The following is a 57,671-nucleotide window of genomic DNA, read 5'->3' on the forward strand; positions in this document are numbered from 1 at the left end:
ATAGACAGCAATTTGCTTCTGTTGCAGTTCCGTCAGCGGAAACAGGGGCATTGGGGCTCGCGCCTCGCGCAGGGATTCGATAACAGCATTATAGCCCAAGCGTTCATTCAGACCCTTCAGCGATACGGTGGTGCCTATCGATTCGTGGCAGCTTGCACAGTTGTAGTGTTGATAAAGCTGTGCGCCTTCAGTCGCCATTGCAGTCAGGTTTGACGTTGCGAGCCAGGGAGGTGCCTGCTCATCTAACTTGTTAACGGAGCGACCTGCGATATTGCCCTGCAGCCCCGAGACCTCCTGGCTTATGCGGTAGACTGCGCCTGCATAGTCATCAGAGACATACACTGCAGCATCCGGACCCTGCAGCACATCGACGGGGCGGCCCAGGATGTCGCCATCCTGGTTGAAGCCCGACAGAAAATCCCGTTCCTCAATGCCCGAGTTTGTGAAATGCAGTGATACGACCTTATAGCCATCGGGCGAGCTCCGGTTCCATGAGCCATGCAGCGCAACCAGAGCGACGCGTTCGAAGTCGCCTTTCCAGGTACTGGTTTCTACGAACGTCATGCCCAGCGGCGCATTGTGGGCTTTGAAGCCATGTGCGGGGGACGTGGGTGTACGATTAGCTGCCTGTGGGTCTGGGCCCATATCAGGATCTGGAACATTGTTGTCGTTGAAGTAGGGCCAGCCGTAGAAATTACCTTCCTCCACCAGGTTTAACTCGCAGACAGGGAAATCGTCTCCGAGAAGGTCTCGGCCATTATCAGTGGCGTATAAACCATTGTCCCAGGGAGACCAATCGAAGCCCACGCTATTGCGCAGACCGGTAGCAAATATTTCGCCGCCACTGCCATCGGGATTGAAGCGCATCATGGTGGCACGACGCTCGTCCTCTTCCACGCAAACGTTACAGGTCGAACCTTGAGCAAGGTAGAGCTTGCCATCGGGGCCAAACCGCAATGTCTTGCTCCAGTGATTGCCATCGCCAGTCAGGCCGGTGATGATACTTTCGTAGTCACCGATTGCCCGTCCTTTGTCAAAGCGGACACGACCGACCTGCTCTCGTTCGGCAATATAAAGCCAGCCCTGGTGAAAATCGATGCCCTGTGGCCTGTTGAGTCCATCCACGACTGTTTCCAGCCCATCGTGGCGGCCGTCACCATTTTTATCTTCGCGCAGGAGTATCACGTCTCCTTTATGTGGGCGGCTAACCAGAAGGTCTCCCAGGGGCGTGAATCGCAAGAAGCGAGCTTTAGGGACGTCGTCGGCATAGACCTGTAGAGTGAAACCAGGCGGCAGCTGGTAAATACCGTTATTGCCGGATTCGTCAATCGATGGGCTTTCGACCCCGATGCCAAACTGTGTATTGGCAATCATTTTCAGGCTGGAGGCGCTAATCACGCCACTATTGACTAATAGCGCCAGAGGAGCGCCCAGCAATAAAATAAGTACTAGTAATGCGTATGCCAGTTTCTTCATATCAGTCGTTTTCTCAGTAGTTTGTTCACTTCAATAGCCATTAAGCTGGGTAAAAGGCAAACCAGGATTAAGAGCCACCATTGAGCCGGGAAAGGCGCTGTGTAAAACAGGGCCTCCGCTTCCAGGGTCACAGTATGAATAAAGCGTGTAGCGGTGGAGAGAATGATAACCCCAATTAGCCAAGGATTGGAGAGGGGGGTTATTGGCGAGTCTGGCTCAAATTACGTTTGACTTCCTGCAGATGGTCAGCGAACGCTTCACCTTGCTCCAGCGCCAGGCAGGTGGCAAGTATGTCGACAATAACCAATTGGGCGATGCGCGAAGTCATCGGTGTATATCGGTCTGTGTCCTCGCCACTCTCGACACCCAGTACCAGTGGGCAAGTATTGGCAAGGGGAGAGTGGGGGCTGGTGATGCCAGCAACCTGGCAGCCTCTGCTGACCGCCAGCTCTGCCAGTTCGATCATGGCAGTAGTGCGACCGGTATAGGAAATGCAAATGAGTAAATCATCTGCGCCCAGCCCTGCTGCAACGACTCGCTGATTAATGATGTCGGTATGGGCCATTATCGGTATCGGGAAGCGCAGTAATTTGTGCTGTGCATCCAGCGCTACTGACGCTGAAGCGCCGAGCCCGCAAAGGGCGATGGAACGAGCATTGCTCATGGCAGTTACCACGTCCTGCAGAGCAGCTAGATCGAGGTGGTCCTGAGTATTACTGAGACTTGCCTGCGTGCTCTCGAAAATCTTTGCAGCGACTTTTGCAGCAGAATCATCGGGGTCAATGTCCCTGGTCATGCGGGGTTGCTTGCGCGCCAATTCTGCGGCCAGAGATAATTTGAAGTCCGGAAAACCTTTGTAGCCAAGGCCGGTACAGAAGCGATTAACAGTAGGTTCGCTGACTCCCGCCTGAGCAGCCAGCGAGGCGGTAGTGGAGGCCAGTATGGTTTCTGGATTGGCAACTACGCACGCGGCTATTTTGTGGGCCGATTTACTGCGCTTGCTGAGAGGGTCGGCAAGGTCGGTTAACAAGGTCATTGCCTTTTCACTCCGCTGGCTGGATAAATATGTAATAAAAGTACTATAAGGTGTCTGTTTATATTATGCATCAATAAGTCAAGAAAGATGAATTTTTGAGGAAAAATAGTGCTAATTATTCGTTTTTATCTGCAGTTTTGAGGTATTTAGGTAATTACTTGCAGGATTCTTTGTAAAGGGCTAAAGTTCTTTTATGTAATAAAATTTCATAAGGTGATGCGTGTACGAGCATAATTTAAATGAATTTCGGGTTTTGCCAGTGGTAACGGCCCGCGATGTAGAGTCCACCGTGGCCTTGTCCAGGGCTTTGATGGCGGGCGGAATGCAGGCCATTGAAATTACTTTGCGAACTCCCGCAGCACTGGATGCCATTGCTGCGGTGAAAGAAGCGCTGCCAAAAATGCTGGTGGCGGCGGGCACCGTGACTACCATTGGCGAACTGGAGCAGGTTGTTGCCGCCGGGGTGCCTCTGGCCCTGAGCCCGGGAGGGACGGACGAACTGCTGGCGGCAGCGGCGCAGGCGCCTCTGCAATTTATCCCGGGGGTTGCCAGTGCCTCTGACGTAATGCGCGCAATGGATTATGGCGTCAAGGTATGCAAGTTATTCCCGGCGACTGTGTTAGGGGGACAGTCTATGCTGAAAGCACTGGCAGGGCCGTTTCCCGATATGCGCTTTTGTCCCACCGGAGGATTGAACCCAGATAACTTTCGCAACTTTCTTGCCCTACCAAATGTTGTTTGTTGCGGTGGATCATGGATGGTATCTGCCGAGTTGGTAGACAATCAACGTTGGACTGATATTGAACACCTGGCTCGTGAGGCTATGAGCTAACACTAGTGGAATTCAGGAGAGTAAGGATGACAAAGCAAGGCCCCATCAAGGTGGGTATTATGGGTTTCGGCCAGACCGGCAGGCAGTTGTTTGAACTGGCTTCGCGCAGCAATGACGTAGAAGTGGTCGCTATTGCTGATATAGGTAAGCCTGACATTCTTCACTACCTGTTGAGTTCAGAAGTAGAAGACCCCGGGCGACACAAGCTTGAAGGCAATTTCTTAACCAATGATCGCTGCCGCGCTCGCCTCATGGAAATAGACAGGCCCGCAGAAATGCCCTGGGACATATTCGGTGTCGATATCGTTATCGACTCTACCGGTAAGTATCGCGACCAGGCGAGCATGGAGGATCACCTGTCCAACGGTGCACCTCGAATCTTGTTGCGCACTTTACCGACGGATCATATTGATCGCATTGTTATTCCAGGTTTGAACGAGTCCAGTGCCTGCGCCTCAGATCGGATGATTTCAGCGGGGTCTGCCACCACCAGCGCACTGGCGCTGCTATTACACAGCCTGGCGGAAAGTTTTGGTATCGAATGCGGAAGTATGACGACTGTTCACGCATTCACGTCTGATCAGGCCTTACAGGATTATGCGGGTTCGGATTTTCGTCGCAGTCGCTCTGCAGCGAAAAACATCATTCCCAACAGTCACGAGGCGGGGCTTTGGTTAGGGCAGATCCTGCCTGCCTTTGACGGCAAGATTCTTACCTCTGCGCTCAACGTGCCGGTTCAGGAGGGCTGTTTGCTTGACGTTAATCTGGTAATGACTGATAGCAATGTTGATGCTGAGGCAGTCAACGATGTAATGCGCGCGGCGGCTGCAAAGCACCCCGGCATCATTGGCGCAGTTGAAGATCCGATAGTGTCGTCCGATGTCATCGGTAATCCGCTATCTCTGTTGTTTGATACCAAAGGCACAATTAAGGCGGGGAGCAGCATCATCAAGACTCTCAGCTGGTATGAAAATCTTGGTCATGCTGCGCGTTTGCTGGATGTAATCAGGCTTTACAACACACTGGATCAGCAGCGGGAGGCGGCGTAATGAAAGTTGGTATTAACGGGTTTGGTCGCATTGGGCGCTCTGTGTTCCGCATTCTGGAAAACGTGGAAGGCGTTGACGTAGTCGCTATCAATGATCTTTGCGATAACGATGCGCTGCGCTATTTGTTAAGCTACGACACCGTGATGGGTCCGTTTGGCAAGAACCTCAGATTGGAAAATGACCACTTCATTACCGACAAGGGCGCAGTCAAGCTTCTAAATGAGAGCAACCCTGCGGATATTCCCTGGGGAGAGCTGGGCGTTGATGTTGTCGTAGAAGCGACCGGCGTATTCCGTGCCCGTGCGCAGTTGGAACAGCACCTTGCAGCCGGGGCATCACGGGTCATACTGACTGTGCCCGCTAAAGATCCGATCGACTATACTGTGGTACTTGGAGTGAATGATGATGGCCTCAATCCGGAGCATCGAATAATTTCCAATGCCAGCTGCACCACTAACTGCCTGGCGCCTATGGCGCGCGTGCTCAACGATGAATTCGGTATCGAGGAAGGGGTAATTAATACAGTTCACGCTTATACCAACGACCAGCGCCTGGCCGATGTGCCTCATTCTGATTGGCGCCGCAGCCGAGCCGCTGCGGAAAATATTATTCCCACCTCCACCGGAGCTGCCAAAGCGGTAGGCGAAGTTTTGCCCGACCTGAAAGGCAAGCTGCATGGTATCGCTGCGCGAGTGCCTGTGCCCGACGGCTCGGTTGTTGACCTCTTCGTCAAGCTTGGCAAGTCGGTGACAACTGATGATGTCAATGCGGTGGTGCGTGCAGCGTCAGAGTCGGACAGGCTCGCGGGAATATTGCAGTACAGCGATGTGCCGATAGTCTCGACAGATATCATTGGTAACTCCCACTCCTCTATTTACGATGCGGGCTTTAGTGGAGTGACAGCTAATCGCTATTTACGTGTTCTTAACTGGTACGACAACGAATGGGGTTATTCTTCGCGAGTCTGTGACCTGATAGCCAGGATAGATAGCTGGTGAGTGAGTCGCTTCCACAGCCTGATTACACTGGCTTACGTAGCAACGTCAGCGATCTCGGACGGATTCTCGGAGATACCGTTGCAGCTGCCGAGGGCGATGAGTTTCTGGCTCTGATCGAGCGTGTTCGCGGGCTGTCCAAAGGTGCCCGAGAGGGCTCAGCCGAGGACCGGGCTGAATTGCTTGACCAACTGCGGGTATTGGATAACGATCAACTGGTGCCGGTTGCGCGGGCTTTTGCCCAATTTCTCAATCTGGCCAATATCGCTGATCAACATCACCTGGTTTCCCGGGCGATGGACCCTCTGTTGTCGGCATCACGCAATCTCAATAATAGTCTGGGGGAGTTGCGAGAAGAGGGGGCCAGTGTTGCTGAAATAGAGCAGGCGATTGCTGAGCTCAAAATTGAACTCGTGCTCACCGCACACCCGACAGAAATCACACGCCGCACACTCATTCACAAACATAGCGAAATCGGTGCCTGTCTGGGTAAGCTCGAATTGGGAGGCCTTACGTCGCGCGAGGAATCACAGCTGCAGTCTCGGCTGCGCGAAGTTGTGGCGCAAATCTGGTATGGAGATGACTTTCGTCGGGAGCGACCCACCCCGGTCGATGAAGCCAAGTGGGGCTTTGCCGTCGTTGAAGAATCCCTGTGGCGGGCAGTGCCTGAATTTTTGCGGCGATTAGACGATGCACTAGCGCAACACTGTAATAGTCACCTGCCTCTAGAAGCGGCCCCCGTCAATTTTGTTTCCTGGATGGGAGGGGACCGCGATGGTAACCCCAATGTGACGGCCGAAGTAACCCGGGAGGTTATGCTGCTGTCGCGTTGGCAGGCCGCTGATCTGTATTTGGGTGATATCAATCAACTTCTTGAAGAGCTTTCGATGACGCGTTGCAATGCGGCATTGCGCAGTCTGGCGGGCGATGCTCATGAACCATACCGTGCGATTTTGCGTGAAATACGTAAGTTGTTGCGCAATACAATTGCCAGTATAGAACAGCAGCTGGTGGGTGAGCCCGCCGGTGAGGCAGAGGTTCTGCAAAGCGAGCAGCAATTATGGCAGCCGCTGTTGGCGTGCCATCAGTCATTGACCGAATGTGGCATGGAAATCATCGCAGGCGGCAGGCTGCTGGATGTTTTGCGCAGAATACGCTGTTTTGGCGTCCACCTGGTTCGTCATGACATTCGCCAGGATAGCGCGCGTCATACAGAGGCGATGTCGGAGATTACCCGATGCCTGGGTCTGGGTGACTACGCTGATTGGGACGAAGAGACTCGTCGCGCTTTTCTATTGCGAGAGCTGGGAAACCGTCGACCCCTGATACCTCGACATTGGCAACCCTCGGCAGAGGTTCAGGAGGTTCTTGATACCTGTGCTGTGGCAGCGGAACAACCCCGAGGGGCGCTGGGTGCTTATGTTATTTCCATGGCTCGCCAGGCCTCTGATGTACTGGCAGTGCATCTGTTGCTGCAAGAAGCCGGGGTGAGTGACACTGTGCCAGTGGCTCCGCTTTTTGAAACGCTGGACGACCTATCGCGGGCAAAAGATGTAGTCTCCGATTTACTGCAAAATCACTGGTATCGCGGTCAGATTGCCGGGCAACTGATGGTGATGATTGGTTACTCTGACTCCGCCAAGGATGCTGGAGTACTGGCAGCTTCCTGGGCGCAGTATCGAGCCCAGGAGCAGTTACTGGAGGTGTGCTCTGGTCATAATGTTGAGCTGACGTTGTTTCATGGTCGTGGCGGTACCATTGGTCGAGGCGGAGCACCCGCTCGTGAGGCACTGCTGTCTCAGCCACCGGGGTCTCTGAAGAACGGCTTGCGGGTGACAGAGCAGGGCGAGATGATCCGCACCAAGCTGGGATGGACTTCTCTGGCGGTAAAAACGTTGGCTCTTTATACAGTGGCTATTTGTCGCGCAAACCTGCGCACTCCGCCAGCGCCCAAAGACAGCTGGCGAGAGGTGATGGATGAGTTGGCCGAAAACTCTTGTCGGGCTTACCGTGAAATCGTTCGCGAAGAGCCCGAGTTTGTTCCTTACTTTCGTCACGCTACTCCTGAGCAGGAATTGGCAAAGTTGCCGCTGGGCTCGAGGCCTGCTCGGCGCAAGGGTGGTGGAGGTATTGAGAGCCTTAGAGCCATTCCCTGGATTTTCGCGTGGTCACAAAACCGCCTGATGTTGCCCGCCTGGCTGGGAGCCGGTGCCGCACTGGCACTGGCTCAGGATAATGGCAGAGAGCAACTAATGACTGAAATGGCGGAAAAATGGCCATTCTTTGCCACCCGAATGTCCATGCTGGAAATGGTCTACGCAAAGGCAGATTTGGGGCTTTCTGCCTACTACGATGAAACCCTGGTGCCAGCCCAGCTGCGGTTTATCGGTGAGCAATTACGCGCCCAGTTAACAGCCGACATTGCTACGGTGTTAGGTATTAATGGTCACCGTGAGTTGTTGTCGGATCAGCCCTGGACGGCGGAGTCGATTCGACTACGAAATATTTATACCGACCCACTGAACTTTTTGCAGGCGGAACTGCTTAAACGCAACAGGGAGATGGAAGAACCCGATGCGGAGCGCGCCATTATGGTCACGATAGCGGGAATAGCCGCCGGTATGCGCAATACTGGTTGAATCTCTTGACCCCGCGCAACGGGATGCTGACAATAGCGCCGCGGCTCGTTTCTGGCGAACCCCTCATTTGGAGTCACCCCTATGCATCAATTTCTCAAAATCAGTCTTTTCCTGTCCGTACTGAGCCTGATCGGGCAAAGCGCCTGGGCTGAGGACAGCTATGACAAGGCAATCGGTGCTTTCAAAGGCGCAGGCGACAGTGCGCAATTTTTCGACAGCGCGTATGGTTACGCGGTGTTCCCAACGATCGGTAAGGGTGGTATTGGCATTGGTGGAGCGCATGGCAAGGGTGAGGTCTATGTTGGCGGGCGTCATGTTGGTAATACCACAATGACTCAAATTACGGTGGGCTTTCAACTGGGTGGGCAGGCTTTTAGCCAGATTGTTTTTTTTGAGGACCAGCGCTCGTTCCGGGAATTCAGTAACGGTAACTTTGAATTTAGTGCCCAGGCGACAGCGGTTGCGATAACTGCCGGCGTGTCAGCGGAGGCCAATACAGGTGGCGGTATGACAGCGGGTGCCAGCGGCGGCCAGAATAATGCGGCAACCACGCACGGTGGCTATCGCAAAGGCATGGCGATTTTTACCATCGCCAAGGGTGGTTTGATGTACGAGGCAGCGATAGGCGGCCAGAAGTTCGATTACACGTCTCTTTAAGATAGATTGCAGAAAAGCCTCGGCGCAGACCTAACTGCCGCCGGGTGTGTTATCACATGCAACAATGGCCTGAGCGGTTTGAAGCTGCTCGTGAGTGGCGCCGCCGGTGAGAATAATATGCCAGCCTCTGGGCCCGTGTGCGCCATGCACCAACTGGGCTTCAATGTCCGCTGTGCTTGATGGCCCGGCAATACACTGAATGCCCCGGGGTCTGGAGCCGGCCTCTATATTGGGTTCAATTTGACGCCAAAGCGACTCAAGGTCAGGCAAAAGATTGTTCACATCCAGCAAAACCAGGTGCCGCTCGGGAAGCAGGTTATTGCGGCTGGGGTTGGATTTTCCCGTAAGAAATACCGTCGCACCTGTTTCAGCAACACCCCATTGTGCATAACTCAGGGCGACTGGTTCCCCCGGCTCTACTTCGCCAAACCGCGGGAGAACACCGCCGTCACGCCAGGGCATGGCTGCTAGGTGTGGGTCGTTGCCCGCTACCAGGCGGTGACTGCGAAAATGTTGATAGATGTATTGGCCAATCAACTTCACTGCCTCACTGCGATTGCCAGCAATATCCAGGGTGCCGTGATTGCGCAGCACGTTTGCCATAAAGGCGATGCAGGTATCTTCGTGGGGTAGCGGCGCCGTTGGTGCAACGCCCATTCCGGCCAGTTCGCTCTCGATGGCGGCTGCCCCCTGGCCGCGACTGGCTCCGCGAACTTTAGCCATGATTCTGGACCGACTTTCGCTACTCATCCGCCTTGGTCCTCGCTTTATACTGTTGCATAAAGGTGCCTGACTGCGGCGCTGGAAAGTCTCGTACACTAGTCCAGCCAGCAGCGAATGGCAGCTGACTGAAGCTGCCCTTTTTGCGGCCCAGTCGATGTAATACTGTTGTTAACATAGCGGTCAGGAACTGATAAAGGCTGGGTCGCACTGCCAGCCAGGCATGTAACTTCAAACCGACTCTCCAGCGGGGCGCAGTCATTTTTTGTTGATACTGCTCGTGTCGCAAATCCCTCAGCAGGTCTGGTAGTGGGATATCGGCAGGGCAAACTTCCCCACAGCGTCCGCAGCTAGTGCAGGCATTAGGCAAGGCCTCGCTGGTTTCCAGAGAGGTGAGAAGCGGGGTGAGAATCGAGCCCATTGGGCCTGAGTATACCCAGCCGTAACTGTGTCCCCCGGTCGCGGCAAATACAGGACAGTGATTGAGGCAGGTGCCGCACCGAATGCATTGCAGCATTTCCTTGTAATCGCTGGCGAGAATGTCCGTGCGCTGATTGTCCAGCAGTACAATATGGGTTTCCAGGGGGCCGTCCAATTCACCCTCTCGACGCGGCCCGGAGTAAAAGCTGGTATAGCTGGTTTGCGCTTGACCGGTGGTCGAACGCGCCAGCAATCGCTGCAGCGCGGTGGCATCCTCGCCGCGTGGCAAAATCCGGTCCAGTGTCGTACAAATAATTAATACGTTCGGCAGGTTGGCACACAGGTCACCGTTGCCCTCATTGGTTACCAGCATGGAATAGCCATTTTCCGCAATCAGGGCATTTGAGCCGATGATGCCAACATCTGCCGTCAGGAACGTTTCCCTGAGCACTGATCTTGCTTCGTCTACCAGGTCTTCTGTGGTCTCCAGTGCGCGTTCGCCCAGAGCGTGTTTTTCCAAGAACAGCTCGCGAATTTCTTGTTTCGACTTATGCAATGCAGGAGCGACAATGTGACTCGGAGTCTCACCCGCCTGCTGAATGATGTATTCACCAAGATCAGTTTCAACGACCTCGAGGCCGCCGCGTTGCAGATAGTCGTTGAGGGCAGTTTCTTCAGTGACCATTGACTTGCCCTTGGCGACCCGGTGAGCACCATGCTGCTGGCAAATATCCAGCACAATTGAATTCATCTCATCGGGCGTATCGGCGTAATGGACCTGGTTGCCATTGTTGGTGGCCTCCAGCTCGAAGCGGGCGAGGTAATAGTCCAGATTATCCAGGCTGTGTTGCCTGATTCGTTTGATATGTTTGCGCAGCGCTTCGAATGAGCCAAACTCCTGCATGGCCGCATCCCTGATGATGGGTGTGAACTGCGCTATTTTGTCTCGCTGGGCAACGGCAGCAGAGTCTGCCAGGGCATCGGCAGCTTTTTCTCTAAAATGCTGGCTCTGTAATTCCACTGGATTTACTCTCCTTCACCGATGGCAGGAGAGTAGAGGTCGCCGCTTAGTAGCTCTGCCACATGCCGGACTTCGATGTCGATACCTTCCCTACGAGCCCGCCCCGCGATGTTCAGCAGGCAGCCGAGGTCGCCGCCAGTGATCATGCCAGCGCCAGTTGCGACGGCATCGCGTAGCTTGTCGTCTACCATCTTGCCAGAGATGTCAGGCATCTTGGCGCAAAATGTACCGCCAAAACCACAGCACACATCGGCTTGCTGCATCTCTTTGATATCCACCTCGCATAATTCGCGAAGTAGCTTGCGGGGTTGCTCCTTGATTCCCAATTCGCGCAGTCCGGCGCAACTGTCGTGGTAGGTGACTGTCGGCATTTGAGTCAGAATAGCGGGTGCTTTATCGAGTTTCACTACATCCGCAAGGAAACTGGTGAGTTCGTAGGTTTTTTCGGCCAGGGCGATGGCTCGCTCTTGCCATTCCCCTTCAAGAAGTTTCGGATAGTGCTCAGTCAGCATTCCTGCACATGAGCCTGAGGGAGCAACCACAAACTGCGCATGTTCAAAAAGAGCGATGGTTTTTTTGGCTATGGGAACGGTGGACTCGTAGTCGCCGCTATTGTAGCCCGGCTGTCCACAGCAGGTCTGTTGGACAGGGACATCGACAATGCATCCGGCCTGTTCCAGTAGTCGAATGCTGGCAAATGCGACAGAGGGGCGTATCAGGTCAGCAAGACAAGTGACAAAAAGGGATACGCTGGGAGGGCTGGGGTCGCTCATGCTGGCAAAAGTCCGATCTTTTATAGGTTCAGTATATCTGATTCCGGCCGGGTCTCTAGTCCCTCACCACGGTAGTTGTTCCAGCACCACCAGCATCATTCCCGCCAGTAGCGATAAAGCGGCGACCTGGGTTGCCCGCGCAACGGGGTGATGACTCTCGATCAGCTTGATCAATACAGTCTTGCGGTCTACCCGAATGCCCGCCCGGATCAAGGGCCTTGCCAGGCTATCAAGCTGACTGCGATCCAGCGTCGGAAGTAGCACTGTTCCGGTAAAGATTACCACATCATCAATGATCACAAAGGGCCCCCGGTAGTGAATACGGGGGCCGCTGGCGAGGTGATATAACTGTCGATGGTCGACCAGGACCAGTTGTTCATTGCTTAGCCCCAGGTGCTCCGGTTCGCTGCGTAATATCAACTGCAAGCCGGCAAATGGGCCAATCAGAGCGATCATCGCAGCCAATAGCTGCACTGCTGACACTCCCAGTCCCATTAGCGTGACAAGGACTGCCAGGGCCAGAATGACGCAGGCGATGCTGGCATGCCGTAGTTGCCCCGAACGGGTCGATGCGGCCTGTACCCAATGTATTTGGTCAGCAATATCGTCCAAAGGGTCGGCTCCGCGAGCGGGCCTGCTTTTATACACCAGCGCGCGGACAGAATAAAAGTAGGCATAAGCGAATCCGCCGATGGCTATCGTCAGTAAAAGTACAATGAACGAATACCAAGCCAGTGCTGTGAGCTGTCTTTTGCTGGCTCGCTCATTAATTATGTCCTCTAACAGCGGCGAGTGAAATATTGCTTCCTCTGCTCCCGCTTCTCCGTATCGCAGCACCCCAGATTGCTGTTGACTGAATAGTAGTATTTTACGTCCCCAGTTCACCAGTTGGCCTGCGAGGTTCATTTCATCGCGGGAAAGCTGCCGCACATAACTCCAGTCGCGATCAAACAGGTATAGAGCACTGTCACCATTATCCGGGTTGAATAACGTAACCCACCAGTGATTGCCGTTGCTGGCAAAGTCCCATACGCGGGTGTGCTCTCGCTCTAATGCAGGCGGCGGTAACAGGAGGATTTCATCCAACTGCTGGCCAAAAGCCGTGTCTTCGTAGCGTAATACGCTAATCGCCGGTCCTTGCTTGCTGTTAATAAACAGCAATCCGGAGTCCAATCTTAGTGCGGGTTTATCGGGCAGGGGGCGGTCGACAGCGCTTTTCAAGGCGCCGTTCGCAGAGAGTTTAAGGAGTTTGCCCGCAGATCCATCGGCAATGAAAAAATCGCCGTTCAGGTCGTGCACTCGCAGGCTGTTGAGAGTGGTTGCCGGGTTCTCTGTTCCTAGTGAGGCACAGCTTTCCTGTGTGAGGTCACATAGCCAGAGAATGACGTTATTGTCGGTTTCATTTTTTGAGCTGGCCTGCAGTAACACCTTTCCTGAAGGAGTGTAGCTTACTGGGGCGGACAGGTTTTTTAAGCCCAGTTTTTTGGCTGCAATTGATTTGCTGGCCACGCCAGCCCGGTCATGTATCAGCAGGTAATCACCCGCGATAATCAGCAGTTCTCCCTGCTTGCTGGCTGCGACGCCCGCCGGCCCTGATACGATCGTTTGCGCTGTGAGACTGGCGAAGCGCCCCAATAATAAAAGCAGGATGGCGAGCGCAGCGGCGCCCACAAACAGCCCTTTACGGGTTTTTTCCCGGGCAATGGCGGGTCTTCCTCTCACTTGAGCGCGATTGCGAAAGGCTTTTAGTTGATAAAGGTTAGGTTCACCGGCCTGATGTTTGTCGGTGCCCGAATGATAGGCGGTGCTTTTACGGGGCAGCTCGAGTTTTGATTTGACCTTCGCCTGTGTTGTCTTGAGATTAGCCGCTCCAGACAGGGCCTTAGCGCCGCGCTCTATCGCTTTTTCTTCAAGCTCTCTTTCACGTTCCTCAACTTCTTTTTGATCCCGAAGGCGTTGCTGTTGCTGCTGGGTTCGAGCTTTTTCTTCTGCTTCGCTGGCCTTGCGCTTTGCCTGTTCCAGATGTTCGCGCTCTAGAGCATCCTGCGCAGCTTTTTCCTCCCGTTCAATGTCCCGACGGCGTCTCTCCTTTGCAACTTTTTCTGTTTTTTGCCGGGCGAACTCTTCGGCTTTTTGTTTATCGAGTTTTGCTTTTTCGGCTGCTAGTCGAGCAGTCTCAGCTTGCTGCTGTTTGCGCTCGATTTCCTTGGCTGCTTTGGTTAATGCCTGCTCTTCGGCCAGCCGTCGTTTCTCTTCTGCCTCCTCGGTTTTTCTGCGGGCTATCGCCTCTGCTTTTTCACGTTTAACTTTTTCTGCAGCGGCCTTTTTTGTCGCGGTTTCCTCGGCCTTGCGTTGTTTTTCTTTCGCTGCTTTCGCTTTGCGCAGGGCAGCCTCTTCTTCGCGTTTGCGCTCGTCTTCCTCGGCTTTACGTTGCTTTACCTTCTCAGCCTGGGCTTTACGCTGGACTGCTTCCTCTTTGCGCAGGCGTTTGGTTTCTGCGGCAGCTACTCGTTTGCGCTCGGTCTCCTCGGCTTTACGTTGCTTTTCTTTCTCATCCTGGGCTTTACGCTGAACTGCTTCCTCTTCGCGCAGGCGTTTGGCTTCAGCGGCGGCGATGCGTTTGCGCTCGTCTTCCTCGGCTTTACTTTGCTTTGCCTTCTCAGCCTGGGCTTTACGCTGGACTGCTTCCTCTTTGCGCAGGCGTTTGGCTTCAGCGGCAGCGATGCGTTTGCGCTCGGCCTCCTCAGTTTTACGTTCAGATTTTTCAGCTTGCTGTTTTTTCAGCAGGGCTTCTTTGGCTGCGCGGCGGGCTTTCTCGCTTTCTTCTTCGGCGGCCCTCTGGCGAGCTTGTTCATCTGCTTTCTTTTTTTGCTCTTGGGTGCGACGGTTGAGGCTGTCAAGCTCTGCCTGACGACGCGCAGTTTCCCACTGCGATTCGTCGTCATCGATTTTATGAGCAATAGCGGGCGTTGGCGGTGTTTCAGGGGTGGGCTCTGCCTTGACCAGCTCGGCCGTGACACCCAGTTTGTGAAGTTTGTGAAAATACTCGCCGGCGACCTTTCGGTCGAGGTTGCGCCTCAGGGTGATAGTCTCGCCAGAAAAGAAGTGATCCACGCGCTCGGGGTCGTCAATGCCAAATAATTTGGCAAAACGCAGTTTGACCTGCTGTGGGTCCTTCCCCGGCAGGATTTCGCCCCAAAACGTGAGGTTAAACTTGTTCACCCCCGCGCTGTTGTCCCCATGGTTGTTAATGATTTATGGGTTCAATGTACGGCGATTGAGCCTTGTTTGCCAAGCGGGATCTGTAGATTAGTGCACTCCGTGCATCATCTTCTTCAATAGCGGGGAGAGCAATAGCAAAAGAGCAGCCGCTCCAAGCCCGATATAGAGAAGATCAACGAACAGGCTGGTATAGCTTTGCAGTGCCGCAGCTAAATCTGTTGCAGAACCGTCAAGGGGCTCAATTGCAGCCAGTTTTGATAGCTGTGCGGCGACGAATTCGGAATAAGCCGTCGCTAGAAACCAGGCACCCATCATGACTCCAACGACGCTGGGCACGGCGAGCCGGGTAACAGCCGACAACCCCACTGGGGATATGCACAACTCACCGGTGGTGTGCAGCATGTAAGCCAGTACCATCCAGTAGCCCGCCACCAAACCCGCATTATCAGGGTTGGCGGCGCCCCAAACCAGCGCGCCGAAACCAAGCCCTGCCTGCGCAATACCTAGAGCAAATTTGACGGGAGTGCTGGGTTCAAGCCCGCGGCGGCCCAAACTGGTCCACAACCATGCGAAGAGGGGAGCAAACACAAAAATGAAGAAAGCATTGAGTGAACCGTATTGGGCGGCGGTGAGATTCATGCCGAATATTGTTCTGTCCATGACTCTGTCGGCGAACAGCGTCATGGAACCGGCGCCTTGTTCAAACAAGGCCCAAAAAACCACCGTCGACATAGTAAGTACCAATAGGGCAATCATGCGTTGGCGTTCTATGGAGTCACAGCGGGTAGTGATAAACCAGGCAAGTCCGCACAGAACAGAGAGGGACATTAGGTTGAGCGTTAGGCCCACCACTGCGTGAAATTGCAGCATTTTCCAGATGACAGCCACCCCCAGAATTGCGCAAAGGTAGATGGTCAATTCTCTATTCAGCCCTAATGGCGAGGACGCTTGCAATATCTCTAGGTCTCGGGGCTCGGCGAGACCATGAAGGTGCTTCTGGCCGCCGATAAATGTCGCCAGCCCTACGATCATGCCAATGCCAGCAGCGCCAAATCCATAGGCCCATCCCAACGTTTCTCCCAGATAGCCACAGAGCAGGGCAGCGGCAAAAGCACCAATATTGATACCCATATAAAAAATCGTAAAGCCTGAATCACGGCGGGGATCATCTGCACTATAAAGTCGCCCTACGATGGTAGAAATATTTGGTTTCAAAAAGCCAACGCCGACAACGATAAGTGCAAGTGAAAAGTAAAACACCTGTAGTGCGCCCTCGTCGCGAACGATATCATCGCCGACTCTGTGAGCTTGCTCTCCTTCCATGGCCATACCCAGGTGACCCAACACCAGCAGTACGCCGCCGAAAATGACTGCCTTGCGCATTCCCAGGTAACGGTCGGCCAATAGTCCCCCAATCACCGGGCTGGCATAAACCAGTGCTGCATAGCTCCCCAATACGTCGAGGCCGCCCGCGTCCGAAAACAGGTGGTACTTGGTGAGGTACAGCAGCAGTAAATATTTCATCCCGTAAAAGGAAAACCGTTCCCACAGCTCAGTAGAGAAGCAGACAAAGAGGCCTTTAGGGTGGCCAAAAAAACCGCTATCAGTAGCTGAGTTGGGGGCAGTGATGTCGGTCATCTGGGTATTGATCCTTTGTTAATACGCGGCTTTGCAGCGGCCTGTTTTTATTTGTCTCGGTCGAAAACCTAACCAATTTATCTGCCCGCAGTGCGCTCCTGGAGCATTGTCAGTATCATACTTGCTCCTCATAGATACAAATACTTCGGAGCAATAGCAATGAATGGTGCCGAGAGCCTTTTAACGACCTTGACCAATAACGGCATAGAGGTCTGCTTTACCAATCCAGGGACCTCGGAGATGCATTTCGTGGCCGCGCTGGACGAGGTGGAGGGCATGCGTTGCGTGCTGTGCCTGTTTGAAGGGGTGCTCAGCGGTGCTGCTGATGGCTATGCTCGAATGAAAGGCAAGCCTGCGTCCACATTGCTGCATCTGGGGCCCGGGTTAGGTAATGCGCTGGCCAATATTCATAACGCCAGGAAAGGGCATGTGCCAATGGTGAATATTGTAGGCGATCATGCCACTTATCATCTGGAGTACGACGCGCCGCTGACCGCTGATATAGAGGGAATCGCCAGGCCGGTGTCACATTGGGTGCATACCTCCAGTTCCTCCAGCGAGATCGCCAGGGATGCGGCGGAGGCAGTATTGCAGGCGGGTATTGGCCAGATTTCTACGCTGATGTTGCCCGCCGACGTTTCCTGGGGAGATAACCCCAACGGAGCCGCGGCAGCTGTGGCAGTGCCGGGGCCAGCAACCGTGCCAGCGACAAGAGTAGATGAGGCGGCAGTTCGTCTCAGGTCCGGTGCGAAAACACTGATCTTGATGGGTGGGCGTGAAGTGACCGCGGCGCAGGGCTTGTTAGTGAGTAAGATTACCCAGGTGTCTGGCTCCCAGGCAATGATAGAAGTGTTGCCTGGTAAGGTGGCCCGTGGCGCTGGAACCGCTGTCATTGACAGGCTCGCTTATCTGGCTGAGTTGGCAATTGACAGCCTCAAGGAAGTGGAGCAGCTTATCCTGGTGGGTGCATCCGATCCCGTTTCTTTTTTTGCCTATCCCGATGTGGCCAGTGCAATTGCGCCACCGGCCTGTGACAGATTTATCCTGGCAGGCCCCAACGACGATATTGAAGCTGCACTATCCGCGTTGGTAGGGGCCTTGGGGGCAACGGATATAGAGCCCCAGAGCAATCCTCTGAGCTTACCTGATCTTGCGGAGGGTGAGTTGGATGCAGGCAAGGTTGGTATGGCCATTGCGCATTATCTGCCTGAGAACACGGTGTTGGTTGATGAAGCAATTACGTCCGGAATGCTGGTGAACATGTTTACCGCTACCGCCAGGCCCCACGATCAGCTTAATCAGACCGGCGGCAGTATTGGCTGGGGACTACCAGCAGCTCTGGGCGCGGCAATTGCGTGTCCTGATCGCAAGGTCGTCTGTATAGAAGGCGATGGCAGTGCGATGTATACGATCCAGGCTTTGTGGACCATGGCTCGCGAGCAAACTGATATCACGGTAGTGATATTTAACAATCGTAAGTATTCCATTTTGGAAATGGAGTTTGGTCGAACCGGCGCCCGCGGTGGGATCCCCGGGCCCAGCGCTGCCAGCATGCTCGATATCAGTAGCCCAGATATGGATTTCGTTGCTATGGCCCAGGGCATGGGCGTAGCAGCGACCCGTGCAACGACGGCCGAGGAGTTTAATGAGCAGTTTGCCCAAGCCATGGCTCAGTCTGGCCCACGTTTAATCGATGCCATAGTTCCTACCATTTTCTGACCCTCCCACCTTTGATTGTCGCCCGACGTCATGCTTTTGGCGCCGGGGGCAATGCCCGATTGCCCCCGGTTCGCTTCAAATACGCAGCAACAAAGCAGCGAACACCGGAGTCATAGTATGAGAATGTTTAGCCACCTGTTTGGGCGTTTGCCAGTGGCAGATTGCGCGCTCAATTTCGTGAATGCCCAGCGCATGGTGCTGGACTACGCTCGATTTTTGGAGAATTCCGCCCCAATGCCGGGACGAATCATCGACGCGTCGAGGCTTCCTCATTCCAAGGCGTCGCTTAAACAGGCTCTTTTGATGTGCATTGGCAGCGGCGCCAGCAATAACCTCGAGGAACACCTGAAAGCGGGCTATTTGATGCTCTCGGCATTTCAAACCAATGTGGGCGACGTCGGGCTGGGCACCGACTTTGCAGCCCTGGACCTTGAAGCTGATTTAGTAGATATCGTCGAGCAACTGCAACTGCAACTGCAACAGGACGAGGCAGAGGCGCAAAGCTGGCCTCTCGATGTACGCCTTGAACTCGAACAATTGAAGCAGGATTTGTATGCGCTGGAATTGGAACTGGCGCAGTCACTGCGCCTCTCAGCCTAGAGTCCTGAATCAGGCGGCGTCCAGCCGTCGGCCCTGGACCAGAATTTCATTACGCAAGCCATTGCCGATCGCTTCGGAATCTCGCAAACGTTTGATTTTCTCAAACAGCGAAGCTGCCTGAGGATAGTAGGCCCGCAGATAGACCAGCCACTGCTTGATCGGGTTGCCCACGTGACAAGCATCGTAATGCTCAAGGGTGAGCTGGTAAAACTGCAGCACCAGAGGAACCACATCACTCCAGCACAGCGGGTTTACCGCATCTCCATTAACAGCAGCTTTGACTAATCTGGGAAGGTCAGGGCGACAAAGCGCCCCTCGACCTAACATCAAGTCTTCACAGCCAGTGACCTGCTGGCAGCGCAACGCGTCAGCCGGGTTCCAAATCTCTCCGTTGGCGATCACCGGCATTCTCACCTGTTCTCTGGCCCTGGCTATTTCCTGCCAATAGGCGGGAGGCCTGTAGCCATGACGTTTGGTGCGGGCGTGCACGGTTAGCTCAGTGGCTCCCGCCTCGGCAATACCCGCAACAATATCCAAAAATTGGAGCTGGTCTTCATAGCCCAGACGAGTTTTTACTGTCACTGGCACAGCAGCGGGCACCGCCCGGCGCACGGCTGCTGTAATCGCTGCTACTCGCTCGGGCTGGCGCAGAAGAATCGAGCCTCCGTCTGACCTGTTGACGGTTTTGGCCGGGCAGCCGAAGTTCAAATCAATACCGGGCGCACCAAGCTCTGCGGCGCGGGCAGCATTCTCAGCAACCACAGTGGGGTCACCTCCCAGCAACTGTATATAAACAGGAACTCCAAACCTTGTTTTGCCCGCGGTGTGTAGCTCCGGGCAGAGCCGATAGAAAACCCTGGGCGGCAGTAGCCTCTCGCTAACTCTTACGAATTCAGTCACACAGCGATCCACGCCGCCCAGGCTAGTGAGCAGCTCGCGCATTGTGTGGTCTATCACGCCCTCCATGGGGGCGAGCATCAGTCGCATGTTTAGCGCATCCGGTCATTTGGCGCGCAAGTATACGTCAGGGGTGAGGCGGCGGCCATCGGTCTACCCTTCGGGGTAATGGCACTTGGGAGACAGCTGTTTTATAGTTGCACTCTTTGCTGGCGCGGTTCGCTCCGATCAGTAAACCTATAGTGAGTGAGTGAGGGCAGATGCAGCAGGATATCGTGAGTCAGGGCGTCGAGCTAATGCTTTATGGCATGGGAACCGTTGTGGTGTTTCTGGCGCTGCTCGTGGTGGCGACCACTGTTATGTCTGCATTCGTTGGGCGTTATTTTCCTGAGACTGAGAAAGTCCCTGCGCAGCCAAGAAAGTCGGCAACGGCACCAGATGATAGTGAACTTGTTGCTGTCGTCTCTGCGGCGGTTCACCAGCATCGGGGCCGCAAGTAATAAGCCAGCCCTTCCCAGTTTCGGATACGAGAGGTCCCCATGGACGAAAATAAGCGCCCGTTGGGCATTACCGATGTAGTGCTCAGGGATGCATCACAATCATTGTTGGCAACTCGGGTTCGCATCGATGACATGCTGCCCATTGCCGCCAAACTTGACGAGATTGGGTTCTGGTCTCTGGAGTCCTGGGGAGGAGCCACTTTTGACGCCTGTATCCGTTTTTTGGGCGAAGATCCCTGGGATCGTATCCGTGAATTGAAGAAAGCGATGCCTAACACTCCCCAGCAAATGTTGTTCAGGGGTCAGAATATACTCGGATATCGTCACTATGCCGACGATGTTGTAGAAAAGTTTGTGGAGCGCGCTGCCACCAATGGCGTGGACGTTTTCCGGGTTTTCGACGCGATGAACGATATGCGCAATATCGAGGTGGCTTTAAAGGCGGTCAAACAAGTGGGCAGGCACGCCCAGGGCACTATTTCCTACACCATTAGTCCGGTACACGATATTGAAACCTGGGTGGCTCAGGGTAAGGCGATTGAAGACATGGGTGCTGATTCAATCGCCATTAAGGACATGGCGGGTCTGCTACATCCCTATGATGGCTTTGAGTTGGTTACACGACTGAAGGCTTCCTGTGATATCCCCATCCATATGCACTGTCACGCCACTACTGGTCTCTCAACATCGACCATTTTGAAATGTGTCGAGGCCGGTATCGATAATGTCGATACGTCCATTTCATCAATGTCGATGACTTATGGCCATTCGCCAACAGAATCGGTGGTGGCTATGTTAAAGGGCACAGACCGGGATACCGGCCTGGATATTGAGAAGATGGAAGAGATCGCTGCGTATTTCCGTCAGGTGAGAAAAAAGTATGCTGGATTCGAGGGCGCCTTGCGCGGCGTAGACTCACGAATTCTGGTTGCCCAGGTGCCCGGTGGGATGCTCACCAATATGGAAAGTCAGCTCAAGGAGCAGGGCGCAGCTGACAAACTCGATGAGGTGCTTGACGAAATACCACGCGTACGTGAAGACCTGGGGTTTATACCCCTGGTCACACCGACGTCGCAAATTGTCGGCACCCAGGCCGTTATCAATGTCCTGACGGGCGAGCGCTACAAGTCGATCTCAAAAGAGACCGCTGGGATACTAAAAGGCGAGTACGGAGATTCGCCTGCACCGGTTAATAAGGAGTTACAAGCGCGGGTGCTGGAAGGTGGTGAAGCGATTACCTGTCGACCGGCAGACTTGTTGGAGCCAGAGGTGGATGCACTCACGCAAGAGCTGCGCCAGTTGGCTGAGGAAAAAAATATTGCCCTTAGCAGCGGTGAAGGCGAGATTGACGATGTCCTCACTTATGCCTTGTTTCCGCAGATTGGGCTTAAATTTCTTGAAAACCGCGGTAACCCTGATGCCTTCGAGCCTGCGCCTGATGGCGAATCCGCTGCGATCCCTGTTGCAGCCTCAACAGCAGGTGATGCCGGAATTTATACGGTTAAGGTCAACGGCGCCAGCTATGTTGTCGAAGTTGCCGAGGGTGGAGACGTGTCCGCAATCACGCCATCGGCAGCAGCTGCACCCATTGCAGTTGTTTCTAGCGGCGAGCCATTGGCCGCCCCTCTCGCGGGCAATATATTCAGCGTTAACGTGAGTCCGGGTGAAACGGTTGTGGCTGGCGATGTGGTTATTATTTTGGAAGCCATGAAGATGGAAACCGAGGTACGTGCCTCCCGTGATGGCACGGTTAGCAGCGTCGATGTAAAAGTCGGCGACACGGTCGCCGTAGGCGACTCCTTGATTAGCATAAGTTAGGCGCATGGAAAATCTCTTACAACTTTGGAATTCCTCTGGTCTGGCACAGATAGGACCCGGACAGGCATTTATGCTGGTTATCGGCTTGCTGCTGCTGTTTCTCGCTATCCGCAAAGGCTTCGAGCCCCTGTTGCTGGTCCCTATTGGTTTTGGCGGAATCCTGGCTAATATTCCCGGTGCCGGGTTGGCTTACTCTGCTGTTGAAAATGCCGTACAGGGCGCTGATCCTGCATTAATGTTGGACTTTGCCCGGGTGCTTGGAGTGGCGGCAACACAAAGCGCTAAAGAATTATTGACGGCCTATGCTGCCAGCGATTCCGCTACCCATTTGGCCATCCAGCAGTTGGCCATGGACGCCGGCTACGGCAATGGCATGCTGTACAGTTTTTATTCTGTAGCCATTGCCAGTGGCATTGCTCCATTGGTGATTTTTATGGGAGTGGGCGCGATGACGGATTTCGGACCACTATTAGCGAATCCTAAAACGCTTTTCCTCGGCGCCGCTGCCCAGTTCGGTATTTTTGCGACCGTCATTGGCGCGGTGTTTCTGACCTCTATTGGCTGGATGGATTTCAGTATCTCCGACGCCGCCGCTATAGGTATTATCGGCGGCGCTGATGGCCCAACGGCAATTTACGTTTCCAGCGTGCTGGCCCCGGAATTACTTGGCGCTATTGCCGTGGCAGCGTATTCATACATGGCACTGGTGCCCATGATCCAGCCGCCGATTATGCGCGCATTGACCACCGAAGGTGAACGCAAAATTGAAATGGTGCAGCTACGCCCTGTTTCCCAGCGAGAGAAGATTGTTTTTCCGCTGGTGCTGTTGATCATGGTCGCCTTCCTGCTGCCCGATGCCGCGCCTCTGCTGGGTATGTTTTGTTTTGGTAACCTGATGAAAGAATGTGGCGTTGTGGATCGCCTGTCAGATACCGCACAGAATGCGTTAATCAATATCACCACTATTTTTCTCGGTTTGTCTGTGGGTTCCAAGCTGGTTGCTGATAAGTTTCTCGATGTAAATACTCTGGGTATTCTGGGGCTGGGTATTATTGCGTTCGGTATTGGTACTGCCTCCGGCATTTTAATGGCCAAACTGATGAATCGCTTTGGCAGCACACCCATCAATCCGTTAATCGGTTCTGCTGGCGTATCGGCTGTGCCGATGGCGGCACGCGTTAGTAATAAGCTTGGCCTGGAAGCAAATCCCCACAACTTCCTGCTCATGCATGCGATGGGCCCCAACGTTGCCGGGGTGATCGGTTCTGCGGTTGCCGCTGGTGTAATGATCAGTTTGGTAGGAGGATAATCAGTGTCGGACTTAACGGTGGTCATTAGCCCGCGTTTTTACGAGACCGATGCCCAGGGGCATATCAGCAATGTCAGTATCGTAGGCTGGTTTGAGGCAGCGAGAACATCGCTGCTCACTCGCGTGCTGGCGGACGACGTCAGCTCTCAGGTTCAGTGGATGCTGGCAAACGTGAACATCGACTACCTGGCCGAAACCTATTTTGGTAGTGATGTAACGATAGTCCTCGATAAAGTCACGGTCGGCAACACTTCACTGATCATGGATTGTGTGATGACCCAAGAGGGCAGGGAGTGTGTTCGCGGGCGGGCGGTGCTGGTTAATATCGACCCTGACAGCCGCAAGAAACAGCCGGTTTCGGATGAGCTACGACGTAAGATCCAGGGATTGCTTCCCGAGGGCTAGCGCTCTCCCCAGTTGATTAATTTGAAAAATGAATAGGATGGATCTGCTGGGCCGGGCTTGCCGATGTGCGAGCCTGCCAGCAGCGGGTGATCCAACTGCACCGTCGATGGAGAGTCAACGGTGGCCCAGTCGGCTACCACGGCCTTGGCACTGAATTTCCATACGCCATCTCGCTTTTCGTAGCGATCGAAATAGCGGCCACCGATTAATAAGTCGATGGGCTCTGAGTCAGTACTTATTCGGTGGAAAGCCAGAACGTATATCTCCCCTTCAGCATAATCTCCGTCAAGGACGATATTGAGGTTGGTGACGTTGTGGTGAAGAATTTCCATTGGAGCCTGTATTTCAGGCAATTTGTCGATGAACTCGCTGGCCAGTCCCTTGAAAAAACCACCGTGATCGTCGGTGGCATCCGGGTGGTAAAGGGCTCTCAGCTTTTGATGGTCATGACGGTCAGATGCATTGCAATAAGCATAGACGAGATCGGTGATCTCTTGCTTGTCGATAAGTGCCTGTAGTCGGGCGTCCAGTTTATTTCCCCAAGGCTTGTTGATAGGCAGCCACAGTCGGTGCCAGGCCCATACGGATGGCATCTACTGTTAAGGCGTGGCCAATTGAGACTTCCAAAAGGCCCGGGATTTGAGCGAAGCGGGGCAAATTTTTCAGGTCCAGATCATGACCTGCATTAACGCCCAGGCCTTCTTCAGCCGCAACTTCGGCGGCTGTCATGAAAAAATGCAGCGTCTCTTCCAGCTCTTTTCCGCTTTTAAAGGCGTCCGCATAAGTTTCGGTATACAGCTCAATGCGATCAGTACCGGTCTGCGCTGCTAGACGAATCTGCTCAGGGTCAGGGTCCATAAACAAGCTGGTACGAATGCCCAGCGACTGCAGCTGTTCAATTAGCGGGGCAACTGTATCGCCATCTTTTTTCAGGTCGAAGCCATGATCAGAGGTCAATTGGCTATCGGTATCTGGTACCAGTGTGCACTGGGCGGGACGGATCTCTTTTACCAACGCCATGAAGCCGGGATAGTCGCCCACACCAGAGCGATCACTTTTGCGCGGACCGGTCATGGGATTACCTTCAATGTTGAATTCAACAGTCAGCATACCGGCCAGATCGAAGCAATCCTGCGTGCGGATGTGGCGCTGGTCTGGGCGAGGGTGGACAGTAATGCCGTCTGCGCCCGCGTCGATACACATTTGTGCGTGCCCCGGCACGCTGGGATTAGTGGTGTCCCGTGAATTACGTATCAGCGCAACCTTATTGAGATTGACGGACAGGGCGATCATAGCGCGGACTTACGAGTCACCTCGATAATGCTAATAGCTTCAACGGGCACATTCTGGTGGGCCCCTGCAGGACCTGTGGGGGCAGTCACGATATAGTCCACCACGCTCATGCCAGAGATGACCTCGCCAAATACGGTGTAACCCGGGTTGCTGGGCGTCCAATCTAGGCGCAGGTTGTTGCGCACGTTGACGAAAAACTGGGAGGTGGCTGAGTCGGGGTCGTTAGTGCGCGCCATTGCCACGGTGCCCCGGGTATTATGCAGCCGATTTCTGGATTCACTGGCGATGGGGTCGCGGGTTTCTTTCTCGCTCATATCGGGCAGGAATCCTCCACCCTGGACCATAAAGTCAGGAATGACCCGGTGAAAAATAGTGCCGTCGTAGTAACCGTCATCCACATAAGTCATGAAGTTTTCTACCGTGACGGGCGCTTTGTCCCTGAATAGACGCAGGGTGAATGTACCCTCGGTGGTTTTTACGCTGACAATGGGGTTTGGCAGGTGAGTTTCTTCTGCTACAACCAGGGGGACTGTCACCAGCGCAATAACAGTGAATAAAGTACGCAACATGATCAATCTCCTATGCCCAGCTTGAGCTCTTGCGGCGCTTGGGCCACAAGCGCGGTACTACCAGAGTGATAAACACGCCCATCATTACAGCCAGGGCACCGTTAATAAAGTCTTCGCTCTTCAAATTATCCTGTAGGCGCAAATTTTCCGCTTCCAACATGTCGACCCCTGCGCGCAGGTTTTCTGTCTCTTCAATCAGTCGGCGATTGTCGGTATCCAACTGCATGGCTTTGCCGGAAACCTGCTGTAAATTAGACAGTTCCTGTGAAACGTCACCCAGCTCCGAGTCAGAGGAATTAATTTTTTTGAGCAGCTCAAGTTTTTCGGCTTCCAATGCCGCCACCTGATTGTTGAGCTCGGCGTTTTCGGTGCTCAGTTTTGCGGCACGGGCTTCAGCTGCAGGCAACCTGACCTGAGCGGGAGTGTCACTACTGAGAAATTCGGTGCTCACCCAGCCGGTAGTGCCGCGATCAGTGGTGACTTCAGCCCATTCACCATCTTCGGCGGTGCCTGCCATACGCAGGCGAGTGCCCGGCGTCAGCTTGGCAACCCAGCGATACTCTGCGCCGGGACCCTTATGCAGGACAACAAAAACCTCGTCGCTTACGTATTTTACAGCCTGCGCTTGAGCGGGCAGGGCGGCGAAAACAAAGGCAATAACAGAAAGGTAACGCAACAAAACTGAATTCCTCGATAGCGTTGTAGAAAAGCGGCGCTAGTGTACCGCTGATATGGTGTTATTTGTAAGAGCCAATACTGCTGTGTGCACAGTTGATCTGTGTCAGTCTGAGGCAGTCGATGTCAGGAGGGCTCTTCTTTCAGGTGAGGGCTGATCAGGATCGCCGTCAGTATGGTCAATAGCAGGGTAAAGCCAAGAGCGGAATACAGCTTGTAACTCACCCATGTGGCTTCCGAGAATCTGTAGGCGACCACAAGATTCAGCGCGCCGACAATGGCAAAATTACTGACCCACAGTAAGTTAAGTTTTGTCCAAATGGGTTTCGGCAGGCGAACTTGGCTACCCAGGGTGCGCTCCATCAAGTTTTTCTCGCCAACGAATTGCGATACGCCAAAGGCGATAGCCAACACCCAATTAAAAATAGTGGGCTTCCACTGAATGAACATTTGATTGCGCAGCAGCAGTGTAGCCCCGCCAAAAATAAGCACCGCCAGTAACATCCACATGGCGCGCTTTTCAAACTCCCGGGTGAAAGCATAAGTCAGCACTACTTGCAGCAGCGTGGCCGCCATCAGTACGGCGGTGGCAGTAAAAATGCCATCAAAGGTAAAACTCCACTGTCCAGCAGAGATAGTTTCACCGTTGAGTTGATAGGCGATAAAGAACAGGGCGATGGGTATGAATTCTGCCAATTGCTTCATGGTGCGGCGGGTACCTTGACTGTTATTATGGGAGTAATTCCCGGGCTAATGTTTACGGTCGATCAGTTTAGCTGGCGACCAGATGAGCAAGTGTAAAGATTGTGTTGATTGACTTCCACACCCATACAACCGCTTCCGATGGCGCTCTTACTCCAGCAGAGATGCTGGGGCGTGCTGCCGAGGCCGGAATCGAGCTACTTGCGATTACTGACCACGATACGATGGCTGGGTATCTCGCGGCCGCGGCGCTAGGTGCCAAATACCCCAATGTGGGTCTGGTGCCGGGGGTCGAGTATTCCTGCCGTTGGTCGGGAACCACCATCCACGTGGTTGGACTGGGCATGGATTGCGAGCACCCGGCGATGCGTGAAGGCCTGGCCATGCTGGGTCAAGCCCGTCGGGAGCGGGGCATCAAGATTGCCCAGCGGCTGGAGGCCAAAGGATTCCAAGGAGCGTTGGCCGGCGCATTGGCTGAGGCCGGCGAGAGCCAGTTGGGTCGCCCTCATTTTGCCAGCTGGATGGTGGGCCAGGGGCACGTGAAGGATCATAGTGAGGCCTTTGATAAGTATCTTGGGCAGGGAAAAACTGGCGATGTAAAGGCTTTCTGGCCGGAGCTTGCCGACGTCGTACAATGGATTGTGCAGGCCGGGGGTGCCGCAGTGATTGCCCACCCACTGAAATACAGATTCACCCGAATGAAACTGCGTAGGTTGGTGATTGACTTCCGTGAGGCTGGTGGCCAGGCGATTGAAGTCCTCAGCGGTCGCCAGACCCCGGATCAGACTGGTCAGTTGCAGCGGCTGGCAAATGAATTTCAACTGGAGGTTTCTGCTGGCAGTGATTTCCATCGTGACGGCCCCTACAGTCCCGCCCTGGGTATAGAATTGAGCCGTCTTCAATCCCCGCTTGGTGTATGGCAGCGCTGGCAGCGCATGAACGGTGAGGTTGAGCAGTGAGCCAATTCTTTCAGATCCATCCTGATAACCCCCAGGCGCGCCTGGTGAGGCAGGCAGTGGATATTATTCGAGCCGGTGGCGTGGTGGTGTATCCAACCGACTCCGCCTATGCGATTGGGTGCCACATTGGCGATAAAAATGCACTGGATCGGATTCGTCGTATTCGGAAGCTCGCGGACCGGCACAACTTCACTCTGGTCTGCCGTGACTTGTCTGAGATCGCAACCTATTCCCGGGTGGATAACGCGGATTATCGAATGCTCAAGGCCTGTACGCCCGGTCCCTACACTTTTATTCTCAAGGCCACGTCTGAGGTCCCGCGACGGCTGATGCACGCCAAGCGCAAAACGGTAGGCCTGCGAGTGCCGGACAACAATATTACCCAAGCCCTGCTGACAGACCTTGGCGAGCCCATGATGAGCGTTACGCTGATCATGCCCGGCGATGAATATCCGCTTATAGATCCCTATGATATCCGCGAGACCTTGCAGCACGATGTCGACCTGGTGATAGATGGAGGTTATTGCGGGATGGAGGCCACCACGGTGGTTGATCTGGTAGACGAAACCCCGCTGGTTTTGCGCGCTGGCAAGGGAGATATTGCCCCATTTGAGGATTGATCAGGTATACTGGGTTCTAGATAACTACAGGTAGGCCAGTGTCAGTCAACGAACCCAAATCCGAAGCGCAGGGCGGACCTCAGGAAGCAACTTCCGAAGCAGCTTCCACGGCGAACAACGACCAGCCTGACGCGCCAGCCAAGCCCGCTATGACGACTAACGAAGCCCACCCGCAGCAAGGTGAAATGCCCTTTGCCGTAGTGATGGGGCAGGCAGTGACTGAGTTGCCTAAGGACCTTTACATCCCGCCGCAAGCACTTGAGGTATTCCTTGAGGCTTTTGAGGGCCCTCTGGACCTTTTGTTGTACCTGATCAAGCGCCAGAACCTGGACATCCTTGAGATAGACGTCTCCAAGATCACCGAACAGTACATGCATTACGTGGATTTAATGGACGCGATGCAGTTCGAGTTGGCGGCAGAATATTTGCTGATGGCGGCAATGCTGGCGGAGATTAAATCGCGGATGCTGCTGCCGCGCTCCTCGGAGCTGGAGGAGGATGAAGAAGACCCGAGAGCGTTGTTGATTCGGCGTTTGCAGGAATATGAGCGCTTCAAGAAGGCGGCTGAAGATATCGAAGATATACCGCGCATAGAGCGGGATACCTGGGTGGGAAGTGCCAATCCACCGGATATCAACCGGGCCAGGCCGGACCCGGATGTAGACATGCGCGAGTTGCTAGTCGCTCTGGGAGAGGTATTGCGCCGTGCAGATATGTTCGAGAGCCATCACATCCAACGGGAAGCTCTATCCACTCGAGAGCGTATGTCGGATGTGCTGGAAAGTCTGGCCGGTAAACAGTTCGTTCCCTTCGTGGCCTTGTTCTCAGCGGAAGAGGGGCGTTTAGGGGTTGTGGTGACTTTTCTGGCGGTGATGGAATTGATGAAAGAAGCGCTGGTGGAAATTGTGCAGACCGATTCCTTCGGTCCTATCCATATTAAGGCAAGGTCGGAATAAGATGTCTGAAACAGGACTGGTACAGATCATTGAAGGCGCGCTGTTGGCGGCGGGAAAGCCCATGACGGTAGCGCAGCTGGCGGAGCTGTTTGAAGAGCAGGAGCGGCCCGACAATGCGCTTATTCGAGAGACCCTGAAAGAAGTCGCAGAGCGCTGCGATAACCGTGGATTTGAGCTGATAGAGGTCGCCAGCGGGTTCCGCTTTCAGGTTCGCCAGTCTCTGAGTCCGTGGGTTGCGCGGCTGTGGCAGGAGCGCCCGGCCAAGTACTCCCGCGCCATGCTGGAAACACTTGCCTTGATAGCCTACCGTCAGCCCATCACCCGTGGCGAGATCGAAGAAATTCGTGGCGTGGCGGTGAGCTCCAATATTATTAAGACGCTGCACGAACGGGAATGGATTCGGGTCGTTGGTCATCGGGATGTTCCCGGGCGACCCGCGATGTATGCGACCACCCGACAGTTCCTTGATTATTTTAATTTGAAGAACCTTGATCAGCTGCCCGCGCTGGCGGAAATTCGCGATCTGGATACGCTCAATGCTGAGTTGGGTTTCACTGATCCCATGCCAGACTCCGCAAAGAACGATGGTGAGAGTGACGAAGCACCGGGTCTCACCGTGGTTGGCGGTACCGATCATGAGCCCGAAAGCGGAGTTGACGCAGCAGCCGACGAGGATGTCGGGTTGGCAGCAGACATTGACGCTGAAGCGCAAGTTAGTGAACCAGAAGAACAAGTGGAAACTGAGCCCGCGGTCGCAGCCGACCAGTCAGGCGCTCAAGTAGGCGATGCGGAGACTGAAGAAGTCGAGCCCCGAAGCATTGAGGACCTTGCCGATGCGCTTGACGGATTGGACGCGCCACACGAGGAAAGTGAAGCTGCGACAGCAAGTGAGCCCCAGAGCACTCTTGCCGATTTAAACAGTGATGCAGTCGAGGCTGTGAAGCCCGACAGCCAGGCCTGAGCATAAATCATCATGGCAGATAAACCCCAGCCCGGGACTACCGAGGACGCCCCGGCGAAATCACTCCCCGGAGAGAAGCTACAAAAGGTGCTCGCCCGCACGGGCCTTGGTTCACGTCGAGAGATGGAGCGTTGGATCGAGCAAGGGCGAGTCAGTATTGACGGCAAACCTGCGACCCTGGGTGATCGAGTTACCCATCGGGAACGCATCAGTGTGGATGGGCGTCCGGTCAATACGACTCCCGCACAGGAAACTCGATGTATTCTGTATCATAAGCCCACCGGTGAGGTGTGCTCCCGCAAGGATCCGCAGGGGCGCCGCACAGTGTTTGAGCGCTTGCCCAAGCTGAAGTCCGGTCGCTGGATTTCCATCGGCCGACTAGACTACAACACCTCGGGCCTGTTGCTGTTTACCACCGACGGTGACCTGGCCAACAAACTGATGCATCCCTCCTCCAATATAGAACGTGAATATATGGTGAGGGTCATGGGTGAGTGGAAGGAGGATATGCTGCAGCGCTTGTTGGATGGGGTGATGCTGGAAGACGGCGTTGCCCGTTTTAGCGATATTCAGGACGGTGGTGGCGATGGCATTAATCACTGGTTCTACGTGGTTATCATGGAAGGCCGAAACCGAGAGGTGCGTCGGCTGTGGGAGTCACAAGGCTTAACCGTTTCCCGTCTCAAACGGGTCCGCTATGGCGAAGTCTTCATCCCTTCCAAAGTGAAACAGGGGCAATGGGTTGAACTTGCAGGCAAAGAGATCAAGTCTTTGTATCGAATGGCCGATCTACCGCTTAAGGACATGAAGCGCGGAACCATCAAGGAACGCGAAAAGATGGAGCGTCAGTTTTCCAAGCGGAAAGGGCCGGGCGGTTCTTCCGCCCGTTCTGGGCGCAAACCGCGCTGACTTTGCTTCGGGCTGCGACCGGAAATTGTCTATTGGGCGTTGAAAGAAATACCGGTAGATCCAATGCTGTCCTCACCCATCAAATAGAGGTAAACCCCCATGATGTCCTCGGGTGCCGGGTTGTCAGTTGGGTTTTCGGCGGGGAATGCTGTCCTGCGCATTGCGGTATTGGTACCACCGGGATTGATGCAGTTCACCCGAATGCTGGAGGTATTCTCCAGCTCCGAAGCGAGCACCTGCATAAAGCCCTCGGTGGCAAACTTCGACACACAATAGGCACCCCAAAACGCTTTGCCAATCCGTCCGACACCGGAAGAGGTCAAGATGATTGAGGACGAGGGTGCGGTCTGTAGCATTGGTAGCAGACGTCGAGTCAATACAAACTGCGCATTAACGTTCACCTGCATCACTTCCTGCCAGACAGCGTAGCTAGAGCTTTCTATGGGCCGGCGTTCCCCCAACAGACTGGCATTGTGCAGTAATCCGTCTAGATGCCCGAACTCTTCCGCAAGGCCCTGGGCCAGTTGAACGCACTGGTCATCAGTGACCTGGGACAGGTCCATGGTCACCAGCCCCGGCTTGGGGTGTCCGGCAACTTCGATCTCATCGTAAACCGCCTCCAGTTTGCTCTCTGTCCGTCCCAGTAGCACGACGGTGGCACCATGGGCCGCATAGGTAAGCGCAGCGACACGGCCAATGCCGTCACCGGCCCCGGTGACGAGGACGGTTTTGCCGGACAGTAGTTCCGGTGTTGCCTGGTAGTTGCGGGGCGCGGGCTGGATATTCATGCTGAAGTTCCGGTGTTACAGGTTAAAAATGAGTTCGGCTAAGTTTTTGCTGTCGCTGATCAGTGCATCTGCGCCCCAGCTAGAGGGCTCATCATCGGCTTCGATATAGCCGTAGGCGGCGGCAATGGTGTACATGCCGGCACGCTTCCCCGCCTCAATGTCGCGCAAGTGGTCGCCGACGTAAATTGCTTCATGCGGCGCACAGCCGAGGTCCCGGCAGTTGCGGTAAAGCGATTCAGGATGAGGTTTGCGATCTTTAACGTCATCGGGGCAGACCAGACTGGGGCAGGGCGGGAGATCAATTTTTGCCATTAGCGGCTCGGCGTAAGCCCTGGGCTTATTGGTCGCTACTCCCCAGGAGATGTTGCGTTTGGCCAGCTCAGCCAGTAGGAGCGAAATACCGGGATAGGGCTTTGCCTCGCTGCCTAACACTTCCGAGTAAAGCTCCAGCAGGCGCAGTCGCTTACTTTCGAAAATAGCGTCATTTGGGTCCAGTCCCAGCCCCAGGCATACCAGTGCTCTTGCGCCATTGGAAACGGAAGCGCGTATACGTAGCGGATCCATTGCTGCCATCCCGTGCTCGGCACGTAGCTGTTGCACGACGACCACGAATTCGTCAGCGGTATCGACCAGGGTGCCATCGAGGTCGAACAACACGGCCTTTAGGTTATCTGATTTCACGCGGGTTTTACCGTATGAACCATGTAGTTAACACTGACGTCGCGGGGGTTGAGCCGGTAGGTTCGAGTAATGGGGTTATAGGTTAGACCTGTCATATCCTCAAGCACCAGGCCTGCGTCGCGTATCCAGCCTGCCAATTCCGACGGTTTAATGAATTTATCGTACTCGTGGGTGCCAGCCGGTAGTAGCCTCAGAATGTGCTCAGCGCCGACGATAGCAAACATAAATGCCTTGGGGTTCCTGTTGATGGTGGAGAAGTAGAGCGCTGCGCCTGGCTTGGCCATGTCGGCGCAGGCTTTGATGACAGCGCCCGGATCGGGCACATGCTCAAGCATCTCCAGGCAGCATACAATGTCGAAGCTTGCCGGTGCTTTTACTGCCAGCTCTTCGGCTGTGCTCTGGAAGTAATCCACGTCTACGCCGGACTCCAGCTGATGCAGCTTGGCCACCGCAAGCGGCGCTTCGCCCATATCTATCCCGGTGACCTTTGCGCCACGTTGGGCCATGGCTTCCGCCAGAATGCCACCACCGCAACCCACGTCCACCAGGCGCTGGCCGGACACCGGCGAATAGCGATCGATATAATTGGCGCGCAGTGGGTTGATGTCATGTAGCGGTTTGAATTCGCTGTTGCGGTCCCACCAGCGAGAGGCCATGGCCTCGAATTTGGCGATTTCCGCAGGATCTACGTTAGCTTCGGATGTCATGTGGTCTCTAGTCGTTGGAGCTGATTTTTTCCTGCCAGGCAGCAGTGCGAGCCAGCAGGTCTTTGATGTTGATATGGGCAGGCACCCCCTCTTTCAACACGGAGGCACCGGCCACCCAGCTGTGGCTCACCTGGTTGCCGTTACAGGCGTACACCAGCTGTGATAGCGGGTTGTAAAGAGGCTGGCATTCTGGACCGGAAAGATCAACGGCGATGATGTCTGCCTGTTTTCCCATTTCCAGGCTGCCGATTTGTTGATCCATGCCCATCGCCCGAGCGCCTCCCATAGTTGCCATGTACAAGCTTTCCGAGGCAGGCAAGGCCGCTGCATCGCCCGCTATCAACTTGCCCAGCATGGCAGCAGATTGCATTTCGCCGAACATATTGAGGTCGTTATTGCTTGCAGCGCTGTCGGTACCCAGCGCGACATTAACTCCCTGAGCTAATAATTTGGTCGTGGGGCAGGCGCCAGATGCCAGCTTCATATTCGATTGCGGACAATGAACCACATGGGCAGCGGTAGCCGCAAGTAGCGCGATATCCTGGTCGCCCAGGTCAGTCATATGCACGCACTGGGTGCGAGGACCGAGAAGTCCGATGGCGTTAAGCGTATCCAGAGGGCGTTCCCCATGCTCTTCCACGGCAGCGAGCACTTCGCCTTGCGTTTCATGGAGGTGAATCTGGATGGGGATATCCAGTTCCGCCGCCAGGGTGGCTACTTTTTGCAAGTTGGGTTTAGACACGGTGTACGGCGCGTGAGGTCCAAATCCAACAGTAATCAGCTCTTGATGTTTGAGGTCATCGCGCAGCCGCAGGCCCTTACTAATATATTCATCAGCGTCCCGAGCCCAGGCGGTGGGGAAGTCCAGGATTGGGAAAACGATCTGGCAGCGAATACCAGCACTGATTGTAGCTTCTGCGCAGGCGTCCGGGAAAAAATACATATCGCTAAACGTGGTGGTACCACTGCGCAGCATTTCTGCAATAGCCAGTTCGGTACCGTCGCGAACGAAGCTATGGCTCACATGCTTCCCTTCCGCTGGCCAAATGTGTTGTTCCAGCCAGGGCATTAGCGGCAGGTCATCGGCGTAACCGCGCAGCAGACTCATGGCGGCGTGGCCGTGCAGATTGACCAGTCCCGGCATCAGGGCCTGTCCGGGAAGGTCGAGTTCTTCGCCGGTCTGGAGTTTCCTCGTTTGTGCTCTGGGCAGAATGTGGCTAATGCGCCCATCGGTGATCGCCAGACTGTGTTTTTCCAGCGTCACGCCACGTGGCACGACAGGCACAATCCAGTCCGGGTGGAGCAGGGTATCGACGGCTGAATTTGTGGCGCTCATAAGGTCCCGTTTCTCAGTGCTGACAGGTTGGATTTGCATAAAATTTCGCCATTGGCGAAGGCTTCAGCGACAATCACCGGAAGCGAAGCAAAGTATAACCTCAGGAGCGCCTGAATGTCGGCGAAATTCTTTAAAAACATGGTAGTTACGGCGTTAATTCCGTATAATTTCTGGCTTGTATTTCGAGGCGTGAAAGCTTGTCTTTGCGGCTCTGCTGAGGTCCGTTTCGGTGCCTTTATCGGAGCGGGCTCGCCGTCGCAGATAACGTAATAATAAGTCCGTTTATCAGGACCTGAAGGAAACAGTTTTACATGGGTGATTTAGCCAAAGAAATTCTTCCCGTCAATATCGAAGACGAGATGAAGCAGTCCTATCTCGATTACGCAATGAGCGTCATCGTAGGACGAGCGCTTCCAGATGTGAGGGACGGCCTCAAGCCCGTGCACCGTCGTGTGCTCTTCGCGATGAATGAACTGAACAACGATTGGAACAAAGCTTACAAAAAGTCGGCTCGCGTGGTCGGTGATGTGATCGGTAAATATCACCCCCACGGCGATTCAGCGGTTTACGACACCATCGTGCGCATGGCTCAGCCTTTCTCTATGCGCTACCTGATGGTGGACGGCCAGGGTAATTTCGGCTCCGTAGACGGCGATAATGCGGCAGCCATGCGTTACACCGAAATTCGGATGAAGAAAATCTCTCATCAGATGTTGGCAGATCTCGATAAAGAGACCGTTGATTTTGTCGACAATTATGACGGCACTGAAAGAATTCCCGCGGTACTCCCTACCCGAGTTCCTACCCTGCTGGTGAATGGTTCCTCCGGTATCGCTGTGGGTATGGCGACCAATATCCCGCCGCACAACCTCACGGAAGTGGTCAGCGGCTGTCTGGCACTGCTGGGTGATCCCGACCTGACAGTCGACGAGTTGATGGAGCATATTCCAGGTCCTGATTTTCCAACGGGAGCCATTATCAATGGTCGCGCCGGCATTATTCAGGCCTATCGCACTGGCCGTGGTCGAATTTATGTTCGCGCCCGCGCTGAAGTCATCCACGACGAAAAGCGCGGCAAAGATATTATTATTGTTCATGAGATTCCCTATCAGCTAAACAAGGCGAAGTTGATTGAGCGCATTGCCGAACTGGTAAAAGAGAAGAAAATCGAGGGGATTACTGAACTGCGGGACGAATCTGACAAGGATGGCTTGCGGGTTGTTATCGAGCTCCGTCGTGGTGAGGTCGGAGACGTTGTACTCAATAACCTGTACGCCCAAACACAGCTGCAATCTGTTTTTGGCATCAACATGGTTGCTTTGGTAGATGGCCAGCCAAAAATTCTCAACCTGAAAGAAATTCTGGAAGCTTTCGTGCGTCATCGTCGAGAGGTTGTGACGCGTCGTACGGTCTACTTACTGCGCAAAGCGCGTGAGCGTGGTCACCTGCTGGAAGGCCTGGCCATTGCACTGGCCAATATCGATCCGGTCATTGAGTTGATAAAAGCTTCTCCCAGCTCTGCGGAAGCAAAAGAGAAGTTGATTGCTCGTTCCTGGCGCCCCGGCGACGTGACCGGCATGTTGGAACGCGCGGGAGATGACGCTTGCCGTCCGGATGAACTGGATCCGCAGTTTGGTCTGCGTGACGGGCTTTATTACCTGTCGCCAGCCCAGGCACAGGCGATTCTGGAATTGCGCCTGCACCGCCTGACAGGCCTTGAGCACGAGAAGCTGCTCAACGAGTACGAGGAAAAGCTGCGTGAAATTGCAGAGTACCTTGAAATTCTTTCCGACGCTGACCGTCTGAAAGCGGTTATTCGCGAAGAGCTGGAAGAAATCGTGACTGAGTATGGCGACGAGCGCCGTACCGAAATTACCGCGTCCCAGCACGACCTGACGGTGGAGGACCTGATCACCGAGGAAGATCGTGTTGTGACCATTTCCCACGGTGGTTATGCCAAAACCCAGCCCCTTACCGATTACCAGGCGCAGCGCCGCGGCGGTATGGGTAAGTCGGCGACGGCAGTGAAGGATGAGGACTTCGTCGAGCATCTGCTGATCGCCAGTACGCATGCGACTATTTTGTGTTTCTCTAACCTGGGCAAGGTCTACTGGCTCAAGGTTTACCAGATCCCTCTGGCGGGGCGGAATTCCCGTGGCCGACCAATGATTAACTTGCTGCCGCTGGAAGAGGGCGAACGGGTAACGTCCATTCTTCCGGTGGAAGATTACACAGAGGGGCATTACATCTTCATGGCTACCGCCAGCGGTACAGTGAAGAAGACGGCGCTGACTAACTTTGCCCGCCAACGCAGTGTTGGCCTTCGTGCCCTTGAGCTGGAAGAAGGCGATGTGCTCGTCGGTACCGCCGTAACCACCGGGGATTGCGATGTTATGCTACTTTCCAGTGAAGGCAAGGCGGTGCGCTTCAAGGAAGGCGATGTGCGGGCAATGGGCCGCACAGCCCGCGGAGTGCGCGGCATTAAACTCGGCGACGGCCACGAGATGATTTCCCTGATTATTCCACGCGAGGGTGGACGAGTGCTGACAGTGTCTGAAAACGGCTATGGCAAGCGCACCGAAATGAGCGAGTTCCCCACCAAGGGCCGAGGCACGAAGGGTGTGATCGCGATGCAAACTTCAGAGCGCAATGGCACGCTGGTTGGCGCAGTTCAGGTCTTTGATGGCGATCAGCTGATGCTGATTTCCAATCAGGGCACTCTGGTTCGCACCCGGGCTGATGAGATTTCGGTTCTGGGTCGTAACACTCAGGGCGTGCGCGTTATCCGCACCAAGACCGATGAGTCATTGGTGAGTGTCGAGCGCATTGAAGAGCCTGAAGACGACGATGAGCTCGCCGCTGAAGCACTGTCAGAGGGGGTGGATGAGACAGCCGCGCCTGCAGCGACAGAGGATGATCAAGGTGAGCAGGCATCACCCCAAGAGCCTGAAGAACCCGAAGAGGACGCCTGAAGCGTCGATTGATGTCAGCCCCGTTATGACGGGGTATACGAACTGATGAGATAGTTGCTATGACCCGCTGTTACAACTTTTGTGCAGGCCCAGCTGCACTACCCGTGCCTGTTCTCGAGCGAGCCAGGGACGAAATGCTGAATTGGCACGGGGCTGGTTTGTCTATTATGGAGATGAGTCACCGCAGCACGGAAGTGATGGGTGTAGCAGCGCGTGCTGAAAGCGCGCTGCGCGAGTTGATGGGTGTTTCTGATGACTATGCCGTATTGTTCCTGCAGGGTGGTGCCAGCACCCAGTTTTCTGCTGTGCCCCTGAACCTGTTAGGTGAAGACGGGGTAGCGGATTACGTGAATACCGGGCAGTGGTCGAAGAAGGCGATTGCTGAGGCGAAGCGTTTTGGTGCTGTAAACGTAGCTGCAAGCTCCGAGGACGCAAAGTTTTCCACCATCCCTCCGCGAGAGGACTGGAAGCTGTCAGACAATGCAGCTTACCTGCATTACACCCCGAATGAGACGATTGGCGGTGTGGAATACTTCTGGGTGCCCGAGGTTGATGCACCGCTGGTGGTGGACATGTCTTCTACTATATTGTCGCGGCCGGTCAACGTCGCTGACTATGGCGTGATTTATGCGGGGGCTCAGAAAAACATTGGCCCTGCAGGCTTAACCCTGGTGATTGTCAGGCGGGACTTGCTGGGTAAAGCTGATGCAAAATGTCCAGCCATGCTCAATTGGCAGAAGGCGGCTGATAACGATTCCATGTACAACACGCCTCCGACTTTTGCCTTATATCTTGCAGGGCTGGTGTTCGATTGGCTGCAGGAGTGCGGTGGACTGGCGGCAATGGAAGTCATTAATCGTCGCAAGGCCCAAAAACTGTATGCCGCCATTGATGACTCGCCGTTCTACGCCAATCCCGTCGAAATACCGAGCCGTTCTTTGATGAACGTGCCCTTTACGCTGGCGAATGACGCGTTGGATAAGCAGTTTCTGGCTGAGGCAGATGCAGCGGGTCTGCTCAACTTGAAGGGACATCGCTCGGTAGGTGGTATGCGCGCCAGTATTTATAATGCAGTCGGTGAAGACGCGGTAGATACATTGATCGCATTCATGAACGACTTCGAGCAACGCAACGGATAAGCCGATGGCGGATTCAGAAGACAATAGAAGTCTACAAGAGGTCAGGGTCGCCATCGACGCCATTGATCAGGAGATTCAGGCGCTGATCAGTCGCAGGGCGAAGTGCGCCCAGCGCGTTGCAGAAATCAAGTTGACCGAGGTGCAGGCTGCGCTGGAGGCGGGCGACGCCGATGCGGAGGTGGTTTATTATCGCCCCGAGCGCGAGGCCCAGGTGCTCAAGCGCATCATTGATCGCAACGAGGGCCCCCTGGAAGGGGAGACTGTTGCGCACATCTTCCGCGAAATTATGTCCTCTTGTCTGGCGCTGGAAAAACCCTTGCAAGTAGCATTTCTCGGCCCTGAGGGAACCTTTACCCAGGCTGCAGCCATTAAGCATTTCGGTCATGCGGGCATTTGCGTGCCCCAGCCAACTATCGATTCGGTTTTCTCTCAAGTGGAGTCCGGTGACTGTAATTATGGGGTAGTGCCCGTGGAGAACTCGACTGAAGGTATGGTGAGTCATACGCTGGATAATTTCATGGACTCTGGCCTTAAAATTTCCGGCGAAGTGGAGATGGCTATTGCCCACCATCTTCTAGTCGCTGGTCACAACGAGAAGGACAAAATTGTCAAAATCTGTGCCCATCAGCAGGCTCTGGCCCAGTGCCGAAATTGGCTGGACGCTCATTGGCCTCACGTAGAGCGGGAGGCAGTGAGTAGCAACGGAGAGGCGGCACGGCTGGCGCTGGAGAACCCCGGGGTGGCTGCAATTGCTGGCGATATTGCCGCAGACCTTTATGGTCTGGAAAAGTTAGCTGAGCATATTGAAGACTATGCTGATAACACTACGCGATTCCTGATCATCGGTCGCGAAGAAGTGCCACCCTCAGGTAGGGATAAAACCTCTATTATCGTGTCTAGCCGCAATAAGCCGGGCGCTTTGTTTACCCTGCTGGACCCTTTCCGTAAAGCAGGCGTCAGTCTTACTCGCATCGATACCAGGCCCTCACGCACCGAAAAATGGGCTTACGTTTTCTTTATTGAGTTCGAGGGTCATCTTCAGGACGCTAACATCGCCGGCATTGTGAACGACCTAGAGGAGCAATCGATTTTGCTTAAGCCTCTGGGCTCTTACCCGCGGGCTGTGCTGTAACATTCCCATGTCAAAACGTGTAAATACTGTAGCCATTCTCGGCCTTGGCCTCATCGGCGGCTCTCTGGCGAGAGCGTTGCGGGAGCGAGACTTTTGCGAACGCGTCATTGCTTACGGGCATCGTGAGCCCTCTCTGCGTCGCGGCAAAGAGATGGGGATCATTGACGACTACACGCTGGATTTAGACGAGGTCGTCGACCGTGCTGATATCCTGGTTATTTGTACGCCAACCCTGATTGCTGCCAATGTGCTGGCTGAAATATTGCCACGGCTTGAGGGTCGAGATAACGCACCTGTAGTGACGGATGCTGCCAGCGTGAAAGGTAGCTTGATGACGGCGGCGGTTAAGGCTTGTCACGGAGAGTTCCCGCCTCGATTTGTGATGGGTCACCCTATCGCAGGTTCCGAGCGCAGCGGCGTTGAGGCGTCCAGAGCAGACCTGTATGAAAACCATCGGGTGATTATTACCCCTGTGAAAGAAAACGATCCGTCTGCGTTAAGCCTGGTTCGGGATATGTGGGCGGCCACTGGCGCTGAGGTAGTGGATATGGATGTGGCGCAGCATGACGCTGTGTTGGCTGCTACCAGTCATTTGCCCCATGTGCTGGCCTACGCTTTGGTCGATGCCCTGGCGCAGACAGAGGGCAGCGAAGATGTTTTTCGCTGTGCCGCAGGAGGCTTTCGGGACTTTACCCGAATAGCATCTTCTGACCCGGTGATGTGGCGTGATATTGCTATCGCCAACAAGTCGGCACTACTGGACGCCATAGATTTGTTCAGTGACCACCTCGGTCAATTACGCACGGCAGTAGCGAGCGAGGATGCAGACGGTATGCATGAAACCTTCACCCGGGCCAAGGCTGCGCGGGACCGATTTTCGGTCATCCTTGCAGAGCGCGGTCAGGACAAATAAACCAGGCTGTTATTCGGCTCTAAAATAGCGGCAGATTTGAGTATCAGGCGGGAGTTTCCACTGGAAATACCGCGGGATTAAACGTTTAGGTCACCCCTGCGCAGGCCCGGGTCCAGAGTGATTGGATTCTCCTGTGTCTGGCTGACGTTGCTGGGATCAACCCAATGGAATTCAAACTATTACCGGGCGGCACTATCAGTGGCGAAGCTCGTGTCCCGGGAGACAAGTCGATGTCTCACCGTTCGATTATGCTCGGCGCCCTGGCAGAGGGCACTACCCGTGTCAGCGGTTTTCTGGAAGGGGATGACGCGCTGGCGACGTTGGCAGCATTTCGTGCTATGGGAGTAAGCATTGAACGCCATGGCGAAGGTGAGGTCGTCGTTCATGGTGTGGGTCTACACGGACTGGCAGCGCCTGATGGGCCTCTGGATCTGGGTAATGCCGGCACCGGTATGCGCTTAATGTGCGGGTTAATGGCTGGCCAGCCCTTTGATACGGTGCTCACTGGCGATGCATCGCTTTGCTCACGTCCAATGGGACGAGTAATCGATCCGCTCAGGTTAATGGGCGCAAAAATCGATGCTCAGGAAGGAGGCCGTCCTCCCCTGAAAATCACTGGTGGCAGTCAGTTAAAGGGTATTCATTACGATCTGCCAATGGCCAGCGCGCAGGTCAAGTCTTGCGTGCTGTTGGCAGGCCTCTATGCCCAGGGGCGAACGTCTGTGACTGAGCCAGCTCCCACTCGAGATCATACTGAGCGCATGTTGCGCGGTTTTGGTTATGAAGTGAAACGGGAAGGTGAGGTGATTAGCCTGCAGGGCGGCGGCAGCCTGAAAGCGGCCGATATTGATGTCCCGGCTGATATTTCCTCTGCAGCATTTTTTCTGGTGGCGGCGAGTATTACTCCCGGCTCGGATTTGTTGCTCACGCACGTGGGCATTAACCCCACGCGCATCGGTGTGCTCAATATCCTTAACTTGATGGGCGCCGATATTACTCTCAAAAACGAACGGGAAGTGGGCGGTGAGCCGGTTGCGGATATCCAGGTGCGTTATGCGCCTCTTCATGGGGTCGATATACCCGAAGACCAGGTGCCCCTGGCTATCGATGAGTTTCCTGCATTGTTTATCGCCGCAGCCTGCGCCCAGGGTCGGACAGTACTTCGCGGGGCAGAGGAATTGCGAGTAAAAGAAAGTGATCGTATTGCAGCAATGGCCGAGGGTTTAAACACGCTGGGGGTCAATAATGAAGTGCTGGAGGACGGCATCATCATTGAAGGTGGCACTATTGGCGGCGGCGAGATTCGCACGCACATGGACCACCGCATTGCCATGGCCTTTTCGATTGCAGCGCTGCGCGCAGAACAGGAGATTGTGGTGCTCGATTGTGATCATGTCGCCACTTCCTTTCCGGGCTTTGACGCTCTGGCCCGTGGTTTGGGTCTGCAAATAATAGTGCAGGCGGATTGATGACTGTCGCTCAGGTTATTACCGTTGACGGCCCCAGTGGGGCGGGCAAAGGGACTGTCAGTCACTTGCTGGCGAATAAACTGGGCTGGCGGCTTTTAGACAGTGGAGCTCTCTACCGGGTGACCGGACAAGCCTGCTTGATCGAAGGGGTCAGCTGGGCGGACCATCAGGCGGTTACTGATATCGCCAGGCATCTGGACGTGAGTTTTAGTGCCGCTGATACAGGCGAGATACTGGTCGCTTATAAAGGTCGTGACGTATCTGCCGCCATTCGCACTGAAGAGGGTGGTCGTGGTGCCTCCACCGTAGCGGCAATCCCAAGCGTTCGCGAGGCGCTGTTGGCCCGCCAACGCGATTATTTGCAGCCTCCGGGCCTGGTGGCTGATGGGCGCGACATGGGTACAGTCGTATTCCCTGACGCCGCCCTTAAATTTTTCCTCACAGCGTCAGCCGCTGAGCGCGCCGAGCGTCGCTATAAACAATTGATTGCAAAGGGGGAAAGTGTTAGTCTCCCGCGCCTTCTCGACGACATCGAGGAGAGAGATGCGCGTGATTCGAGTCGTAGTGTCTCTCCCCTGGTGCCCGCTGAGGACGCCATTGTCATCGACAGTACCGCCACACCCATTGAACATGTGTTCGATCTGGTGGTGCAGAAAGTGACAGAAAAAGGTCTAACTTAGCGCTTAAAAGCAGCTATCTCCTTTTAAACGGCAGAAACATCGTTGCGTCGGCTGAATCCAGTCAGCGCCTACGCTGCGATGTACATTAACAACCCCGCACCGGCTGGAGGCGCGGACGACCAAACCTACAGGTAATGTGTAATGAGCGAATCCTTCGCCGAACTATTTGAAGAAAGCCTTAAAACCGTTGATATGAAGCCAGGCGCCATCGTCACTGGCGTTGTTATCGACATTGATAGCGATTGGGTAACAGTACATGCGGGCCTTAAGTCCGAAGGCGTTATCCCTCGTTCCCAGTTCATCGACGCCGCTGGCGAATGTGCCCTTAATATCGGAGACGAAGTTCAAGTTGCATTGGAGTCCGTAGAAGACGGCTTCGGTGAGACCAAACTATCCCGTGAGAAGGCCAAGCGCGCCGAAGCGTGGAAAGAGCTGGAATCTGCTCATGAAGCAGAAGAAGTTGTTATCGGTATTATCAACGGCAAGGTCAAAGGTGGCTTCACGGTTGATATCAATACTATCCGTGCTTTCTTGCCTGGCTCTCTGGTCGATGTACGTCCAGTGCGTGAGACGACACACCTGGAAGGCAAAGAACTGGAATTCAAGGTCATCAAGCTGGACCAGAAGCGCAACAATGTCGTAGTTTCCCGCCGCGCGGTCATGGAAGCGGCGAACTCTGAAGAGCGCGAAGCTCTGCTGGAAACACTGCAAGAAGGTATGTCTGTCAAGGGTATCGTCAAGAACCTGACAGACTACGGCGCATTTGTTGACCTGGGTGGCGTAGACGGCCTGTTGCACATTACCGATATGGCCTGGAAGCGTATCAAGCATCCTTCCGAAATCGTGGAAGTGGGTCAGGAAATCGACGTCAAGATCCTCAAGTTCGACCGAGAGCGCAACCGCGTTTCCTTGGGACTTAAGCAACTGGGTGAAGATCCTTGGGTCGAAATCACCGGTCGCTACCCTGAGGGCAGCCGCGTCAATGCCAAGATCACCAATCTGACCGACTACGGCTGCTTTGCCGAATTGGAAGAGGGTGTGGAAGGTCTGGTACACGTTTCTGAGATGGACTGGACTAACAAGAATGTACACCCCTCCAAGATCGTCAACCTTGGCGACGAACTAGAGGTGATGGTTCTGGATATCGACGAAGAGCGTCGTCGTATTTCACTCGGTATCAAGCAGTGCCAGCAAAACCCTTGGGACGCATTTGCCTCCAAGTGTCAGAAGGGCGACAAGATCTCAGGATCTATCAAGTCGATTACTGACTTTGGTATCTTCATCGGTTTGGAAGGCAATATTGACGGATTGGTTCACCTGTCCGACATCAGCTGGAATGAGACTGGCGAAGAAGCAGTTCGCAACTACAAAAAGGGCGACGAGATTGAGACCGTCATTCTTTCCATCGATCCTGAACGTGAGCGCATTTCACTGGGCGTCAAGCAGTTGGAAGACGATCCCTTCGGCAACTACGTTTCTGAAAACGATCGCGGTTCCATCGTCACTGGTGAAGTAATCGAAGTCGATGCTAAAGAAGTGATCATCAAGCTCGCTGACGAGGTGGAAGGTGTCCTGAAGGCTTCTGATATCTCTCGCGATCGTGTGGAAGATGCTCGTAACTCCTTCAAAGTTGGCGATTCAGTAGAAGCCAAGATCACCTCCGTGGATCGTAAGAACCGTGGCGTTGCGCTGTCTATTAAAGCCAAGGACTATGAAGATGAGAAGGAAGCGGTTAAGTCACTGAAAGAAGCTGAGCAAGAAACAGCTTCTCCAGGTACTATCGGCGACCTGATCAAGGCCCAGATGGCAGACAAGTAATATTGTCACTTCGTCGGGCTAAGGGCCCGACGCCATTTAAAGGGCTCACTTCGGTGGGCCCTTTTTGGTTCTGGGGCAGGGCTGTCTGGCTGTCGAGCGTTTGTTTCCTGAGGTCCTGCAGGACCAATTTTAGGCCCGGGCTTAGGTATGGAGTGCCCGCGTAGGACAGCAAAAACTGTGATAAAAACACACTTTTTCTATATAAAATAACAACTTGCGTAATAAGCGATCTAGGGCCACAATATTCATCTGGTAAAAAATATTCGAATAAGCCCGATGACTAAAAGCGAACTGATCGAAACCATTGCTGCTAGACAGAGTCAGCTGTCCTCAAAAGACGTTGAGTTGGCGGTGAAAACAATTCTGGAGCATATGTCCCACTCCCTGGCCGATGGTGAGCGGATAGAAATCCGTGGCTTTGGTAGTTTCTCTCTGCACTATCGAGAACCCAGGCGTGGCCGCAACCCCAAGACCGGTGATGCCGTTGAGCTCACTGGGAAATACGTGCCTCACTTCAAGCCTGGAAAGGAATTGCGCGAGCGGGTGAACTTGGGGCTGCAGATGGGCCTGTAAACTTGCCCTCGTAGATAGAGGCGGTATGATCGTGAGGTCGTACCGCTTTTTTGTTTCTCTAAATTGGACCCCTGCATGAAGCTGCTTCGAAACCTTCTCTACATCGCTCTGGTACTTGCAATGGTTGCAGTTGGCGTCCTCTTTGCTTTGCAGAACGAAATGCCTGTGCCACTGGATCTCCTAGTGGTCACGTTTGAGCCTCGAAGTCTCGCCCTGTGGTTGCTAATCGCCTTTGCTGTAGGTGGAATGCTTGGTATGGCGATGTCCTCGGTATTAATGGTGCGCACCCGCACCTCTCTGGGGTCCGCAAACCGTAAGCTGGCCCGGAGCAAAGCGGAGTTGGATAAGCTGCGCACGGCGGGCCTGAAAGACGGTGAATGATTATCTTGTATTCGCTCTTTTCTTTGTCGCGATTGTCATAGGCTGGTACCTGGGGCGTCGCGGCCAAGCGAAATCTGCATCCGCCCCCGATCTTCCGGGGCAGTACTATAAGGGGCTTAACTACCTGCTGGACGGCAAGCCCGATGGGGCAGTTGATGCTTTTATCAACGCTTTGGAAGTGAACAGCGAAACCTTAGAAACGCATATCGCGCTGGGTAATTTGCTGCGTAAACGGGGTGAGGTGGACCGGGCCATCCGTATTCACCAGAACCTGCTCGCGCGCCCCAGCTTACCCAGAGCGCAGGTGCATCAGGCCCATCTAGAATTGGCCAGGGATTACATTAGCGCGGGATTGCTGGATCGCGCGGAGCGACTTCTGCTTGACCTGGTGGCGGAATCGCCGATCCAGCGTCGCGATAGCCAATTACATTTGTTGGACATTTACCAGAGCGAGCGCGAGTGGCAGCAGGCCATCGATATCGCCGTTGAATTATTGCCGCGCAAGAGTTTACTGGGGGGTACCGCAGGGGCTGCCGCTGACGAGCCCGGACAGTCAGTGCCGGTGATTCTGTCGCATTACTATTGTGAGCTTGCCGCCGAGCGTCGGCAGGACAATGACTTGCAGGGTGCCAGGCAGCTGCTGCAGGAGGCGCTCGCTATGGACAAGCAAAGTGTACGCGCCTCGATGATGTTGGGCGATGTTGAGTTTGACGCCGGTCGATTTAAGCAAGCGATCAAAGCCTTGCGCCGAGTTCGCCAGCAAGACCCCCTTTACATCAGTGAGTCGGTTCCCAGTTTACGCGCGTGTTATCGAGAGCTGGGCGACGAAAAGTCTTTGTTGGCTTATGTGCGGGAGTGTCTTGATAGCCATCCGTCCCCACCTCTTTTGTTGGCCGCCGCTGAGGACATCAGGGAAATGGACGGGGGTAGCACTGCCGAGCAGTTCCTGATTGAGCAGTTGGACAAAATGCCTTCTCTTCGAGGCATGGAGAAATTGGTGAGTTTCCGAATCAGTGCGAGTGAAGATAAGCCTCGCGAGGACCTCAATTTACTGCAACAGCTGGTTCAGCGCCTGATCGAACAGCGACCATCTTATCGTTGCAGTCATTGCGGTTTTGCCGCGCGTCAGCTGCACTGGTTTTGCCCGGGCTGCAAGTATTGGGGCACGATTCGCCCCATCCGTGGCACCAGTATGGAATAATGCAGTCCCCTGGAAGAGAAGTATCTATGAGTGATAATCCCGTCATTGTGGCCCTTGATTTTCCCGCTGCGGAGCCTGCCCTGGCGTTGGCTGGTCGGCTCTCTCCCGAACTGTGTCGCCTGAAAGTCGGCAAGGAGCTATTTACCCGCTGTGGTCCGGGACTGGTGGAGTCGTTGCATGGAATGGGCTTCGACGTATTTTTGGATCTTAAGTTTCACGATATTCCGAATACCGTAGCCGGTGCCATTCGCGCAGCGGCCGAGCTAGGCGTGTGGATGGTTAACGTTCATGCGGGCGGCGGCCGCCGCATGCTGGAGGCCGCGCGGGATGCCCTGGCGCCTTTCGATAACAAGCCATTGCTTATCGCAGTGACCGTACTGACCAGTATGTCCGATGATGATCTTGCCGAGATGGGTTATACCGAGACAGCGGCTCAACGTGTTATGCGGTTGGCTGCTTTGACTCAGGACTGCGGTCTTGACGGTGTGGTCTGTTCCGCTATGGAGGCGACGCAGCTGCGAGCTGCTCGGGGTGACCGCTTTTGTCTGGTGACACCGGGTATAAGAATGGCAGGGGATGCAGCTGGCGATCAACGACGAGTTGTGACCCCCGTCGATGCGGTGAAAAATGGCTCTGACTATCTGGTAATAGGTCGCTCTGTTACGGCCGCGGCAGATCCCCTGATGGCATTGCAACGCATTCATATCGAATTGAGGGCGCTCCGCTAGAAAAGATCAAATACAGTCGTCGGGGTATGGCACGGGCCTTGCGCTGCTAAACTTTCTCTCGATACGGATAGCTGCATGGATGCAGAGAGCTGATCAGGGAGATCAAATATGACTAATCGACAAAATCGTAACGCCGGCGCAGCTCGCGCCAAATTCATTGACCCCTTCAAATACCTGGCACTGCTTGCGGTGCTATTGAGCGGGATTATTATCACCCCGGTACAGGCCCAAGAGGAGCAAGTGCCACCGGGGATGACAACCATCGTTAATATTAATACGGCAGATGCCCCGACGCTCGCCGCGGGGCTATACGGTATTGGCACATCTCGAGCCGAGGATATAGTTCGTTACCGAGAGGAATTCGGTGCTTTTACCACATTGGACCAACTCACCGAGGTTAAAGGGGTGGGTAAATCGACGCTCGAAAAGAACCGAGCACGGATAACACTGGAATAAGACCTGCGCATCCGTATTATTAGGGGGCATATGCCCCCTTTTCTATACATCTCATTGTGAAATACCTGGTAACCGGTGCAACCGGCTTTATCGGCTTGGAACTCTGTCGCCAAATTCGCCAGGATGGGCATGAATTGATTGCCTTTAGTTTGCGCGGTGAGGCGATGCCGGACGGCACTCCCACCAGGGCAGTAGATTTCAGCAAGGAAAATCTTTCCGCAGCTGAGCTGAACAGCGTGGACACAGTTTTTCACCTCGCCGCAATAGCGCACCAGCAGGCTGGAATTGCGGATTATGACGCGGTTAATCATTGCGCCGTACTTGAGCTCGCCAGGCAGGCGCATACGGCGAGAGTGAAAAACTTTGTTTTTCTCAGTAGTGTAAAGGCCATGGGCGCGGGCGATTATCCCGGGGCCAGAAGTGAGCAGGACTGCATTTCTCCCCGGGATCCATACGGGCTGTCGAAGTGGCAGGCGGAGTCGGGGCTCAATCGAGAGTTTAGTGCCAGTCGCATGCGTGTTTGCATACTGCGCCCGGCGTTGGTGTATGGTCAGGGTGCCAAGGCCAATCTTGCACAGCTGTTAAAGTGGGTGGGCAAAGGCCTGCCGCGGCCGCCAGCTGAGGGCGCGCGATCGATGATTTCGAGCGGCGATCTGTGCTCCCTAATGCGACTTGTCGCAATGGCGGCGGCGCCTGGGGTATCGACTTTTATTGCAACTGACGGTGAATCCTACAGTACCCAGCGTCTCTACGACGCCATTCGTGATGCCAGAGCTATGAATAAAGGTATTGCATGGTGTCCTCGCTGGGCCTGGTGGCTGGGTTGTGGCTTATTAGACCTCAAACGGCGTTCAGCGGAACCTACCAGAGCCAAGCTGTTTGCCACAGAGTTGTACAGCAATGCTGCTGTGCTTGACGCCACCCCATGGCGTCCCCGCGAAACATTTGAAAGCACGCTGAAGAGCGCGAGAGGGGTACTTTGATCGTATTAGCCATCACATTGCTGACGTCTTGGCTGCTATGCGGTATTTACCTGCGAATCGCCCAGCGCTGGCAAATATTTGACCTGCCCAATGAGCGCAGTTCTCACCAATTGCCGACGCCTCATGGTGCGGGGGTTCCGCTTTTTATTGCCCTGGGCATCGGCGTTGTTACCGCCGCTGTAATGGGAGAGAACTGGCCGCCCCAGTACTACCAGCTACTGACTATTGCGGGATGCCTGATGTTGGTGGGTGTATTGGATGACCTGCGCGGATTATCGGTGGCCCTGCGCTTCTCGATCTACGGCTTGAGCAGCGTACTGGCGGTGACGTTTATTTTCAGTCCATGGCAGGATAACGTTACGTTTGCGCTGTTATCCGCTGCGCTTGCTGTCGCGGTCCTCATCTGGATGTTGAATCTCTACAATTTCATGGATGGTATTGACGGGTACGCGGCGAGCCAGTGTCTAGCTGCCTGTTGTGGGGCGGCGGTGCTGGCCTGGAGCATGGGTCCCACCTCGAGCTATCCACTTTTTTGCTTACTATTGGCGGCTGCACATGCTGGTTTTCTGTGCTGGAACTGGCCATCGGCGAGTGTGTTTATGGGAGATGCGGGCAGTGTCCCCACAGGTTTTCTGCTGGCAGCCCTGATGTTGTTGGGTGAGGCGCAAGGCGAGCTCCCATTGGCCTGTTGGTTGATTTTACTTGCGGTATTTGTAACCGATGCCTCTGTCACGCTGCTGTGGCGAATTACCACTGGGCAGCCCTTTACTCAGCCTCATCGTCTGCATGCCTATCAACGACTCAGTAGGCATTGGGGCGGGCACTTGCCGGTGGTGTTGACCCTACTTGGCATCAATGTTCTTTGGCTGTTTCCTTTAGCTGCTTTGGTAGCTTCCTTCCCCAAGTATGCAATTTTATTGGTAATTTTGGCATATTTTCCTCTCGTTTGGGGCATGGCTATAGTGAGGAAATTCAGCTAGTATCTCTGCTCCGGTCGCGCCATAAACATTATTACAGCGGCATGATGACCAAACCATTAAGAGTGAGGAAGAGGGCTTGCTGAAGTTTTTTGGCCGTATTGTTTCGCGCTCTGCATCCGGGATTCTCGGAAGCCTCCGGGACGGTCTTGAAAAACTGATTGAATTACCTCGCAATATCAAGCAATCCGGGCTCTTGGCTCTGGATATGTGCTTTGTTACTGCTTCTATGTGGACTGCCGTTGCCTTCCGTTACGGCCATTTAGACTTTTCTCTGGGTTCAACTGAATTTGTCTGTGCGATATTTACGGTTCTGGTGAGCGCTTTTATTTTCTTGCGTCTGGGCCTGTATCGCGCAGTCATCCGATTTATGGGACAGCAGGCTATTTGGGCGGTAATCACTGCAGTCAGTTATTCCACCTTGATACTGGGAGCGGCCGTATTCTTCTCGCAGGCCGATGTGCCGCGCTCCATGCCCTTTGTTTATTGGGGCCTGGCTTTACTGACCATTGGTGGTACGCGCCTCAGCGTTCGTGCCTACTACCAGGCCAAACTCCGCTCGTTATCAGAGAATGTAATCATCTACGGTGCCGGTGAGTCGGGGCGACAGCTACTCACAGCGCTTAATCATGGCGACCAGTACAGAGCCGTGGTGTTTGTCGACGATGACCAACGCCTGAATCAGTCGGTGATCAATGGTTTGCAGGTCGCCAGTCCCGGTGAAATTGAACAATTAATCGCTGAGCACGATATTACCCAGGTTCTGCTGGCAATTCCCTCTGCCTCTCCGGAGCGTCGTAAGGAAATTATTAACTCCCTGGTAGGTCTGCCTGTTTATGTGCGGACTGTTCCGCGAATCGCAGAATTGGTAGCGGGCGAGGCGAGTGTAATTCAGATTCAGGACGTGGATCTTGATGATCTTTTGGGGCGCGAGCCTGTGCCACCTAAGCCGGAATTTATTGACCGTTGCATCACTGAAAAAGTAGTCATGGTGACAGGTGCAGGTGGATCAATTGGCTCCGAGTTGTGTCGGCAGATCGTCAAGTCTGGCCCCAGGGAACTGGTATTGCTGGATAATAGCGAGTACGCGTTGTACAACATCGAGCGAGAACTGCGCGATTTAATGGATGCGTCAGGACTAGACATCCAAATGGTGGCGTTGCTGGGGTCTGTTCAGGATGGCCGCCGGCTCGAAAGCGTATATCGAACTTTTCAGGTTGAGACCGTCTATCATGCAGCTGCTTACAAGCACGTGCCCATGGTTGAGTATAATGTGGCCGAAGGTGTCGCCAACAATGTGTTTGGGACCTGGCATGCTGCGGAGGCTGCGCGAAAGGCCGGTGTCGATACCTTTGTCTTGGTGTCGACCGACAAAGCAGTCAGGCCGACCAATATCATGGGTGCTTCCAAGCGTTTTGCCGAGATGATTTTGCAGGGGCTGGCGCAACGGGACACCAGAACCCGTTTTTGTATGGTTCGATTTGGGAATGTTCTGGGCTCCTCAGGGTCGGTAGTGCCCCTGTTCAGGGAGCAGATAGAAGCTGGAGGTCCTGTTACAGTAACCCACCCTGAAGTGACCCGCTATTTTATGAGTATTGCTGAGGCGGCGCAGTTGGTGCTGCAAGCCGGTGCAATGGGTACTGGAGGCGATGTTTTTGTGCTGGATATGGGCGAGCCAGTGCGCATCGTCGATCTGGCTCGTCGAATGATTCGTTTAAGTGGCTATGAAATGGATCACGATAACCATGTTGGCCATCATATTGATATAGAGTTCATTGGACTGCGCCCTGGCGAAAAGCTTTACGAGGAGTTGCTACTGGGTAGCAACGTAGCCGGAACGGGTCACCCGATGATCATGCGGGCAGAGGAAGAGTGCCTTTCTTACGGTCAGATTCATGGCTACGTCACCGACTTGGTGCGCTACTGTGATGACATGGACTGTGCTGGAATTACTTCGGTGCTGCGCAAGGCAGTCAGTGGCTTTAGTGAGCATGAAGTGCGTCACGACCTCGTTTGGAATAAGCAGGCTGAGCTCGACGCCCAGCCGCAGACCACTGTTGTCCCTTCCAATGTGAAAGAGCTCTTCCCCGATAAATCATCCTGATTTAATCGTCTACATCGTCCACCGAGTATTGCCCGCTGAGGCGACGACGTATGTGCGCCCAGGACATGCCCACTGCCAGCAGCAGAGCTACCAGTGTTAACGCAAGCCAGGTGATAGCGCCAGTTGCGTCCAGACTGAGCCAGCCTTGATCTACCAGTAGCCAAATCACGCAGGAGAACAGCGCAGTTCCCAAAATGATGCCCAGTGGCCCTAATGCATTAAAACTGGCTCGCAGAAAAATAATCCAGCCTATTGCCAACACTACTCCCAGCAGCGCAGGCACAGGCCCGAATTCGGTACCTTCGGCAAATACCCATCCCAGATAGGAATAATCAGTAGGGTTATAAGTTCCAAACACCAACACAGCGGCAAAGATGAACCTTGCGATAAAACTGACCGTATTAAATTCATTCGACATCACATTGTCCCGTTCTAAAAAGCGAGTGTTGTCAGGATAGATGACTCAAGTCGTGGGAAGCAAGTCGCGCACAATGGCTGTCACCTCTATTTCGGTCATATAGCGGGGAACCGGATAAAGGTCTCCCGCCTCAGCCAGGGCTTCTTCAACAACACTGGGAATATCACTTGCCTGCAGTCCATTAGGCTTTAATGGAAGCTCTGTCTCCGTCCGCAGGTCTATAATCGCTTTGATAAACTTCTGCGCGAGGGAGGAGGGCGCTTCTCCGTTCTCGCCCAGTCCTACCAGCACCGCCAGGTCAGCGAGTCTTTCATGGACGCAGTTTCCGTAAGCTGATAACACCTCAGGCAGTACCATAGCGTTGGCGTTGCCGTGCGGGGTTTGGCAGATCCGACCCAACTGGTGCGCGATTCCATGAACATAACCTACCGAAGTGCGGCCAAAAGCCGAGCCTGCGTAGAAGGAAGCCACAGCCATAGCGTCTCGCGCTTCCATGTCATCGCCATCGTGCCAGGCCCTGGCCAGGTAAAGGAACGTCAGTCGAACCGCAGCTTTGGCCTGGATTTCTGTGGCAGACGTGGAGGCTGTGGACAAATAGGATTCAACAGCGTGGGTGAGGGCGTCCATTCCGGTCGCCGCCGTAATCAGTTTAGGCATTCCCTTCATTATTTCCGCGTCCAGCGCGACGTACCCAGGAATCAGTTTGCTGTCCACTACAGGGACTTTTCGGTGTGTTTCCGGGTCGGTAATGACGGACGCGAGGGTGATTTCGGAACCTGTTCCAGCCGTGGTTGGCACGGCGAACAAGGGAAGTCCTGGGTTTTTGGACTTCTGAATGCCATCAAATGATTTGAGGTCACCAGGGTTGCTGTATAGCAGGGCGATGAGCTTGCCGGCATCCAGCACTGAACCCCCGCCGACTGCGATTACCGCTTCGCACGCCTCGGTTCGCAGTAGCGCTTCTCCCGCTTGTACCTGATTAAACGCGGGGTCGGGCAGAACACCATCGAATATTGCATATGCCACACCATCCTTCTCCAGCTGCTGCTTGATGCCGTCTAGAATCCCCGAGCTTCCCAGAAAACTGTCGGTGACAATCAGAATTTTACGAATGCCTAATATTGCTACCTGCTCAGTGAGCACAATGGCCGAACCCTGGCCCTTGTAGACTAACGGTGAATTTCGTGGAAGGAGGCGTAACAACCAGGTGACAGCGAAGGCCCGAATTTTGTAATAAAGGATTTTCACAAGTGTTGTTCCCAGGGTAAAAAAGGGGCTTATGATACTCCTGCAAAGTAGGGTCAGGCTACTTGGTTTTTTGCCCTCGGTAGGTTTTTCTTGCGCTGCCAGCGGGTGATGCTCGGCAAGGGCCTCAGGTTTTTCTTATCTATCGCCCTGGCGACGTTTTCGTTGACGAACTCGGTCATGGCGGCAGTGATTTGCCGCGCCATTTTATTGCCTTCCCGGTTAGTGGACATCACCAGCAGGTGTGGGTTGAGGGGATCTAGTGGCAGTTCATCCTGCGCTCTTTGTAAAATCATGAGCCTGGCTGGAATTTCAAGCGCTTCCTCACTGTTGACGCCTTCTCTCTTAAGGCGCTGGGCAACAAGATACTCATGCTCTTCAGCGTGTCTGCCAGCCGACACTAGAAAATCATCCTGGTGAATGATGCTGAGAAATGGGATGTCATAGGCTAGCAGAATATCCAGGGCTTTCAGGTGGCGTCTTTGATACTCCACTGGGCTATGCAAGCCGGCATTTATCTCTTTCGCCAACCCGTAAAGTGAGGCGGTTTTTAGCAATCGACCCCCAACAAGGCGCAATACATAGGGCATGTCCGCATTGAGCATGCGCTGCTGTACAGGTCTTTGTTCTAAGATTTTTCGCAAACCAACGGTCATGCCATTGATGAACGGGCGGGATATCCTGCGCTTCAGGAAGCGGTCCAGCCCGGTGAGAGTTGACGCACTCTCGGCGAGATCACTGGGATGAGCCGGTCCTAATTTCCCATTCTCATCCAATTTATAAATGCGCTCAAACCCCGAATAATCCAACGCGGTATCATGTCGGACATGCGATACCAGTGACCTCACGTTCTCACCAGTGTTCGGTCCATCGCAAGGAGACCATGTAGCAAGGTGGATAATGCCGCTGGCTCGCAGAGCGTCGATCAGCTGGCGGTCTTCGGCCTTGAGTTTTTCGTAGGCTGGAATATCTGCGTCATAATCAGTTAATACAGAGAGCAGTAGGTGGTCAGAAATCACCCCGGCTATGGAGTGCCCGGCAATGGGCACAGCTCTGCCCTTGCGCCAGTTACTGAGGATAGCCTTGCGCAGCGCGCGTGCGTAGTGTGGAAAAATTTCATCGCTATCCATGAACTTGGCGCGACTGCCCCTATGCAGGGCAGAGACTGTCCAGGAGCTGGGCAAACGAATGAGTAGGTTGGCGAAGCTGAAGAGCCCCATAAATCCATGCATAAGCAAGATGTGTACACCGTTTTCTTCATCTCCAGCGCGGGTCTCTGCTTTGTTTTGAACGATCTGGCCCCGTTCACTGAACTCGAAAATCGTTTCATCAAAGTGAAGCGATTGTTCGTCGGCGAAAATGTACACTTTCTCTGCAACGTCGGGACTTTCACGCAGCAGGCGCAGGGGTGTTTCCATGACAGTTTGTTCGAAGTCGGCCGACTCTTCCATTTCAAAACGGCCAAGGGCTTTTAATTTAAGAGAGCCGGAGACAATGAGTGATATGCGCTCAGCGTTGATCAGAACTCCCCTATTAAGGGCCACTCTGAGAGCCCCGCCGCCCCGCTTTAATAGCAATGTGCCAGATTCTCGGTCGGCCAGCTCTGGCATATGGGGCGCGAGTGCGCCAATCGCCCCGTCTTTTCCTATGCCACTGACAATACAGTGGAAGGCCATAGATACGCCCAACTTGCTCTGGATGTCTTGCTGGTAGCGCAAGGACTCTTGCTTTGCCAGCTGTATCGCGCGTCGCGACTTCCCGTTGTCTAAGGCTTGCTTGGCCGGTGCCAGGTTGATTGGGTGTACCAACGTGGTAATCATGGCATCAATAATATCGTCCAGATCTGAATCTGCGGACAGTTCGAGGCTGCCGGCCAGGACTTTAGTTCCCCGCTGTTTGCGCAGTTTTTCGGCGAGCGGGACGATAAAATTCATAATTAGTGACTGTTCTGCGCTCTCCCAGCCGGGTTCTCCGGTGGTTTCTTCCAGAAAGTAGAAGCGGACAAACCTCAACCAATCGATACTGTTATGGTGGTAATTAAGCCAGGCATGATATTGGGATTTGATCGTATTGCCACCGCCTATGGCAATGGTGAAGTAACTGCGTTTATAGTGCCCCCAAACCCGGTAACGACCACGATCACGCCAGTCGTTAAACTGCTCTTGCAGTACCTGGGCGGCATGCCGTCCCGCCAGCGCGAGGGAAGCGGAAATCCCGACATGAATGCCGGCTTCCTCCTGAATCAGGGCGAAATTGTTAGGGCTGCTGCCAGGCTTCATGTTTTATTCCGTTACTGATGTTCGCCAAAATAGGCTCTGTGTAACTTATCCGTTAATACCAGTAGATACGAATGCCTGAAGTAAAAGCCCAGCCTTCGTACCGACCGCCATCCCCGACAGTGTCCTTCATCTTCCCGTACTGGAGGCCGTTCTGCCACTTCAATTTTTGCCCGTAGAAAAAGTAGTTGGCTCCCAGGTAAAATTCGCTGTATTGGTCACCTTTATCGCCGACAATCTCCCGCTCATAGCGGCCCAGTCGCAGTCCGTTGGCTTCTTTACTATCCAGGTAGGTATAGCGCGCAACCCATTGGAGTTTTTCAGAACTGCTGTAAAATGGCATGAGCACCAGCCCCCAGATGTCACTCTGTTCTCCCCAACCGTTACCGGCAGATAGGTCTGTCCACAGCCCCCAGTGGCCATTCTCCCACTGACTGACCAGGTTGGTCACGTTGGAAAAATTGCGGGTGTTATTGAGCGGGTCTTGATCTTGATAAACGTAATCGAAGCGCACCTTTGCCGTTTTCAGTTCCAGCATTGATGAGAAATTCCAGCCCAGAGAAGTGAGGGTAAAGTAACTGCCGTCTTGAAAACCAACCTCGTCGTCAGGGTCACCAGAAAAAACGCCAGCCCGGTATGTAAGACCGTTCTCTAACTCACCTTTGGCACTGACACCTGAGAAATACTCAGCAGTAAACCAGAGGTTATTGGTCAAATTATTGCGTTCTGTTGTCAGTAGCTTTTTGGATGAGGTGGCGCCGTCCAGGGTGAAGCCAGCAGAATGCTTGAGAAAACGAAGATCCAGCTCTTCCCCCGGGTTCCAGCCGACATAGGCATCGGTCAGCCTGCTATACCAATCCCCAACGGACTCTTGAAGATCGAAATCTCCTTCCAATTGCACGACCCAATCATTGGCGAGCTTGGATTTAAAGCCAAACCGAAACCGTCGCCATAGTAAGTCGTCGAATTCGCCTTCATCTGCATCAGCGAATATGGCGTCTGCCTGCAGCCTTCCTGACAGGGCAAAGTTCTTGACTAAGCCAGCACCCTCGGAGCCATCATAGAGTTTGAGTTGATCCCAGAGGTTATCGTAGGAAGATTGGGCCTGGGCTGGACTCGGAGAAACAGTGATCAGAGCGAGGACCGCAAAAAAGTATGTTCTAGCTGATGGCATAACTGCCAATCCTCGAAGCGACGACGGATTACCCAAGTGAGTTTATCAGGGCAGGACTTGAAGGGAAGTAGGGAGGCGAAGAGTTTGCTTTATCCCAAAAAAAAGGGCCGCATGATGTGCGACCCTCTCTTTGTATGGCTCCGCCTGCTG

General features: G+C 54.2%; 53 protein-coding genes and 1 tRNA gene (2 of these 54 cut by a window edge). 31 read left to right on the top strand and 23 right to left on the bottom strand.

Features of this window, described 5'->3' with window-relative positions; all coding sequences use genetic code 11:
• The 3 genes in view from EYC87_RS03555 to hexR are tightly spaced (each overlapping or abutting the next) and all read right to left on the bottom strand, a layout consistent with a single transcriptional unit that may run on beyond the window.
• Positions 1–1,476, bottom strand: partial view of a PQQ-dependent sugar dehydrogenase gene (locus EYC87_RS03555; protein ID WP_279251648.1) — the 5' portion only. 39 nt of this gene lie to the left of the window's left edge; the window shows 1,476 of its 1,515 coding nt (coding positions 1–1,476); its start codon is at positions 1,474–1,476; the stop codon falls past the left edge of the window.
• Positions 1,473–1,679 carry a hypothetical protein gene (locus EYC87_RS19445; protein ID WP_423243961.1) on the bottom strand — a complete coding sequence of 69 codons (207 nt, stop codon included), beginning with the start codon at positions 1,677–1,679 and terminating at the stop codon, positions 1,473–1,475. Before EYC87_RS19445 ends, EYC87_RS03555 begins: the two co-directional genes overlap by 4 nt.
• Positions 1,676–2,512 (bottom strand): transcriptional regulator HexR, encoded by an 837-nt coding sequence (gene hexR / locus EYC87_RS03560; protein WP_279251649.1) that lies wholly within the window; start codon positions 2,510–2,512, stop codon positions 1,676–1,678. The genes EYC87_RS19445 and hexR overlap by 4 nt, the downstream gene beginning before the upstream one ends.
• A 220-nt stretch (positions 2,513–2,732) precedes the next feature.
• Here hexR and eda point away from each other — a divergent pair, with 220 nt between their 5' ends.
• The 5 genes from eda to EYC87_RS03585 all read left to right on the top strand — a co-directional run bounded on the left by eda (position 2,733) and on the right by EYC87_RS03585 (position 8,684).
• On the top strand, positions 2,733–3,344 hold the full coding sequence (gene eda / locus EYC87_RS03565) for a bifunctional 4-hydroxy-2-oxoglutarate aldolase/2-dehydro-3-deoxy-phosphogluconate aldolase (protein WP_279251650.1): 612 nt from the start codon (positions 2,733–2,735) through the stop codon (positions 3,342–3,344).
• Positions 3,345–3,370: 26 nt separating this feature from the next.
• The gene (locus EYC87_RS03570; protein WP_279251651.1) at positions 3,371–4,393 is read left to right on the top strand and encodes a type I glyceraldehyde-3-phosphate dehydrogenase; all 1,023 of its coding nucleotides are present in this window, start codon (positions 3,371–3,373) and stop codon (positions 4,391–4,393) included.
• Entirely contained in the window at positions 4,393–5,391 is a 999-nt protein-coding gene (gap, locus tag EYC87_RS03575; RefSeq protein WP_279251652.1) for a type I glyceraldehyde-3-phosphate dehydrogenase, read from the top strand. Before EYC87_RS03570 ends, gap begins: the two co-directional genes overlap by 1 nt.
• Complete coding sequence (ppc, locus tag EYC87_RS03580; protein WP_279251653.1) at positions 5,388–8,027, top strand: phosphoenolpyruvate carboxylase; 2,640 nt, start codon at positions 5,388–5,390, stop codon at positions 8,025–8,027. The genes gap and ppc overlap by 4 nt, the downstream gene beginning before the upstream one ends.
• 81 nt (positions 8,028–8,108) lie before the next feature.
• Positions 8,109–8,684 carry a lipid-binding SYLF domain-containing protein gene (locus tag EYC87_RS03585; protein ID WP_279251654.1) on the top strand — a complete coding sequence of 192 codons (576 nt, stop codon included), beginning with the start codon at positions 8,109–8,111 and terminating at the stop codon, positions 8,682–8,684.
• Between the two features lie 30 nt (positions 8,685–8,714).
• Here EYC87_RS03585 and EYC87_RS03590 read toward each other — a convergent pair whose 3' ends face one another.
• The 5 genes from EYC87_RS03590 to EYC87_RS03610 all read right to left on the bottom strand — a co-directional run bounded on the left by EYC87_RS03590 (position 8,715) and on the right by EYC87_RS03610 (position 16,478).
• Entirely contained in the window at positions 8,715–9,434 is a 720-nt protein-coding gene (locus EYC87_RS03590; protein ID WP_279251655.1) for an LUD domain-containing protein, read from the bottom strand.
• Entirely contained in the window at positions 9,427–10,845 is a 1,419-nt protein-coding gene (locus tag EYC87_RS03595) for a LutB/LldF family L-lactate oxidation iron-sulfur protein (RefSeq protein WP_279251656.1), read from the bottom strand. Before EYC87_RS03595 ends, EYC87_RS03590 begins: the two co-directional genes overlap by 8 nt.
• 5 nt (positions 10,846–10,850) lie before the next feature.
• Positions 10,851–11,618, bottom strand: coding sequence for a (Fe-S)-binding protein (locus EYC87_RS03600; protein ID WP_007229109.1), 768 nt, complete (start codon positions 11,616–11,618; stop codon positions 10,851–10,853).
• A 63-nt stretch (positions 11,619–11,681) separates the two neighbouring features.
• Positions 11,682–14,840 (bottom strand): AI-2E family transporter, encoded by a 3,159-nt coding sequence (locus EYC87_RS03605; protein WP_279251657.1) that lies wholly within the window; start codon positions 14,838–14,840, stop codon positions 11,682–11,684.
• Between the two features lie 87 nt (positions 14,841–14,927).
• A complete protein-coding gene (locus EYC87_RS03610) occupies positions 14,928–16,478 on the bottom strand; it encodes a peptide MFS transporter (RefSeq protein WP_279251658.1) in 1,551 nt (516 codons plus the stop codon).
• A gap of 159 nt (positions 16,479–16,637) precedes the next feature.
• Between EYC87_RS03610 and EYC87_RS03615 the strand changes: the two genes are divergently transcribed.
• Entirely contained in the window at positions 16,638–18,197 is a 1,560-nt protein-coding gene (locus tag EYC87_RS03615; RefSeq protein WP_279251659.1) for an acetolactate synthase large subunit, read from the top strand.
• Positions 18,198–18,314: 117 nt separating this feature from the next.
• A complete protein-coding gene (locus tag EYC87_RS03620) occupies positions 18,315–18,797 on the top strand; it encodes a hypothetical protein (protein ID WP_279251660.1) in 483 nt (160 codons plus the stop codon).
• A 9-nt stretch (positions 18,798–18,806) separates the two neighbouring features.
• Here EYC87_RS03620 and EYC87_RS03625 read toward each other — a convergent pair whose 3' ends face one another.
• The gene (locus EYC87_RS03625; protein WP_279251661.1) at positions 18,807–19,784 is read right to left on the bottom strand and encodes a tRNA dihydrouridine synthase; all 978 of its coding nucleotides are present in this window, start codon (positions 19,782–19,784) and stop codon (positions 18,807–18,809) included.
• A gap of 170 nt (positions 19,785–19,954) precedes the next feature.
• Here EYC87_RS03625 and EYC87_RS03630 point away from each other — a divergent pair, with 170 nt between their 5' ends.
• Genes EYC87_RS03630 through EYC87_RS03645 form a run of 4 tightly spaced genes read left to right on the top strand, consistent with a single transcriptional unit; the run spans position 19,955 to position 23,726 of the window.
• The gene (locus tag EYC87_RS03630) at positions 19,955–20,194 is read left to right on the top strand and encodes an OadG family protein (protein ID WP_279251662.1); all 240 of its coding nucleotides are present in this window, start codon (positions 19,955–19,957) and stop codon (positions 20,192–20,194) included.
• 39 nt (positions 20,195–20,233) lie between these two features.
• Entirely contained in the window at positions 20,234–22,012 is a 1,779-nt protein-coding gene (oadA, locus tag EYC87_RS03635) for a sodium-extruding oxaloacetate decarboxylase subunit alpha (protein ID WP_279251663.1), read from the top strand.
• Between the two features lie 4 nt (positions 22,013–22,016).
• Positions 22,017–23,321: a sodium ion-translocating decarboxylase subunit beta gene (locus tag EYC87_RS03640; RefSeq protein WP_279251664.1), complete on the top strand. Its 1,305-nt coding sequence runs from the start codon at positions 22,017–22,019 to the stop codon at positions 23,319–23,321.
• Positions 23,322–23,324: 3 nt separating this feature from the next.
• A complete protein-coding gene (locus EYC87_RS03645; RefSeq protein ID WP_279251665.1) occupies positions 23,325–23,726 on the top strand; it encodes an acyl-CoA thioesterase in 402 nt (133 codons plus the stop codon).
• Here EYC87_RS03645 and EYC87_RS03650 read toward each other — a convergent pair.
• The 5 genes from EYC87_RS03650 to EYC87_RS03670 form a co-directional block, all read right to left on the bottom strand.
• On the bottom strand, positions 23,723–24,319 hold the full coding sequence (locus EYC87_RS03650; protein ID WP_279251666.1) for a nuclear transport factor 2 family protein: 597 nt from the start codon (positions 24,317–24,319) through the stop codon (positions 23,723–23,725). The two genes, EYC87_RS03645 and EYC87_RS03650, sit on opposite strands and share 4 nt — an antisense overlap.
• Positions 24,258–25,019, bottom strand: a complete 762-nt coding sequence (locus EYC87_RS03655; protein ID WP_279251667.1) for a pyridoxine 5'-phosphate synthase — start codon at positions 25,017–25,019, stop codon at positions 24,258–24,260. The genes EYC87_RS03650 and EYC87_RS03655 overlap by 62 nt, the downstream gene beginning before the upstream one ends.
• Entirely contained in the window at positions 25,016–25,588 is a 573-nt protein-coding gene (locus EYC87_RS03660; protein WP_279251668.1) for a peptidylprolyl isomerase, read from the bottom strand. The genes EYC87_RS03655 and EYC87_RS03660 overlap by 4 nt, the downstream gene beginning before the upstream one ends.
• A 10-nt stretch (positions 25,589–25,598) precedes the next feature.
• Positions 25,599–26,267 carry a TIGR04211 family SH3 domain-containing protein gene (locus EYC87_RS03665; protein ID WP_279251669.1) on the bottom strand — a complete coding sequence of 223 codons (669 nt, stop codon included), beginning with the start codon at positions 26,265–26,267 and terminating at the stop codon, positions 25,599–25,601.
• Positions 26,268–26,389: 122 nt separating this feature from the next.
• Positions 26,390–26,968 carry a septation protein A gene (locus EYC87_RS03670; protein ID WP_279251670.1) on the bottom strand — a complete coding sequence of 193 codons (579 nt, stop codon included), beginning with the start codon at positions 26,966–26,968 and terminating at the stop codon, positions 26,390–26,392.
• A gap of 101 nt (positions 26,969–27,069) precedes the next feature.
• Between EYC87_RS03670 and EYC87_RS03675 the strand changes: the two genes are divergently transcribed.
• The 5 genes from EYC87_RS03675 (at position 27,070) to rluB (ending at position 31,370) form a co-directional block, all read left to right on the top strand.
• On the top strand, positions 27,070–27,924 hold the full coding sequence (locus EYC87_RS03675) for a PHP domain-containing protein (protein WP_279251671.1): 855 nt from the start codon (positions 27,070–27,072) through the stop codon (positions 27,922–27,924).
• On the top strand, positions 27,921–28,544 hold the full coding sequence (locus EYC87_RS03680; protein WP_007229041.1) for an L-threonylcarbamoyladenylate synthase: 624 nt from the start codon (positions 27,921–27,923) through the stop codon (positions 28,542–28,544). The genes EYC87_RS03675 and EYC87_RS03680 overlap by 4 nt, the downstream gene beginning before the upstream one ends.
• Positions 28,545–28,693: 149 nt before the next feature.
• The gene (locus EYC87_RS03685) at positions 28,694–29,500 is read left to right on the top strand and encodes a segregation and condensation protein A (protein WP_083793555.1); all 807 of its coding nucleotides are present in this window, start codon (positions 28,694–28,696) and stop codon (positions 29,498–29,500) included.
• 1 nt (position 29,501) lies between these two features.
• Positions 29,502–30,461 (top strand): SMC-Scp complex subunit ScpB, encoded by a 960-nt coding sequence (gene scpB / locus EYC87_RS19420; protein WP_341474970.1) that lies wholly within the window; start codon positions 29,502–29,504, stop codon positions 30,459–30,461.
• Positions 30,462–30,473: 12 nt separating this feature from the next.
• Positions 30,474–31,370 carry a 23S rRNA pseudouridine(2605) synthase RluB gene (gene rluB / locus EYC87_RS03695; RefSeq protein WP_007229057.1) on the top strand — a complete coding sequence of 299 codons (897 nt, stop codon included), beginning with the start codon at positions 30,474–30,476 and terminating at the stop codon, positions 31,368–31,370.
• A gap of 29 nt (positions 31,371–31,399) precedes the next feature.
• Here rluB and EYC87_RS03700 read toward each other — a convergent pair whose 3' ends face one another.
• Genes EYC87_RS03700 through EYC87_RS03715 form a run of 4 tightly spaced genes read right to left on the bottom strand, consistent with a single transcriptional unit; the run spans position 31,400 to position 34,921 of the window.
• Positions 31,400–32,158, bottom strand: a complete 759-nt coding sequence (locus EYC87_RS03700) for a YciK family oxidoreductase (protein ID WP_279251672.1) — start codon at positions 32,156–32,158, stop codon at positions 31,400–31,402.
• Positions 32,159–32,173: 15 nt separating this feature from the next.
• Complete coding sequence (locus EYC87_RS03705) at positions 32,174–32,839, bottom strand: HAD family hydrolase (RefSeq protein WP_279251673.1); 666 nt, start codon at positions 32,837–32,839, stop codon at positions 32,174–32,176.
• A complete protein-coding gene (ubiG, locus tag EYC87_RS03710) occupies positions 32,836–33,546 on the bottom strand; it encodes a bifunctional 2-polyprenyl-6-hydroxyphenol methylase/3-demethylubiquinol 3-O-methyltransferase UbiG (protein WP_279251674.1) in 711 nt (236 codons plus the stop codon). Before ubiG ends, EYC87_RS03705 begins: the two co-directional genes overlap by 4 nt.
• A 7-nt stretch (positions 33,547–33,553) precedes the next feature.
• On the bottom strand, positions 33,554–34,921 hold the full coding sequence (locus tag EYC87_RS03715; RefSeq protein ID WP_279251675.1) for a TRZ/ATZ family hydrolase: 1,368 nt from the start codon (positions 34,919–34,921) through the stop codon (positions 33,554–33,556).
• A gap of 272 nt (positions 34,922–35,193) precedes the next feature.
• Here EYC87_RS03715 and gyrA point away from each other — a divergent pair, with 272 nt between their 5' ends.
• The 15 genes from gyrA to EYC87_RS03790 all read left to right on the top strand — a co-directional run bounded on the left by gyrA (position 35,194) and on the right by EYC87_RS03790 (position 52,408).
• The gene (gene gyrA / locus EYC87_RS03720) at positions 35,194–37,854 is read left to right on the top strand and encodes a DNA gyrase subunit A (RefSeq protein WP_279251676.1); all 2,661 of its coding nucleotides are present in this window, start codon (positions 35,194–35,196) and stop codon (positions 37,852–37,854) included.
• Positions 37,855–37,913: 59 nt separating this feature from the next.
• Positions 37,914–38,993 carry a 3-phosphoserine/phosphohydroxythreonine transaminase gene (gene serC, locus EYC87_RS03725; RefSeq protein ID WP_279251677.1) on the top strand — a complete coding sequence of 360 codons (1,080 nt, stop codon included), beginning with the start codon at positions 37,914–37,916 and terminating at the stop codon, positions 38,991–38,993.
• 4 nt (positions 38,994–38,997) lie between these two features.
• Entirely contained in the window at positions 38,998–40,125 is a 1,128-nt protein-coding gene (gene pheA, locus EYC87_RS03730) for a prephenate dehydratase (protein WP_279251678.1), read from the top strand.
• A 7-nt stretch (positions 40,126–40,132) separates the two neighbouring features.
• Positions 40,133–41,038, top strand: coding sequence for a prephenate dehydrogenase/arogenate dehydrogenase family protein (locus EYC87_RS03735; RefSeq protein WP_279251679.1), 906 nt, complete (start codon positions 40,133–40,135; stop codon positions 41,036–41,038).
• 164 nt (positions 41,039–41,202) lie between these two features.
• Complete coding sequence (aroA, locus tag EYC87_RS03740; protein WP_279251680.1) at positions 41,203–42,507, top strand: 3-phosphoshikimate 1-carboxyvinyltransferase; 1,305 nt, start codon at positions 41,203–41,205, stop codon at positions 42,505–42,507.
• A complete protein-coding gene (gene cmk / locus EYC87_RS03745; RefSeq protein ID WP_279251681.1) occupies positions 42,507–43,187 on the top strand; it encodes a (d)CMP kinase in 681 nt (226 codons plus the stop codon). Before aroA ends, cmk begins: the two co-directional genes overlap by 1 nt.
• A 141-nt stretch (positions 43,188–43,328) precedes the next feature.
• Positions 43,329–45,005 (top strand): 30S ribosomal protein S1, encoded by a 1,677-nt coding sequence (gene rpsA, locus EYC87_RS03750; protein WP_279251682.1) that lies wholly within the window; start codon positions 43,329–43,331, stop codon positions 45,003–45,005.
• A gap of 276 nt (positions 45,006–45,281) precedes the next feature.
• Entirely contained in the window at positions 45,282–45,578 is a 297-nt protein-coding gene (gene ihfB, locus EYC87_RS03755) for an integration host factor subunit beta (RefSeq protein WP_007229200.1), read from the top strand.
• Positions 45,579–45,653: 75 nt separating this feature from the next.
• A complete protein-coding gene (locus EYC87_RS03760) occupies positions 45,654–45,959 on the top strand; it encodes a LapA family protein (RefSeq protein WP_279251683.1) in 306 nt (101 codons plus the stop codon).
• Positions 45,952–47,160: a lipopolysaccharide assembly protein LapB gene (lapB, locus tag EYC87_RS03765; RefSeq protein WP_279251684.1), complete on the top strand. Its 1,209-nt coding sequence runs from the start codon at positions 45,952–45,954 to the stop codon at positions 47,158–47,160. The genes EYC87_RS03760 and lapB overlap by 8 nt, the downstream gene beginning before the upstream one ends.
• A 26-nt stretch (positions 47,161–47,186) precedes the next feature.
• Positions 47,187–47,888, top strand: coding sequence for an orotidine-5'-phosphate decarboxylase (gene pyrF, locus EYC87_RS03770; protein ID WP_279251685.1), 702 nt, complete (start codon positions 47,187–47,189; stop codon positions 47,886–47,888).
• 108 nt (positions 47,889–47,996) lie between these two features.
• A complete protein-coding gene (locus EYC87_RS03775) occupies positions 47,997–48,344 on the top strand; it encodes a ComEA family DNA-binding protein (protein ID WP_279251686.1) in 348 nt (115 codons plus the stop codon).
• A gap of 56 nt (positions 48,345–48,400) precedes the next feature.
• Positions 48,401–49,327, top strand: coding sequence for an NAD-dependent epimerase/dehydratase family protein (locus EYC87_RS03780; protein WP_279251687.1), 927 nt, complete (start codon positions 48,401–48,403; stop codon positions 49,325–49,327).
• A complete protein-coding gene (locus EYC87_RS03785; protein WP_279251688.1) occupies positions 49,324–50,307 on the top strand; it encodes an MraY family glycosyltransferase in 984 nt (327 codons plus the stop codon). Before EYC87_RS03780 ends, EYC87_RS03785 begins: the two co-directional genes overlap by 4 nt.
• A 76-nt stretch (positions 50,308–50,383) precedes the next feature.
• Positions 50,384–52,408 carry a polysaccharide biosynthesis protein gene (locus tag EYC87_RS03790; protein WP_279251689.1) on the top strand — a complete coding sequence of 675 codons (2,025 nt, stop codon included), beginning with the start codon at positions 50,384–50,386 and terminating at the stop codon, positions 52,406–52,408.
• A gap of 1 nt (position 52,409) precedes the next feature.
• On the opposite strand, the gene EYC87_RS03795 is transcribed toward EYC87_RS03790, so the two are convergent.
• The 5 genes from EYC87_RS03795 to EYC87_RS03815 form a co-directional block, all read right to left on the bottom strand.
• Positions 52,410–52,826: a DUF6524 family protein gene (locus tag EYC87_RS03795; protein ID WP_007229178.1), complete on the bottom strand. Its 417-nt coding sequence runs from the start codon at positions 52,824–52,826 to the stop codon at positions 52,410–52,412.
• 45 nt (positions 52,827–52,871) lie between these two features.
• Positions 52,872–54,074, bottom strand: a complete 1,203-nt coding sequence (locus EYC87_RS03800; RefSeq protein ID WP_279251690.1) for an iron-containing alcohol dehydrogenase — start codon at positions 54,072–54,074, stop codon at positions 52,872–52,874.
• Between the two features lie 53 nt (positions 54,075–54,127).
• Positions 54,128–56,350: a 6-phosphogluconolactonase gene (locus EYC87_RS03805; protein ID WP_279251691.1), complete on the bottom strand. Its 2,223-nt coding sequence runs from the start codon at positions 56,348–56,350 to the stop codon at positions 54,128–54,130.
• Positions 56,351–56,402: 52 nt separating this feature from the next.
• Positions 56,403–57,521: a porin gene (locus EYC87_RS03810; protein ID WP_279251692.1), complete on the bottom strand. Its 1,119-nt coding sequence runs from the start codon at positions 57,519–57,521 to the stop codon at positions 56,403–56,405.
• 135 nt (positions 57,522–57,656) lie between these two features.
• Positions 57,657–57,671, bottom strand: a tRNA-Asn gene (locus tag EYC87_RS03815); it runs 61 nt beyond the window's last position.

This window comes from Candidatus Seongchinamella marina (assembly GCF_026262685.1).
Taxonomy (GTDB): domain Bacteria; phylum Pseudomonadota; class Gammaproteobacteria; order Pseudomonadales; family Halieaceae; genus Halioglobus; species Halioglobus marinus.

Bases quoted from the DNA above. Each gene is read 5' to 3' on its own strand.
- hexR (WP_279251649.1), bottom strand. From the start codon at position 2,512: ATGACCTTGTTAACCGACCTTGCCGACCCTCTCAGCAAGCGCAGTAAA.
- EYC87_RS03570 (WP_279251651.1), top strand. From the start codon at position 3,371: ATGACAAAGCAAGGCCCCATCAAGGTGGGTATTATGGGTTTCGGCCAG.
- gap (WP_279251652.1), top strand. From the start codon at position 4,393: ATGAAAGTTGGTATTAACGGGTTTGGTCGCATTGGGCGCTCTGTGTTC.
- EYC87_RS03585 (WP_279251654.1), top strand. From the start codon at position 8,109: ATGCATCAATTTCTCAAAATCAGTCTTTTCCTGTCCGTACTGAGCCTG.
- EYC87_RS03590 (WP_279251655.1), bottom strand. From the start codon at position 9,434: ATGAGTAGCGAAAGTCGGTCCAGAATCATGGCTAAAGTTCGCGGAGCC.
- EYC87_RS03600 (WP_007229109.1), bottom strand. From the start codon at position 11,618: ATGAGCGACCCCAGCCCTCCCAGCGTATCCCTTTTTGTCACTTGTCTT.
- EYC87_RS03610 (WP_279251658.1), bottom strand. From the start codon at position 16,478: ATGACCGACATCACTGCCCCCAACTCAGCTACTGATAGCGGTTTTTTT.
- EYC87_RS03615 (WP_279251659.1), top strand. From the start codon at position 16,638: ATGAATGGTGCCGAGAGCCTTTTAACGACCTTGACCAATAACGGCATA.
- EYC87_RS03620 (WP_279251660.1), top strand. From the start codon at position 18,315: ATGAGAATGTTTAGCCACCTGTTTGGGCGTTTGCCAGTGGCAGATTGC.
- EYC87_RS03625 (WP_279251661.1), bottom strand. From the start codon at position 19,784: ATGCGACTGATGCTCGCCCCCATGGAGGGCGTGATAGACCACACAATG.
- EYC87_RS03630 (WP_279251662.1), top strand. From the start codon at position 19,955: ATGCAGCAGGATATCGTGAGTCAGGGCGTCGAGCTAATGCTTTATGGC.
- oadA (WP_279251663.1), top strand. From the start codon at position 20,234: ATGGACGAAAATAAGCGCCCGTTGGGCATTACCGATGTAGTGCTCAGG.
- EYC87_RS03640 (WP_279251664.1), top strand. From the start codon at position 22,017: ATGGAAAATCTCTTACAACTTTGGAATTCCTCTGGTCTGGCACAGATA.
- EYC87_RS03650 (WP_279251666.1), bottom strand. From the start codon at position 24,319: ATGCCATCCGTATGGGCCTGGCACCGACTGTGGCTGCCTATCAACAAG.
- EYC87_RS03655 (WP_279251667.1), bottom strand. From the start codon at position 25,019: ATGATCGCCCTGTCCGTCAATCTCAATAAGGTTGCGCTGATACGTAAT.
- EYC87_RS03660 (WP_279251668.1), bottom strand. From the start codon at position 25,588: ATGTTGCGTACTTTATTCACTGTTATTGCGCTGGTGACAGTCCCCCTG.
- EYC87_RS03670 (WP_279251670.1), bottom strand. From the start codon at position 26,968: ATGAAGCAATTGGCAGAATTCATACCCATCGCCCTGTTCTTTATCGCC.
- EYC87_RS03685 (WP_083793555.1), top strand. From the start codon at position 28,694: ATGACGACTAACGAAGCCCACCCGCAGCAAGGTGAAATGCCCTTTGCC.
- scpB (WP_341474970.1), top strand. From the start codon at position 29,502: ATGTCTGAAACAGGACTGGTACAGATCATTGAAGGCGCGCTGTTGGCG.
- rluB (WP_007229057.1), top strand. From the start codon at position 30,474: ATGGCAGATAAACCCCAGCCCGGGACTACCGAGGACGCCCCGGCGAAA.
- EYC87_RS03700 (WP_279251672.1), bottom strand. From the start codon at position 32,158: ATGAATATCCAGCCCGCGCCCCGCAACTACCAGGCAACACCGGAACTA.
- ubiG (WP_279251674.1), bottom strand. From the start codon at position 33,546: ATGACATCCGAAGCTAACGTAGATCCTGCGGAAATCGCCAAATTCGAG.
- EYC87_RS03715 (WP_279251675.1), bottom strand. From the start codon at position 34,921: ATGCAAATCCAACCTGTCAGCACTGAGAAACGGGACCTTATGAGCGCC.
- gyrA (WP_279251676.1), top strand. From the start codon at position 35,194: ATGGGTGATTTAGCCAAAGAAATTCTTCCCGTCAATATCGAAGACGAG.
- serC (WP_279251677.1), top strand. From the start codon at position 37,914: ATGACCCGCTGTTACAACTTTTGTGCAGGCCCAGCTGCACTACCCGTG.
- pheA (WP_279251678.1), top strand. From the start codon at position 38,998: ATGGCGGATTCAGAAGACAATAGAAGTCTACAAGAGGTCAGGGTCGCC.
- EYC87_RS03735 (WP_279251679.1), top strand. From the start codon at position 40,133: ATGTCAAAACGTGTAAATACTGTAGCCATTCTCGGCCTTGGCCTCATC.
- aroA (WP_279251680.1), top strand. From the start codon at position 41,203: ATGGAATTCAAACTATTACCGGGCGGCACTATCAGTGGCGAAGCTCGT.
- cmk (WP_279251681.1), top strand. From the start codon at position 42,507: ATGACTGTCGCTCAGGTTATTACCGTTGACGGCCCCAGTGGGGCGGGC.
- rpsA (WP_279251682.1), top strand. From the start codon at position 43,329: ATGAGCGAATCCTTCGCCGAACTATTTGAAGAAAGCCTTAAAACCGTT.
- ihfB (WP_007229200.1), top strand. From the start codon at position 45,282: ATGACTAAAAGCGAACTGATCGAAACCATTGCTGCTAGACAGAGTCAG.
- EYC87_RS03760 (WP_279251683.1), top strand. From the start codon at position 45,654: ATGAAGCTGCTTCGAAACCTTCTCTACATCGCTCTGGTACTTGCAATG.
- pyrF (WP_279251685.1), top strand. From the start codon at position 47,187: ATGAGTGATAATCCCGTCATTGTGGCCCTTGATTTTCCCGCTGCGGAG.
- EYC87_RS03775 (WP_279251686.1), top strand. From the start codon at position 47,997: ATGACTAATCGACAAAATCGTAACGCCGGCGCAGCTCGCGCCAAATTC.
- EYC87_RS03795 (WP_007229178.1), bottom strand. From the start codon at position 52,826: ATGTCGAATGAATTTAATACGGTCAGTTTTATCGCAAGGTTCATCTTT.
- EYC87_RS03805 (WP_279251691.1), bottom strand. From the start codon at position 56,350: ATGAAGCCTGGCAGCAGCCCTAACAATTTCGCCCTGATTCAGGAGGAA.
- EYC87_RS03810 (WP_279251692.1), bottom strand. From the start codon at position 57,521: ATGCCATCAGCTAGAACATACTTTTTTGCGGTCCTCGCTCTGATCACT.